This window comes from Acidimicrobiales bacterium (assembly GCA_035316325.1).
Taxonomy (GTDB): Bacteria; Actinomycetota; Acidimicrobiia; order Acidimicrobiales; family VFJN01; genus DASXTK01.
The window spans coordinates 1-56,162 of the sequence record DATHJB010000080.1; the positions used below are offsets into that span (position 1 = coordinate 1).

A 56,162-nucleotide genomic window follows, 5' to 3' on the forward strand; every position below is an offset into this window, starting at 1 on the left:
ACCCAGGACCCGGCGCCGTCGATCGCCGCGGCCTCCATCACCTCGCCGGAGATCTGGGTCATGGCGGCGTAGAGGGTGAAGGCCACGAACGGGATGCCCATCCACACCACGATCAGCAGCGCCACCGTGAAGAACGAGAGGGGTTCGGCCAGCCAGGAGTGGCCCTCGTAGTCGAACCCGAGCTTGGTCAGCGCCCAGTTGACGACGCCGAAGCGGGTGTCGAAGATCCACTGCCACACCACGGTGGCGGTGAGGGCCGGTGTCGCCCAGGCCAGCAGCAGGGACACGCTGAGCGCGGTGCGCATGACCCGGCCGAGCCGGCCGAGCAGCACGGCGACGCCGCAGCCGCCGACCATCGTGAGGGCCACGGCCAGCAGGCAGAACACCAGCGAGCGGCGCAGCACCTCCCAGAAGTAGGTGTCGCCGAGGATGTCGGTGAAGTTGTCGAACCCGATGTACTCCGGCGGGGCGCCGAACTGCTGACGCAGGCCGTAGTCCTGCGTCGACATGATCCCCAGCCGGTAGAGCGGGTAGCCGAGCCCGGCCCCGATGGCGACGAGCGCCGGCACGGTCAGGGCGTACGGGAGCAGGTGCGGGGGGCGCCAGGAGCGGCGCGGCGACGGCGTGCCCCCCGAGGCGGACGGTGGGCCCGGAACCGTCCGTTCCTCGGAGAGCACGGTCGTCATGACGTCAGGTCCTCGGTCCTACTGGTTGAGGATCTCGACGATGGCGTCGTTGGCGGTCGACGCGGCGTCCGCCACGTCGTCGCCGTTGCCGATGGCGGTCCCCATGTCCTGCAGGATGTCGCCACCCTCCACCTCGGCCCAGAACTCGCTGCTGGGCGTGAAGCGGCTGTTCTCCGCCGCCTCGGCCTGGGCGACGGCACCGGGGCTGCCGGTGACCTTGTCGAGGAACGCCTTCTGGTTGGGGATGAGGCCGGCCTCGGCGTACTGGGTCTGGAAGCCCTCGCTGCTGATCAGCTTGAGGAACTCGTAGGCCAGCGCCGTGTTCTGGCTCTTGGCCGAGATGCCGACCACCGAGCCGCCCAGGAACGACGGAGCCACGGCGCCGTCGCTGCCGGGGAGGGCGAACACGCCGAGCTTGTCCTCCATCTCGGGGCACTCCTCGGCGATCTGGCCACTCTTCCAACCGGGGCCCATGAGCATCCCGATCTCGTTGGCGCAGAACTCGATGTAGTCGTTGCGGTCGTCGCTGTCGGCCGGTGCCTGGTTGGCGTTCTCCATGATGTCCTGCACCGTGGTCAGACCGTCGACGGACCCGTCGTCGGCGAGCTGGCCGACCCACTCGCCGTCCTCGCGGACCGCGATGTCGCCACCGGCGTCCCAGAGGAACGAGAGCATGGCCTGCCAGTTGCGACCCGGGAAGTAGATGCCGGAGAAGTTGGGCGTGCCGGCGTTGTCGGCCTGCAGCGTCTTCCCGGCCTCGACGAACCCCTCGAGGTCGGTCGGCACCTCGATGCCCGACGCAGCGAAGAGGTCGGTGCGGTAGGTCACCACCCGGGCCCCCGCGTACAGGGGCAGCCCGTAGAACTTGTCGTCGTAGGAGCCGGCCTCCTTGAGGCTGTCGAGCAGGTCGTCGCCGCCCAGGTCGCCTTCGACCTCGGTCAGGTCGACCAGTGCGCCCGCCGCCTCGAAGCCCTGGGCCTGGGTGTTGCCCATCTCCACGATGTCGGGCGTGTCGGCGGAGTTGAGGGCGGTGGTGAGGAGCGGCACGATGCCGTCCCACTCCTGCTCCTCGATCTCCACCGTCACGTTGGGGTAGGTCTCCTTGAACGTCTCGATGGCGTAGTCGCGCATGGTCTGCGGTGTGTCGGGCCCGTTGAGCCAGACGCGCAGGGTGGCTTCGGTGTCCGGGTCGGGAGCGGCGAACGCGCTGTCGTTGCCGCTGTCCTCGCTCCCCTCGTCACCGCCGCTCTCGTCGTCGTCGTCCGACCCGCAGGCGGCTGTCAGGAACAGCGTGCCCACGATGCCGACCGCTGCGAGCTTCTTGAATCTCACGTGTCCTCCACTCTTACTGCCCGGTTGACGGGCGAGCCCGCCGGACTCGCACGGAACAATGACCGCTGTCAGTGGTGGATGACCCCAGTCAGCGGTCGCTGGTGTTGCTGATCATGCGACGCCCAGCTCGCGGTCGAGCACGAGCATCGCTGCACCCAGGAGGACGTCGTCCTCGCCGAGCGAACTGAGCCGGATGTCGACGTTGTCGCCGACCGCCGGCATGGTCCGGCTCTGGACGGCACGCAGCGCCGCCCGCCGGAACGTCTCGTCGAGCACGTCGAGCGGACCCGACAGGACGACCTCGCGGAGGTTGAGGGCGCTGACCACCGGGGCCAGCGCCACCCCGAGCTTCCGGCCCGCGCCGCTGCGGCTGCCGGTGGCGCGCCGGAGGACGGGCGCGGCGATCGCCGTCTCCAGGCAGCCCCGGCGCCCGCAGGCACACGGCTCGCCGCGGGGGTCGACCACGACGTGGCCGATCTCGCCGGCGGCGAAGCGGTCGCCGACCACCAGGTGACCGTCGATCACCACCCCGGCGCCGACACCGTGACCGATCTTGACCAGCAGCAGGCTGCGGCCGCCCGGGCCGCCGAGGCTCAGCTCGCCCAGCGCCGCCGCGTTGGCGTCGTTGGCCACGTGGGTGGCCGCCGTGGCACCGGCGCCCGGGAGCGTCTGGGCGAGGTGGCGGGCCATGTCGACGTCGTGCCAGCCCCGGTTGGGGGCCTCGAGGACGACGCCGGCCGGGTCGACCACGCCGGGGCTGCCCACGCCGATGCCGAGGAGGGGTCGGTCGGCGCGTGCGAGCACATCGGCGGCGAGGCGGGTGACGAGGTCGAGGGCGGCGTCGCCGGTCCGCTGGTCGCGGGGGACGGAGACGCGCTCGACGACCTTGCCCGCCAGGTCGACCAGGCCGGCGCGGAACTCCTCGTCGTCGCTCAGGTCGAGCGAGAGGATCGACCGGGAGTCGGCGACGATGCCCACGAGCGTGGCGGGCTTGCCGACGCCCTGCTCGGGCCGGGTGCCGAGCTCCTCGACCAAACCCTCGTCGAGGAGCTCGCTCACCAGATCCGAAGCGGTGACCCGGGTGACATGCGTGGCACGAGCCAGGTCGGCCCTGCTCAGCGGTCCGTCACGGAACAGGGTGCGGAGCACGAGTGCACGGTTGTGCCGACGTGCATCGCCGGGAACCGCCCGGCGAGTCGTTCGACCCCGCCGGCCGAACGGCTCATGGGACTCTCGGTTGCCCTTCCACATCATTTGTTTGTCTACTTAACGAACAAATGAATGTCAAGGGTCGTTCCAACCTGCGTCATGCTGGGGAGGTGGACGAAGCGACCATCCGCCGGCTGATCGAGCAGGTGCGCTCCGGGCTCGTCGAACCCGACGAGGTGGTGGCCCGTCTGCGGCGCCTCCCCTTCGCCGACCTCGGCTTCGCCCGGGTCGACCACCACCGCGCGCTGCGGCAGGGCCTCGCCGAGGCGGTCTACGGGCCCGGCAAGACGCCCGAGCAGTGCGCGGCGATCATCCGCGAGCTGCTGTCGATGGCCGACAAGGGGCCCATCCTGCTCACCCGGGCCGACGACGAGCAGGTGGCCGAGGCGCTGTCGATCAACCCCGGCGGACAGCGCCACGGCGCCACCGTCGTGTGGCGGCCGGTCACCGAGGACCGCTTCGAGAAGGTCGTGATCGCCACCGCGGGCACCGCCGACCTGGCCGTCGCCGACGAGTGCGCCATCACCCTGCGGGCCCACGGCCTCGACGCCGTACGGCTCAACGACGTGGGCGTGGCCGGCGTCCACCGGCTCCTGGCCTCGGGCGACCAGCTCGACGACGCCGACGCCGTGATCGTCGTCGCCGGCATGGAGGGCGCCCTGGCGTCGCTGGTGGGTGGGCTCACCGCCGCGCCGGTGGTCGCCGTGCCCACCAGCGCCGGCTACGGCACCAGCTTCGGGGGCATCACCGCGCTGCTGGCGATGCTGTCGTCGTGCGCGGCGGGGGTAATGGTCGTCGGCATCGACAACGGCTTCGGCGCCGCCTACGCCCTGCTGCGCATGTTCAACACCCGTCGCTGACCCCCTCCCCTCACCATGACGACCGTCGCGTGGTTCCACTGCTTCTCCGGCATCGCCGGCGACATGGCGCTCGGCGCGCTCGTCGACGCCGGGGCCGACCTGGACGAGGTGCGCGCGCTGGTGGAGCGACTGCCGGTGACCGACTGGGAGCTCGACGTCGAACCGGTGCTGCGCTGCGGCATCGCCGCCACCCAGGTGCACGTGCGGGCCACCGACCACGCCGTCGTCCGCACCGCGGCGCACATCACCGGCCTGGTCGAGGAGGCGCGCCTGCCGACGCCCGTGGCCGAGCGGGCGCTGGCCACCTTCCGGGCGCTCGCCGAGGTCGAGGGCCGCCTGCACCGGCGACCGCCCGAGCAGGTCCACTTCCACGAGGTGGGCGGGATCGACGCCATCGTCGACGTGGTGGGCACGTGCGCGGCCCTGCACGTCCTCGGCGTCGACGAGGTCCGCGCCAGCGCCGTCGCCCACGGCACCGGGATGATCCGCGCCGCCCACGGGCTGCTCCCCAACCCGCCGCCGGCCGTCGTGGAGCTGCTGCGGGGGGCGCCGACCTACGGCGTCGACCTGCCGCTGGAGCTCACGACCCCCACGGGCGCGGCGCTGCTGGCGGCCAACGTCACCGGCTGGGGACCGCTGCCGGCGATGCGGATCGAGGTGAGCGGGTTCGGGGCCGGGGCCCGGGAGCTGCACGGGCGGCCCAACGCCGTGCAGGTGGTGCTGGGCGAGGCCATGCCGGAGGGCGACGACGTGGGCCTGGCCCGGCCCGGTCAGCCGGTGGTGCTGCTGGAGGCCAACGTCGACGACGCCACCGGCGAGATCCTGGCCCACACCGTGCAGGCGCTGCTGGAGGCGGGAGCCCACGACGCCTGGGTGACGCCGGTGGTGATGAAGAAGGGCCGGCCGGCGCACGTGGTGAGCGCCCTGGTCGACCCGGCGCTGGCCGAGCAGGTGGGTCGCACGCTGGCCTCCGAGACCGGGTCGCTGGGCTTCCGGGGCGCCACGCTGGAGCGCTGGCCGTCGACCCGGCTGCTGCGCACCGTCGAGGTGGAGGGCCTACCCGTGCGGGTGAAGGTGAGCCCCGGCCGGCTCAAGGTCGAGCACGACGACGCCGCCTGGGTCGCCCGCCGCCGCGGCCTCCCCCTCCGCGAGGTCCTGTCCCGCGCCGAGGCCGAAGCCCGCGGCGACACCGATCCCCCCGAACCCCCGTCGACCCCCGCGTGACTCAGCCCGAGTCCTCGGTGGTCATCCGGCCAAGGCTCAGAGCAGGTCGTCTAACTCGCCGGACTTCGCTCCGGCGAGCAGGTCACGCCAGATCGAAGCCGACAGGGCCACGGCTCCGGCGTCAGGGGCCTTGCTGTCCCGCACGAACACGGTCTCGCCATCCGTAGCCAACTCGACACACGTGCCGTTCGTGCTGCTAAAGCTGGACTTTCGCCACTGCATCGGACTCCTCCCACAGGTGGCTGAACAGTCGCTGGTACTCCACGATCAGCCTAGGGTCTTCGTCGTAGCTCGGACCGCGCAAATTCTCCGTGGCAACCACGTAGGGCGCGTCCTCGTCCTCTCCGGTGAACAGGGTGAAGGACCCCGTCCCTGCAGCGTGGGCCCGTTTGTCGAGCGGCACTACTCGCACCTGCACGTTGGGTCGTCGTTCGCAGAGCATCCGGAGATGGTCGAGCTGGGGCGCCATGACAGCCTGGCCACCCGTGTCACGTAGAAGCACCGACGCATCGACGAGAGCGAAGAGGCGAAGGCGGTCGAGCACTCGCTGTCGCATCATGCGATGACTGACCCTGCGGGCGATCTCATCCGGTTCTGCGGGGTCCGGCCCCACGGACTCGACCTCGGCGGCGTACTCGGCCGTCTGCAGCAGACCCGGAAGGCTGATCGGCTGGTACGTGTGGAGCTCGGTCGCCCCCTGCTCCAGCGAAGCGAACAGCCGCAGCGTCTTGCGCACAACGTGTCCATTTGGTGTCCCTCTAATGGCGCGGCTCACGTCGTCAAGCGAGCGCCCGTAGATCCTGGCCAGCTTGGCCCGGAGCGCCATACGTGGCGCCGTTCTCCCTGACTCCATGCGGTAGATCGTGCGAACGCTCACGTCCAGCTGGTGAGCGAGCTGTTCAGGAGTCAGGCCCTTGGACTCTCGCCACTCCACGAGTTCCCTGCGCATGTAGGGGTCATCTCACGAAGAGTGTCTCTAACGTGTCGCTTTGGGCAGTGGTTCTGTCGGGCATTCTGTCGCATCCTCCCCCTCGGAGAGAGTCCGCCCCGGGAGCGACAACATGTCCCTACTCACAGATGCAGAAGCGGCCTATCGACAGCAACGAGCGCAAGCGAAGCTCGTTGGCGCCTTCCACCTGCGCCAGTCGTACAGACGCCTCTACGTACGAGTCGACCGCAACGACAGCATCGCCCTTGCCCGCCTAGCTGCCGTGAAGGACGAGCTGGTGATCCGCGGCGTGGAAGTTCCACATGTCGGCTGACAGATCATGACCGGCGTCACCCCGGAGGACATCGGGTTCTTCGTCAGCACGAAGACACCGGAACCCAAGCTCTGGTGCAAGGAATGCGGGCGGTTCACCGTCTGCGACCCGAGCATCCCGGGCCAGGTGGTCGAGCTCGAGCGGCTGCACGTCCACGGTCAGAGAGACGGCCGCTGGTCGTCGTAGGTCGTCCGGCCGGGTTGACTCGGCTGGACATGGACCGGCGCCGTCGGGCCTGGGGCGTCGCAGCGCTTCCACCGGGCTCGTCGGCGCCGGTCACCCAAGGTCCCGGGGACCGCGGCCAGGAACGCCCGACGCCACGGCGACCGCACGGTCGTTACGGCGCCGACGAACCGAAACGGTCGCCCGACGCCGCACCTACCGCTCGGCCAGCACACGCGGCGGCGCCGACGAACCGAAACGGTCGCCCGACACCGCAACGATGACGACAGCCCGACAACACCACCCGGGGACCCGACCGCGGCTGAGAAGGCGCCAACTGAACGGCATTGCGCCTGTGACGCGGGTCAGGCGGCGGGTTGCGCGGGCTGGCGGGGGGAGGTGACGAGGGTGGGGCCCTCGACGCCGCAGTGGAAGCGGCCGACGTGGTCGGCCGGCTCCTCGGGGCGGTCGCCCCGGGACGGGTTGCGGATCGTGAGCGCGCCGACGACGCCACCCACCGCCACGATGCCGGCGGCGATGAGCATGCCGGTGCGGAAGCCGTCGGAGAACGCGGCACCGTCGCGGTAGGAGTTGCCCGAGATGCCCGCCAGCAGCGGTACCACCGCCACCGCAGCGAGCTGGCTGGCCCGGGCCACCGTGGTGTTCACGCCCGACGCCACCCCGGCGTGGGCCTCGTCGATCGCCCCCAGGGCCGTCGACGTGAGCGGCGCCACCGTCGCCGCCAGGCCGAGGCCCGCCACCAGCACCGGCGGCAGCACCGCGGCGAGGTACGAGTCGCCGGCGTCGATGGTCGACATCAGCGCCAGCCCGAGCGCCAGCACCAGCGGCCCGGCGCTCATCTGCAGGCGGGGCCCGATGCGGTCGGCCAGCTGACCCGACCGCGACGACAGCGCCAGCATGATCACCGTGATCGGCAGCGTCGCGGCCCCGGCCTCGAGCGCCGAGTAGCCCATCGCCTGCTGGAGCTGCACCACCAGCAGGAAGAACACCACGCCGAGCCCGGCGTACACCGACACCGTCACCAGGTTGGCCGCCCGGAACTGGGCGTTGCCGAAGATCGCCGGCGGCAGCATCGGGTGCCGTTCCCGCAGCTCGACCACAGCGAACGCCACCAGGCACAGCACGCCCAGCGCCAGCGGCAGCAACACGACCGCCGCGCCCCAGCCGTTGTCGCCCGCCGCGATCAGGCCCCAGTTGAGCGCCCCGAGGGCCAGGCACACCAGCACCGCGCCCGGCACGTCGACCTTGCGCACGGCAGCGGGGTTCTTCGACTCGGGCACGTGCCGCAGCGTCACCAGGATCACCACCACGGCCAGCGGCAGGTTGATCAGGAACACCGCCCGCCACGAGCCGGAGTCGACCAGCCAGCCGCCCAGGAACGGCCCGATCGCCGAGGCCACGCCGCTCAGGCCCGACCAGGCGCCGATGGCGCGCGAGCGGTCCCCGGGTCGGAACGACGCCTCGAGGATCGCCAGGCTGCCCGGCGTGAGCAACGCCCCGCCGACGCCCTGCACCACCCGGGCCACCACCAGCAGCGTGGCGCTGGGGGCGATGCCGCAGGCCAGCGACGCCACCGCGAACACCACCACGCCTACGAGGAACACGAGCCGGCGGCCGAAGATGTCGCCCAGCGAGCCGCCCAGCAGGATCAGCGCCGCGGTGGCCAGCAGGTAGCCGTTGACGATCCACTGCAGCCCGGCGAGGTCGGTGTCGAGGTCCTCGCCGATGTGGGGCAGGGCGACGTTGACGACGGTGGAGTCGAGGAACGCCATGCCCGAGGCGCCCACGGTGGCCAGCAGCACCCAGCGAGCGCGGGCGGACCCGAACGTGAGTTGGGTGTCGGCGGCGGGCGGAGAGAGGCTCAGACCCGGATGAGGCTAGCGGGCTGCCCCGGAGGCGAACCGCTGGAGCACCCGGGCCGCCAGGCGCTCGGCCCAGAACCGGGTGGGCGAGCCGTCCGGGGCGTCGATCAGCACGTAGAAGGCCCGGCCGTGGCCCAGGACGTAGAGCAGGCCGTCCTGGTAGCGGGCGCTCTCGCCGAGATCGACGTCCTCGGCCCGGCCCAGCAGGGCGACCATCCAGTCGTACCAGCGGCGGGCGTCGAAGGGGGTGCGCTCGTCGGCGGCGTGGCCCACGTGGATGCTGAACGACCAGCGCCGATCCGCACCTCCGCCCGAGGCCTCGAAGCGGACGCCGAGGTCGTCGTCGGAGTAGGTGAGCGACGGGCCGCCGACCGGCAGGCCGGTGATGGCGACCACCTCGTCGTGGGTCACGAGGGAGTAGGGGTCGGGGGCGCCGAGCGACATGGCGCGGCGGGCCACCTCGATGTCCTGGGGCTGCAGGTCAACGCCGTGGACACCGTGCGCCGACCGATCGTGGCCCACGCCCTGGGCGACGATGTTGGCCCTGGCCGCCTCCGCAGCCTCCCTGAACCGGTCGTCCCCGAATCCCACGGCGGTGACATTAGCCCTGGTCCCCACCAGGGGAGGAGCACCTGACCACCCCGGCTCAGATCAGGTAGGCGAGGTTCGACAGCACCTGCTCCGCCAGCTCGTGATCCCCCTCGGTCACGGTGGCAGAACGCACCCACGGGTGGTCCCAGGGACGGCGCCCGCCGACGACCCGGCAGAAGGTGGCGCCTGGCATGGTGACGATCAGGTCGGGCTCGCCGGACATCCAGTCGACGACCCGCGCCTTGTCGCCCACCTCGATGTCCCAGCGGTGCGACATCGGGCCCTTCAGGTCGATCCGGGCCGTGGTGCCGGAGGGCAGCGCGGCCTTCTTGCCCACCACGTAGCCGATCGCGGCGGTGATCTCGTCGAGCACCACCTGGGGCGCCAGGCCGTCGAGGTGGCCGGGCCGGCCGATCGCCTCGCGCACGTCCTGCTCGTGGAACCACTGGTCCATCACCCGGATGCGCATGTAGCGGCCGTAGGTGTCCTCGCCGGCGGGGGTCCACGCCAGGGCGTCGAAGACCGCCTGGTCCATCTGGGCCAGCGCGGCCCGGCGCTCGGTCACCACCTCGCCGAGGTCGCCCAGCAGCTCGGAGCCCGAGCGCTCGCTGTACGACAGCACCCACGTCTCGTTGAAGCGGCCCATGTCGTTGCGGACGTGGGGCAGGTTGGGCGGCAGGCTCACGTCGGGCGTGGGCCGGCCCAGGAGCATCGATTCGGTGCCGACGATGTGGGCGTAGATGTCCTTCACCGTCCAGCCGGGCAGGTCGGTGGACTGCCGCCAGTCGGCGCCGTCCATCTCGACCGCCAGCGCCACCAGGGCGTCCCACTCCTCGTCGAGCGCGTTCAAGATGTGGCGCCGGTCGAGGATGGTGAGGGTCCTCACGATCGGTGCTCGGGGCCGGTCAGCTCGTCGGCGAAGGCGGCCAGCGAGTCGACGTGGCGGTGGTCGTGGTTCGGGCAGATGTGGAGCGGGTCGACGTGGACGGCGTGCATGCCGACCGCCGCGGCCCCGTCGGCGTCGAAGAGGCCGCTGTCGCCGATGTGGCAGATCCGCTCGGGTGGGAGGCCGAGGCCGGCGGCGGTGGCCAGGAACGTGGCCGGGTCGGGCTTGTGCTTGCCGAGCACCCCGGAGTCGGTGATCACCTCGACGGGGACGCCCGGGCCGGGGCCGACCTGGAGGATCTCGTGGCGGCGCAGCAGGTCCTCGATGGTGCCGTCGGCGTTGCTGGTCACGCCGAGCCGGTAGCCGGCGGCGAGGAGACGACGGGCCGCGTCGACGGCGCCGGGGAGCCGCTGGCACCAGATGGCCGCGGTGACCTCGGCGAGCAGGGCGGCGCCGGCCTCCAGGTACTCGTCGGGCACCCGCGCTCCGTGGAGGAAGCCCCGCTGGTAGTCGGTGAAGGTCTCGGGCTCGGATCCCGCCCAGTCGACCTCGGCCATGGCCCGGTAGTGGCCCTCGGTGAAGCGGGAGCGGTCGTGGGGGATGCCCCGGCGGTCGAAGGCCTGGGCGAGCATTCCTGCGTCGGGGGTCACGAGGACGCCACCGACGTCGAGGCTCACGGCGTCGAAAGCGCGCAAAGACATATCCGGTGGCGGCGAACCAACATGCCCTACAAGGTTGCCGAATCTCGGGCCGCTGTCACGTGGGTCACGTGACACAGAGGTGAAACTTGTCGAGGGGCGCCAAGGCCGGCAGGTCGGCGACCTGAGTGACCGGAGCGACGCGAGCGACCTGGGCTAACCCCGTCGGGCGGGGCGTCGGTACGCTCGCCCGGGTGACCGGGGACGACGATCGCCTGTACTTCAAGCAGATCCTGTGCGGGAGGGACATCGCCCGCGACGACCCGATCGCCCGGCAGATGGTGAACTTCACCTACCTCGTGGGCGACCGGGAGACGGGCGAGGCCGTGGCCATCGACCCGGCCTACGACATCAAGGGCCTCCTCGACGTCCTCGCCGCGGACGACATGCGACTCGTCGGCGCCCTCGCCACCCACTACCACGCCGACCACGTGGGCGGCGACATGATGGGCTACCAGATCAGCGGCGTCCGGGAGCTGCTCACGCTCGAGCCGGTGCCCGTCCACGTGCAGGCCGACGAGGCCCCCTGGGTCCAGCGGGTCACGGGCGCGGGCCTCGGTGACCTGGTGCAGCACGGGAGCGGCGATGTGGTCCAGGCGGGTGGCGTCCGGATCGAGCTGATCCACACGCCCGGCCACACCCCCGGCAGCCAGTGCTTCTTCGTGGACGGCCGCTACCTGGTGTCGGGCGACACCCTGTTCCTGGAGGGCTGCGGCCGCACCGACCTGCCCGGTGGCGACGCGGCCCAGCTCTACGACAGCCTCACCCAGAAGCTCGCCAAGGTGCCCGACGACGCCATCCTCTTCCCGGGCCACCTCTACTCGGCCGAGCCGTCGGCGTCGCTGGGCGAGACCCGCCGGATGAACTTCGTCTTCAAACCCCGCAACGTGCAGGAGTGGCTCGGGATGTTCGGCCGCTGAGGCCGCCGATGTCACGTTCGACGTTGGTCGCGGCGGCACTCGCCATGGCCCTCACCGGCTGCGGTGGCGGTGGCGACGACGACTCCGACGACGCCCAGCCGGTCGACCCCCCGTCGACCACGGCGGCGTCGACGACCACGACCACGGCGGCCCCCGACCCGTACGCCGGTGCGACCGCCGAAGGCCTGCTCCTCACACCGGCCGACCTCGGACCGGGATGGGCCGTCGGCGCCCCACCGTCGCCCACCACCTGCGCGGGCGCACCCCTCGTCGAGGACCCGCTGACCTACGGCCCGCCCGACGACGCCGCCCAGGCGTCGCTGGAGAACGCCGAGCTGGGCGCCGTCGAAACCGTCGCCCTCCACCCGGACGACGCGACGGCACAACGGGCCCTCGACGCCTGGCGCACCCGCATGGCGTCGTGCGCCCGTAGCGGCAGCGACGCCGGCATCGAGTACGTCATACGTATGGAGCCGGCGTCGCTCGGTCCCTACGGCGACGACTCGTGGGCGTCCCACCTCACCATCGAGGCGGCGGGGCAGACCTTCGCCGGCTACGAGGTCGTGCACCGCCAGGGTCGGGCGCTGGTCCACTTCAACGTCGTCGGCGCCGCGACGTCGCTGTCCGACCCGCGGGCCGAGGAGCTGATGGCGCTCGTCGTCGCCCGTCTCTGACACGACCCCGCGGAGCTCCTAGCCGCGGTTGAACACCCAGGGGTGATCGGCGCGGAACCAGGCGCGGGCGTCCTTCCAGGTGCGGGGGCCGTAGGTGCGGTTGCTCAGCCGGGTCTCCTGGCGGGCCTGCTCGGCATCTTCCTGGCTGGGCCGGCACGGCAGCCGCGGGATCGAGATGTCGTGCAGCTGGGCGGAGTTCTGCCAGAAGATCTTGTGCTTGATCTCCTTGGTGAGCGCCGGGTAGCCGTAGCGCTCCTGCAGCTCCTCGCTGATCTCGAAGGTGCGCAACGCCTGGATCTGGTCCTGCGGCGTGCCGTACCAGAGCGAGTCGGTGCCCCACAGGATGCGGTCCTCGCCGAACGCCGTGAGCAGCTTGCCGAGCACGTGCGCGGCGGCGTCGGGCTGGGCCATCAGGACCTTCCACGTGGATCCGAGCTCGGCGTAGACGTTGCCGCCCGGGCCGATGTCGTTGTCCTCCACGGTCTTGATCAGCCGGTCGACGCCGCCGTTCGGGTTGGCGGGGTCGTACGGCCCCTCCGGCACTCCGGTCTCGAAGCCCGAGTGGTAGATGCAGAAGCGGATGTCGGGGTGGTTCGTGGCGGCGACGCCGATGTCGACCGGGTCGGCGAACTTCGGGGTGCCGACGCTGCCGAACCCCTTGTGGACGCAGACGATGTTGGGCCCGAGCTCCTCCACCTTGTTGAGGAAGGCCTCGCCGACCGGCTTGCCCTCGGGGTCGTGGTCGTCGAGGAACCAGCCGTCGCCCACGTTGCAGTAGGCCTTCCAGGCGGAGATCGGGTAGTCGGCGTGCTCCTGCTCCATCGCCTCCAGCGCCGCCGGCAGCTCGCCGACGTTGGCCCAGGCGTGGCCCTGCACGAGGATCCGGTTGTCGCCGCAGAGCTTCTCGACCTCGCGGCGGCAGTTGTCCATCACCTCGGCCGACAGCGGGTCGTAGGTGCCGACCGCCGGCAGCGCCGAGAGCACCCCGACCGTGGTGTCGCTGCGGTCGAAGATCTCCTCGATCCAGCGCTCGGTGTTGAAGCAGCTGAACAGCTCGGGGTCTTCGCAGTCGCGGGCGCCGGCGAAGATCGAGCCGAAGTTGAAGCCCTCGTAGCCGGCCGGGTACTCGAGCAGGTGGCACTGCATGTCGATCACCGGCATGTCGTCGCCGAGGGTGTCGAGGGCGACGTCGGGGTCGACCATGGCGTCCTCGGGCACGTCGAAGTTGCCACCGGGCTTGGTGCCCTCGTCGGACGCCTCGTCGGAGCAAGCGGCGAGGGCGTAGAGCGTGGTGGCCGCGCCCATCGACGACAGCAGGAAGCGGCGGCGGTCCATGCCGATGCGACGGGCGTTCTCGTCGCACATCTCGCGGGCGCGGCGCTGTGCCTCGCGCACCAGCTCGGACGCCGGCTCGGGCGCGTACTCGCAGTTGGAGACCGGGTCGAGCTTGATCGGCAGGCCCGGGTCGACGTTCTTCGCAGCCATCGCGTCATCCCCCCAAGTGGATTTTGCGTACGGGGTGCAGTTTGGCGCATGGGGCCGCGCCGCGCTTCTCGAATGTGACCCGAGGTAAGCACGGAACGTCGTCTTCGCGGCCCGTTCGTTGTGTTAGGAATACTTAACGTGCAGGTTCCCGCTCTGACCCGCCAACGTCATCGTGAGTCCGCGGCTCGCACCTACTCCCGGCGCATCCCGATCGAGCTGGTCTCGGCCAAGGGCGTCTACGTCCGGGACAGCCACGGCAACGAGTACCTCGACTGCCTGGCCGGGGCGGGCGCGCTGCCGCTGGGCCACGGTCATCCGGCGATCGTCGCCGCCATCGAGGCGGCGCTGCGCGACGAGCTGCCGCTCACCACCCTCGACCTGACGACCCCCACCCGGGACGCCTTCATCGAGGAGCTGTTCACGGTGCTCCCACCGTCGCTCCAGGACGGGCGCATCCAGTTCTGCGGGCCCAGCGGGGCCGACGCCGTGGAGGCCGCGCTCAAGCTGACCAAGACCGCCACCGGGCGCACCGGCATGGTGGCCTTCGGGGGCGGCTACCACGGCATGACGGCCGGCGGGCTGGCGCTCACCGGCGTCGTCGGCCCCAAGCGCCCCCTCGGCCCGCTGCTGCCCGATGTCCACCACCTGCCCTTTCCCGCCGGGTACCGGTGCCCGTTCGGCACGACGTCGCTGGAGGAGAGCGCGGTGCTGTGCGCCCGGGCCGTCGAGTGGGCGCTGCACGACGACCACAGCGGCATCGCCCCGCCCGCCGCCGTGGTGGTGGAGCCGGTGCAGGGCGAGGGTGGTGTCCACCCGGCGCCGCCGTCGTTCGGCCGGGCGGTGCGGGCGGCCTCCCGGGCGGCGGGGACGCTGCTGGTGGCCGACGAGGTGCAGACCGGGCTGGGGCGCACCGGCGAGCTGTGGGCGTCAGTGCCGGCGGGCCTGGAGCCCGACGTGCTGGTGCTGTCGAAGGCCGTCGGGGGCGGGCTGCCGCTCGCCGTGATCGTGTACCGGCGGGAGCTCGACGTGTGGGAGCCCGGTGCCCACGCCGGCACCTTCCGGGGCAACCAGCTGGCGATGGCGACGGGCACGGCGACGATCCGCTGCGTCGTGGGCGAGGGGCTGGTGGAGCACGCCGCGGTCGTGGGCGACCGGCTGGTCGAGGGCCTGCGGACGGTGTCGGCCGGCTGCCCCTGGGTGGGTGACGTGCGGGGCCGGGGGCTGATGGTGGGCGTCGAGCTGGTCGACCCGGCGCGGCTGGGACGCACGGGCGTCCCCGAGCCCGACGGTGCCGTGGCGTCGTTCCTGCAGCGGGCGATGCTCGACCGGGGCGTGATCGTCGAGGTGGGCGGCCGCTCCGACGCGGTCGTGCGCTTCCTGCCACCGCTCGTCATCGGACCGGAGGAGGTCGACCGGGTGATCGACGCCTTCGCCGCCGCGCTGGCGGTGATCCCCGCCGGAGGCCCCGCTTGAACGCAGAGTTGTTCTACGGCACCCCGGGTCGGTTGCGCGAGGTGGTGGCACCCGTGGTCGACGCGCTCGACTGCTGGGTGCTGCAGCCCGAACGGGGGCCGGCGCCGGACGTCTCGCCCGAGGCGCTGGCGAAGCTGGTGGGGGCGATCGACGTGTGCCCGGACGACCCGGTGCCGTTCGACGAGGTGCTGGCCGACGTGGGCGAACGGGTGCTGGCCCACGGGGTGCGGCCGTTCGACCCCCGCTGCGTCGCCCACCTGCACACGACCACGCTGCTGACGGCGGCCGCCACGGAGCTGGCGATCGGTGTGACCAACCAGTCGCTCGACTCCTACGACCAGGCACCGGCGGCCACCCTGCTGGAGGACCACCTGGTGCGGTGGACGGCGGGGCTGCTGGGGCTGCCGGCCGGGGCGTCGGGCGTGCTGACCGCCGGGGGCACGGCGTCGAACCTGCTGGGGCTCCTGCTGGCGCGGGGCGACGTGACCACCGACGGTCTCCCCGCCGAAGCCCGCACCTGGCGGATCGTCGCGTCGGAGGCGGCCCACTTCTCGGTGCAGCGAGCCGCGGCGGTGTTGGGGCTGGGGCACCGGGCGGTCGTGCCGGTGGCGACCGACGGCAGCGGGCGGATCGACGTCGCCGCCCTCGACCAGGCGCTGGCCGACCTCGACCGCCAGGGCCTCCGCTGCATCGCCCTGGTGGGCACCGCCGGCACGACCGACCTCGGGGCGATCGACCCCCTGCCCGCCCTCGCCGAGCGGGCCGCCCACCGGGGCGCCTGGTTCCACGTCGACGCCGCCGTCGGTGCCGCCTTCGCCTTCAGCGACCGCCTGCGGCCGTGGCTCGACGGCATCGCCTCGGCCGACTCGGTCACCGCCGACCTCCACAAGCTGTGCTGGCAGCCGATCGGCGCCTCGCTGCTGCTGGCGCGCGACGGCCGGCGCCTCGACCTCGTCCGCCACCCCAGCGACTACCTCGACCGCGCCGACGACGAGGACGACGCGGACGACGGCAGCGGCCCGCTGAACCTCGTCGGCCGCTCGCTCGACACGTCCCGCCGCTTCGACGCCCTCAAGGTGGTGGTGTCGCTGCGGTCGACCGGGCGGCGCCGGATGGGAGCGATGGTCGAGCACCTGGTCGACCTGGCCGCGGCCACGGCCGAGGTCGTCGCGGCCACGCCCGACCTGGAGCTGCTGGCGCCCGTGTCGTCGGTGACCGTGCTGTTCCGCTGGCGGCCACCGGGGAGCGACGACGGCGACGCCCTCGACGCCGCCAACACCGCCATCCAGCGGGCCCTGTTCGCCCAGGGCCGGGCGGTGTTGGGCCGCACCCGCCACCGGGGCCGGGTCGCCCTCAAGCTGACGCTGGTCAACCCGACGACCACGCTCGACGACCTCGTCCCGCTCCTCACCCTCGTCCGGGAGGCCGGCCATGGCTGACGACGGCCGGGCACTCGGGGCCGCGACGGCCGCCGCCACCGAGACCCTGCTCAACTGCTACATCCGCGAGGCCGACGGCGGCTCGCACGTCGACGGCGGGGTGCTCACGATCCCGGTGCGGGACGGGGCGGCGGCCGTCGTGGCGGGGCTCCGGCATCGCAGCGCCGCGTTCCGGCATCGCTACGACCTGCCGGTGCGGCTGGCGGTGGGCGACGCGGCGCCGACACCGCTGGGCTTCCCGGCGCTGGCGGGGCTGCTGCTGGAGGAGCTGGCCGGGCCGGGGACGGACCCGCCGGTGACGCTGCTCGCCCGGATGGTGGAGAGCCTGCAGAACGTGACGGAGTACCTGGCGGCCCGGGGCGACGACGTCGACCGGCTGTGGTCGGCCGACCCGCTCGGGTTCGTCGAGTCGGAGCAGGCGCTGCTGCTGGGCCACCCGCTCCACCCCACGCCGAAGAGCCGCGGCGAGATGAGCCCCGCCGCCCGCCGGGCCTACTCACCCGAGCTGCAGTCGAGGTTCCCGTTGCGGTGGCTGGCGGCCCGCCCCGAGGTCGTCCGCCACGACAGCGCCACGGGCACCCCCGCTCCCCGGCTGATCGAGGAGATGCTGCGGGCCGACCCGGGCACCGACCAGCAACGGCTCGACACCCTGCTCGCCGGCCTCGGCGACCGGGTGCTGCTCCCGGCCCACCCGTGGGAGCTGGCCCAACTGCGCGAGCAGCCGGAGGTGGCCCTGATGTTCGAGCGGGCCGACCTGGTCGACCTCGGCCCCCACGGCAGCCCGGTCACGCCCACCACGTCGGTGCGGACCGTCTTCCAGGCCGGCTGGCCGTGGCAGCTCAAGTTCTCGCTGCACGTGGCCGTCACCAACTCACTGCGGGTCACGCTGCCGAAGGAGCTCGACCGCGCCGTCGAGGCCCACCGGTTCCGGCAGAGCGCCCTCGGCGAGGAGGCGGCCCGCATCGCTCCCGCCTTCGCCTACGTCGACGACCCCGCCTACCTCACGGTGGTGTTCGCGGGACGGGTGGTCGACGGGTTCTCGGTGCTGCTGCGCCAGAACCGCTGGCCGGCCGGGTCGACCGCCGACGTCACCTCGGTCACGAGCCTGTGCCAGGACCACCCGTTCGGCGGGGCGAGCCGCCTGCAGGCGATCGTCGAGCGGCTCGCCGGTAGCCGGGGCATCCCACCTGCCGACGCGGGCCGAGCGTGGTTCGCCCGGTTCTGCGAGGTGGCCGTGGTGTCGATCGTGCGGCTGTACCTCGACGCCGGGCTGTGCTTCGAGGCGCACCAGCAGAACACCCTGCTGGAGCTGGACGCCGAGGGCCTGCCGCAGCGCTGCGTGTACCGCGACAGCCAGGGCTACTTCCACCGGGAGGCCGCCCACGCCGACGTGGTGCGGGTGCTGCCGGGCCTCGGCGAGGCCACGGAATCCGTCTTTCCGGAGGACCTGGCCGACGAACGGCTGGTGTACTACCCGTTCATGAACCTCACCCTCGGCGTCGTCGACGCGCTGGGAGCAGGCGGCTGCGCCGACGAGACCGTGCTGCTGGGCGACCTGCGGCGCTGCCTGGAGACCGAGCGCCAGCTGGGGGGTCGCTACCCGGCGACCCTGCTCGACCACCTGCTCGACGACCCCCGCTGGCCCTGCAAGGGCAACCTCCGCACCCGCCTGCACGACATGGACGAGCTGGTCGGCGACATCGAGACCCAGTCGGTCTACGTGTCGGTCCCGAACCCCCTGAGCGAGCGTCCGCCCGCAGCGAGCGCCAGCGAGCGAGGCCCGGCGAAGAGCGAGCGTGGCCCGAGCGGCCCGGCGCCGCCAGGCGCCAAGAGCGGGAATGAACAGGGGTTGCCGTGAACTGGTCCGTGACCCTGCCGGGAACCGAGGTCGCCCTGCGCTTCGACCGGGCCGACCCCGACGTCGACGCCCCCCTGCTGCACGACTGGTTCCACCGCCCGCACGTCGCGCCCTGGTGGGGGCCCGACCGCACGGTCGACGAGACCCGCGACTACCTGCTGCGCCAGCGGGGCAGCGCCCACCTGGTGCCGTGGATCGTGTCGGCCGACGGCGTCGGGCCGTTCGGGTACGTGGAGACCTACCGCCCGGCCGACGACCCTCTCGCCGACTGGTTCCCGGTGCTCCCGACCGATCGGGGCTGGCACGTGCTGGTCGGCGAGGAATCGGCGATCGGCTCGGGGCTGCCGCGCCTGATGGGCCGGGCCGTGCTGGCCTACCTGCTGGCGGAGCCCGGGGCTGCGCGCATCGAGCGGGTGATCTGCGAGCCCAACGAGCTGAACACCCGCATGCTCGGCTACTGCAAGGCGCTCGGCTACGACGTGCTGGCCGCCGTCGACCTGCCCACCAAGCGGGCGCTGATCCTGGCCTGCACCCGGTCGACGTGCGTGGAGCGCTGGCCCGGCGACCTGGCCGCGATCGACCGGTGACCGGGCGGTGACCGACTACGACGTCGTCGGGGTGGGGCTGGGGCCGTTCAACCTCGGGTTGGCGGCGCTGCTGGCGCCGGTGACCGACGTCGACGCCGTGTTCTTCGAGGCCAAGCCCGAGTTCTCGTGGCACTCGGGGCTGCTGCTCGACGGCACCACGCTGCAGGTGCCGTTCCTGGCCGACCTGGTGACCCTCGCCGACCCGACCAGCCCCTACAGCTTCCTCAACTACCTGCACTGCCGCAGCCGCCTGTACCGCTTCTACTTCTACGAGCGGTTCCACGTGCCCCGCCGCGAGTACGACGCCTACGGCCGCTGGGTGGCCGAGCAGCTGCCGTCGTGCCGGTTCGGGCAGCGGGTCGACGCCGTGCGCCCCGGTCCCGGCGAGGGCTGGACGGTGGTGCTGGCGTCCGGCGAGGAGCACCAGGCGGCAGCGGTGGTGTTGGGGGTGGGCTCCCGCCCGTCGCTGCCGGCCGGCGCCGCCGACCAGCCGGGCGACCGGGTGCTCCACTCGGCCGGCTACCTGCCCCGTCGCGCCGACGTCCAGGCCGCCGAGCGGGTGACCGTGGTGGGTTCGGGCCAGAGCGCGGCGGAGGTGTTCGCCGATCTGCTGGCGGCCCCCGGCGACCGGCGGCTCGACTGGCTCACCCGCAGCCGGGGCTTCCTGCCGATGGAGTACTCGAAGCTGGGCCTGGAGCACTTCACGCCGGAGTACACGGCCTACTTCCAGGGCCTGCCCGAGGCGCGGCGCGACGCCCTGCGCGCGGGCCAGGACCTGCTCTACAAGGGCATCTCGGCCGAGACCAGCGAGGCCGTCTTCGACGCGCTGTACGAGGCGACCATCGACGGCGACGACCCGCCGGTCGCGTACCGGTCGGCCTGCGAGCTCCGGGGGATCGAGGTCGCGGGCGACGACGGGCCGCTCCGGCTGGCCTTCCACCACCTCGACGAGGACGTGGCGTTCACCCACGACACCGACGTCGTCGTGCTGGCCACGGGCTACGAGCCGGCGCCGCTGCCGCTGGCCCCGGAGCTGGTGGAGCGCGACGGCCGGGGTCGCCCGGTCGTCGACCACGACTACCGGCTGCGCCTGGTGGACCGGCCCAAGTCGACGCTGTTCGTGCAGAACGCCGAGCTGCACACCCACGGCGTCGGTGCCCCCGACCTGGGCCTCGGCGCCCACCGCAACTCGGTGGTGGTCAACGCCCTCGCCGACCGTGAGGTGTACCCGGTGCGCGACCGCAACGTGTTCCAGTCCTTCGGCGCCCCATGAGCCCTCCAGCGCACACCGCGATCCTGGCCGCGCTCGACCCGGTCGTATGGGACCGGGCGAACCGCGAGCTGCTGGCCAAGATCGTCACCGAGCTGACCTTCGAGGACGTCCTCTCGCCCCAACCCGAAACTTCGACAGAAACGGTCGCTGGAGCGCCATCTCCGTCGAAGTTTCGGTTGCCGGTCGCTGCTGCGACGGCGCTCACGTACACGGCGTCGCGCAAGCACCTGGGGCACTGGCGGGTCGCACCCGAGTCGCTGCGGTGGGAGGTCGGGGGCGAGGAGCAGCCGCTGCCCGACGTCACCGACATCGTGGCGGTCGCGCTGCCGGCCCTGGGCGTCGACGCGCCGACCACGGCCGGGGTGATCGCCGAGCTGGCCAACACCGTGCTGTCGGACGCCTGGCAGCTGGCCAAGGGCCGCCCGTCGGCCGAGCTGGCCCACGCCGACACCGCCACCGTCGAGACCGAGATGCGGGGCCACCCGTGGATCGCCGCCAACAAGGGCCGCCTGGGCTTCGACGCCGACGACCTGGCGTCGTTCACCCCCGAGGCCGCCCGGCCGCTGCGCCTGCTGTGGCTGGCGGCGGCACCGGGTCGGGCCGACACCCGCCAGGTCGCCGGGCTCGACCACCACACGCTGGTGCAGGAACAGGTGGGCGACGACGTGTGGGACCAGCTGCGGGACGAGGCCGCCCGCCGCGGGCTCGACCCCGACACCGCCACCTACGTCCCCGTCCACCCCTGGCAGTGGCGCCAGAAGATCGTGCCGCTCCACGCCGCCGACCTGGCCCGGCGCACGCTCGTCCCGCTGGGCGAGGCGCCGGCCCGCTACCTGCCCCAGCAGTCGATCCGCACGCTCGCCGACGTCGACCACCCCGACCGCCGCTACCTCAAGCTGCCGCTGTCGATCCTCAACACGTCGGTGTACCGGGGCCTCCCCCGGGACCGGGCGCTGGCCGCCCCCGCGCTCACCGAGTGGCTCACCGGCCTGGTCGCCGAGGACCCCTTCCTCGCCGAGGCGGGGCTCGCGCTGCTGGGCGAGGTGGCCAGCGTGTCGGTCGCCCATCGGGCCTTCTCGGCGATCCCCGACATCCCCTACCAGCACACCGAGATGCTCGGGGCGATCTGGCGCGACCCCGTGTCGTCGCAGCTCCGGCCCGGCGAGCGGGCGCTGACGCTGGCCGCCCTGCTGCACCGCGACCCCGCCGGCGTGCCGCTGCTCGCCCCCCTGATCGCGGGCAGCGGGCTCGACGTCGCCGAGTGGGTCGACCGCCTCCACCGGGCCGTGCTCCCGCCGCTGGTGCACGTGCTCTACCGCTACGGCGTCACGTTCTCGCCCCACGGGCAGAACTGCCTCCTGGTGCTGCGCGACGACGCCCCGGAGCGCCTGGTGGTGAAGGACTTCGTGGACGACGCCATGGTGTCGGCCGACGACCTGCCGGAGCTCGCCTCGCTCCCGGCCGACGTGCGGCACGTGCTGGGCGACGGCCTCGAGGCGCCCGTCATCGTGCAGTGGATCCAGGGCGGGCTGCTGGTGTGCGTCTACCGCTACCTGTCGGAGCTGCTCGACGACTGCTTCGGCCTCCCCGAGCCAGTCTTCTGGGACTCCGCCCGCCGGGCGCTGCGCACCTACCAGGAGCGCAACGCCTCCGACCTCACCGACCGCTACGAGCTCTTCGACCTCGACGCCCCCGCCTTCGTGAAGCTGTGCCTGAACAGGGTGCGGCTGTTCGAGCGCGGCTACCGCGACGACGCCGAACGCCCCGTGGCCGCCGCGTCGGGCTGGATCGACAACCCGCTGGAGCTGGTGTGACCGCGGTGTCGCTCCTGCGGGACCGGGCCGTCTACGAGGAGCGGGCCGCGACCCGCGACCGGGTGATCTGGACCCGGCCCGTCGACCCCGGCCTCGACGTGGCACTGGTGCACGGGTGGATGCACGAGCCCGAGGTGGAGCGCTACTGGGCCATGGCGTGGCCGGTCGACCGCATCGCCGCCTACCTCCGGGAACACGACGACGCCCCCCACCGCGACAACTTCGTCACCTTCGTCGACGACCTGCCGGTCGGCTACCTGGAGGCCTACGACCCGGCCCACGACGTGCTCGGCGACCGGTACCCGGTGCAGCCCGGCGACCTGGGTGCCCACGTCCTCATCGGCGACAAGGACTTCCGGGGTCGCTTCAGCGTGTCGCTGGGCCTGGCCACCAACCGGTTCCTGTTCGGCCGGCCGGGCGTCGAGCGGCTCGTGGGCGAGCCCGACGTCGGCAACCACAACTTCCTGTCGCTCCTGGCGTTCCTCGGCTTCCGCAAGGCCGCCGAGATCGACCTGCCCGACAAGCGCGCCGCCCTGATGATCTGCGACCGGGCGTCCTTCGAGCGCCTCTCCACCCGACCCCGCCGCCGCCGGTCTCACGCCAGCTGAGCGAGGACCTCCTCGGCCGGCAGGTGGCCCGGCGGGAGGTGCTCGGCCGCGGCCCGGTGGGCGAGGCGCTGCAGCAGGACGCTCGCGGGGGTCGGCACGCCGTGCAGGCGGCCGAGGAGCACCACCTCGCCGGTGAGGTAGTCGGTCTCGATGCTGCCGGTGCCCCGGGCCAGGCTCTGCCACGTCGACCCGCCGTTGTGGGTCACACCCTCGATCGGCCGCAGCTGGAGCCGGTCGCCGCGGCGGGCCTTGTCGTCAGCGACGGTCACCAGGTCGATCCCCGCCGCCGCCAGCGCCGCTTCGCCCTCGGCCCGCAGCAGCCGCACGAGGTCGGCGAACCCCGCACCTTCCGCGCACACGGCGGTGGCGACGTTGACCAGGTTCATAATGAGCTTGCGGTACTTCCAGCGCATGATGTCCGGCCGGGCCTCCGACTCGAACGTCGCCTCGCGCAGCGCCGCTGCGAGCGACTCGGCGGTGGCGTCGATGCCCGTGGGGTAGCGGCCGAGGTCGAACATCCCGCCGACCGGCGCCGAGTGCACCACCACGGTGCCCGGCTCGAGGTGGGTGGCCGGGCACACCACGTGCACGGCGTAGACGTGGGCGAACGACCGCAGCGCCAGCCGCTCGTTCTCCACCCCGTTCTGGGCGCACGCCACGGCGATCCCGGGTGGCGCGTGGGGGGTGAGCGCCGTCAGCGCCGCCGCGGTGTCCTGGGTCTTCATCGCCAGGATCACCACGTCGCCGTCGTCGAGCGTCAGCTCCGAGGGGTGACCGACCGCCGGCACCGGCAACGTCGTCCGTCCCTCGGGCGACACCAGCTCGAGGCCGCGCGCCTGGAGCGCCGCCAGGTGGTCGCCGCGCGCGACCAGCGTCACGTCGTGGCCGGCCTCGAACAGCCGACCACCGATCACGCCGCCGATGGCGCCGGCGCCGTACACCACGAATCGCATCGCCGTCCTCCGTCGTCGGACCTGCCGGGCGCCCCGGCCCGGCGGTCAGGCTACGAGGCACCGAGCGCCCCACCACGCACACTCTGGGACTCCGCCGACAGTGGTGTCAGTCGTCGTGCGCAGCCGCGCTCGACGCGCGCGTGAGTAGTTGAGTGCGCAAATCTCAAGGACTTTCACGCACGACTAGCCTGGCCGGACACATGAGCCAGCGACGACCCTTGACCCGTCAAGAGAGTCAGGCCCGCACACGATCACGGCTCGTCAGGTCGGCGGAGCGGGTGTTCCTGAAGCAGGGTTACCTCGCGGCCTCGATAGGCCAGATCGCCCGCACCGCGGGGTACACCACCGGCGCCGTCTACTCGAACTTCACCAGCAAGGAGGACCTCGGTCTCGCGGTCATCCAGCGCCACATGGTGAAGGGCATCGTCGCGATGCAGGAGCAGCTCGACGCGGCCGAGCCGACGGTGACGGCGCGCCTGGCGGCCCTGGGCCAGTGGGTCGACGACCAGCTCGGCGACGAGGAGTGGGTCGTGCTGGTGACCGAGTTCGCGCTGTCGACGCGGCACAAGCCGGCGATGCGCGCCCAGTCCAGCCAGGGCCTGATGGCGGCACGCATGGCGATATCCGGCATCCTCGACGGGCAGAGCCGGGAGCTGGGCGTCCCCCTGCCGATGAGCTCCGACAGGCTGGCCGCGGCGATCCTCGGCCTGGGCATCGGCGTGTCGGTGCTGCGGATCGCCGACCCGAGCACCGACTCGAGGACGTTCGGCGAGGCCACCGGGATCCTGCTCGCCCAGCTGTCGGCGGGCGTCAACGGCACCCACTGACAAAATAGCGGGTACCCCCACCTCTTATTGACAATCACCCCTTTGGTGTGGTTGTTATTGAACGTGTCGACGCGACGCCTGTCGGCCGACATCACTTGGGGGATCAACAAGCATGCGAACTCGACCACGTTCACTCGCCGCGGCCCTGGTCGCCGTGGCACTGAGCCTGGGCGCCCTCGTCGTCAGCCCGACGGCCAGTGGCGCGCAGACGCCTAACCCGCTCCAACGGGGCCCGGCGCCGACCAGCGCCAGCATCGACGCCGCGACGGGGCCCTTCACCACCAGCTCGGCCGCCGTCGCCCGCCAGACCAACTTCGGCGGCGGCACGATCTACTACCCGAACGACACCAGCCAGGGCACCTTCGGCGTGATCGCCGTGTCGCCGGGCTTCCTGTCGCCGCAGTTCATCATCCAGTGGGCCGGGCCGTTGCTGGCCTCCCACGGGTTCGTGGTGATCACCATCGACACGCTGGGCCTCTTCGACCTCCCGAACAGCCGGTCGCAGCAGCTGACGGCCGCGCTGAACTACGTGGTCAACTCCGCCCCCGCCGCCGTGCGGCAGCGGGTCGACCCGACCCGTCGGGCGGTCATGGGCCACTCGATGGGTGGCGGCGGCACGATCGAGGCTGTGCGTGACAACCCGTCGTACCAGGCCGCCGTCGCGCTGCAGCCGTGGGACACATTCGTGTTCTTCAACACGGTCAGCGTGCCGACGATGATCATCGGCGCCCAGAACGACTTCATCGCCGGCGTCGGATCGTTCGCCGAGCCGTTCTACGACCAGATCCCGGCCGCCTCGGAGAAGGCCTACCTGGAGGTCGCGGGGGCCGACCACTTCCTCGGTGGAGCGGCGAACAACCCGCAGGGTCGCATGGCGATCGTGTGGATGAAGCGCTACGTCGACAACGACACCCGGTACGAGCAGTTCATGTGCCCACCGCCGGCGTCGACCCGCATCTCCGAGTACCGGAACACGTGCCCCGGCTAGTCGCTTAGCCCACATGCCGGCACTGCCGGCGGCACGCGTCACGATGGCGACCACACGTCTCAGGTGGTCGCCATCGTCGCGCCCGGGCCCTGCTCGAGGCGCTCGACGACCTCCTCCACCACGTCGGCCACGGGGCCATTGGCGTCGACCACGATCGCCTCGTCGGGGCTCGGGGTCTCCAGGGCGGCGAGGCGGGCGCGGTAGCGGCGCTCGAGGGCCGAGCAGGCGAGCACGGTGGGCTCGGCGGCGGCGACCCGGGTGGCGATCAGTTCGTGGATCACCACCACGACGGTCACGGTCACGCGTCGGAGCCTGCCCGACCGGGTTGGATCTCACACGGCCGGCGGGGCCAGCGTTGTAGGGGTATGGGCAGCAGCACGTCGGCGACTCGTTGGAAGGGTGTCCAGGGCCGGGCGAAGGGCGTGCCGACCGTGCTGGGGCCGGCGGCGCCCGACCCGGAGGGGCAGCTGACTCTGGGGCTGCCGGAGGCGGGCGACCCCGCCGAGCGGGAGTGGTCCGAGGTGCTGCCCGACGTGGAGCTCGTGCCCGGCTGGCTCTCCCTCGGCGCCCAGCAGGCCCTGGTGGCCGACTTCCGACGCTGGTCGGAGCCGCCCGCGGGGTTGCGGCACCCCCGGATGCCGACGGGCCAGGTGATGTCGGTGCAGTCGGTGTGCCTGGGCTGGCACTGGTCGCCCTACGCCTACAGCCGCACGGCCGACGACACCGACGGGGCGCCGGTCAAGCCGCTGCCGGCGTCGCTGGCGTCGGCGGCGGTCGCCGCGGTGGGGGCCGCCTACGGGGTCGACTCGCCGGAGGCCCGCTCGTACGCGCCCGACGCGGCGATCGTCAACCTCTACGCACCGGGCGCCAAGCTGGGCCTGCACCAGGACGGCGAGGAGCCGTCGGCCGCGCCGGTGGTCACCATCAGCCTGGGCGACACCTGCGTGTTCCGACTCGCCGGGGTCGACCGCCGCACCGGCCCGTTCACCGACGTCGAGCTGCGCAGCGGCGACCTCCTGGTGTTCGGCCGCTCCCAGCGCCTGATCTTCCACGGCGTCCCGAAGGTCGTGCCGGCCTCGGCGCCCGCCGGGTTGGGCCTGCCGCCGGGCCGCCTGAGCATCACGGTCCGGGAGACCGGCCTCGTCGACGGCCCTTGACAACGCTCAACCCTGGCGTTGATCATCAACGCCATCGTTGATCATCTCGACACGACGCTGGTCGCTCTGGCCGACCCCACCCGACGGCGGGTGGTGGAGCTGTTGGGGAGTGACGCGCTCCGAGCCAGCGTGATCGCCGAGCAGGCGGGCATGACGCCGGCCGCCATGAGCCGTCACCTCCGGGTGCTGCGCAACGCCGGGCTCGTCGAGGTCGACACACCCGGTGACGACGCCCGCGTCCGTGTCTACCGGCTGCGGCCCGACCGGATCGTGCAACTGCGGGCCTGGCTCGACCAGGTGCAGGCGTTCTGGTCCGAGCAGCTCGGGGCCTTCGCCGAGCACGCCGAGCGGCGGGAGCGGAAGTCGCGATGAGCGACCTGGCGGCGGTGCGGGTGTCGATCACGGTGAAGGTCGACCCGGACACGGCGTTCGCGGTGTTCACCGAGGAGATCGACCAGTGGTACCGGCAGGGCCTGGGGTCGCCGACCACGCTGCGCTTCGAGCCGGGTGTCGGCGGCCGCCTGCTGGAGGTCGGCCCCGACAACGGCCCGGAGGAGGAGCGGGCCCGGGTGACGGTGTGGGAGCCGGGGCAGCGGCTGGTGTTCGTCGACTGGCGCGACACCGAGGTCGACATCCGGTTCGAGGCCGCTGCGGAGGGCGCGACCCGGGTGGTGCTGGAGCACCGCGGCCTCGACCGCGTGCCGCCCGACGTCGCCGTCAACCTCGCCAAGTACGGCTGGCGCCGCCTGACCCAGTGGTTCGAACGACACATGGAGGAACGACGATGACGGACGCAGCCCCCGGCTTCACCGGCGTGGTGGTCGGCACCCGCTACGAGGACGCCAACACCATGCTCGACTGGCTGAGCCGGGTGTTCGGCTTCGAGGAGCGGGCCCGCTACGTCGACAAGGACGGCGTCGTGCGCCAGGCCGAGATGCTCATCGGCGACACCGAGCTGTGGTTCTCCGGCCACGGCCCCGGACTGTGGAAGGACCATGGGCCCGACCAGTTCGTCGGCGTGTGGGTCGACGACGTCGACGCCCAGTACGAGCGGGTCCGGGCCGCCGGCGTGGAGGCCGAGGCCCCGGTCGACCGCGACTACGACGTGCGCAGCTTCAACGTGACCGACCCCGAGGGCTACCTGTGGGGCTTCATGAAGCGCCTGGGCACGGGTTACGTGCAGACCATCCCCACCGAGGAGGGCGGCTGGGAGGAGATCCTCCCCCCGACCCGCTCCTGATCCCCCCACGACGCGGCCCGGTGCCAGGGTTACATGGGCGGGGCGGTACGTTGACATCGGTCACATCGGGGAGGAGCACGACATGGACCGCATGAGCCCGCTCGACACGTCGTTCCTCCACATCGAGGACAGCGATCGGGCCGTCAGCCTGCACATCGGCTCCATCGGGATCTTCGAGGGGCCGCCGCCGTCGCACGACGCGCTCGCCCACACCATGGAGCAGCGCCTGGCGCAGGTGCCACGGTGCCGCCAGCGGGTGGAGTTCGTGCCGTTCGGCCTGGAGCGGCCGCTGTGGGTCGACGACGAGGACTTCTCCGTCGACTACCACCTCCGCCGCACCGCCCTGCCGGCGCCGGCGGGCACCGCGGAGCTGCGACGGCTGGTCGGGCGGCTGATGTCGCAGCGGCTCGACCGCACCAAGCCGCTGTGGGAGATGTGGGTGGTCGAGGGCCTGGCCGACCAGCAGTGGGCGCTGGTGACGAAGGTGCACCACTGCATGGTCGACGGCGTGTCGGGGGCCGAGATCCTGGCCGTGCTGCTCGACGTGACCCCGGATCCGCCGGAGGTCGAGGCGCCGCCGTGGGTGCCGTCGCGGACGCCCTCCCGCCGGGACCTGGTGCTGGGCGCCGCCCGCGACCTGTCGTTCGACAGCTACGAGCGGGTGCGGCTCCTCAGCGCCCAGCTGCGGCGACCCAGCCGGGTGCTGGAGCAGGTGCGGGGCCTGCTGCCGGGGCTGCTGTCGCTGGGCGGGGTGGCCACCTCGGCGTCGACCGGCGGGCTCACCGGGCCCATCACGCCACACCGTGAGTACGCCTGGGCCGACGCCTCGCTGGACGACGTCAAGCAGATCCGCCGGGCGCTGGGCGGCACCGTCAACGACGTGGTGCTGGCCGCGGTGGCCGGCGGGTTCCGGCACCTGCTGGTCGAGCGGGGCGAGGACGTGCGGGCCGACCGGGTGGTGCGCACGCTGGTGCCCGTCTCGGTGCGGGCGACCCGGCCCGACGGCGCCGCCACCCACGACGGCTCCTTCGACAACCGGATCTCGGCCATGTTCGCCGAGCTGCCGGTGGGCCTGGTCGACCCGGTCGAGCGGCTGGGGGCGATCACCGCGCAGCTGGCGGGGCTGAAGGAGTCGGGGCAGGCGGTGGCGGGCGAGGCCCTCACGGCGCTCACGGGGTTCGCCCCGCCGGCCCTGCTGGCGCTGGGGATGCGGGTGGCGGCCCGGGCGGTGCAGGGGTCGGGCACGGTCCACACCGTGACCACCAACGTCCCGGGTCCCCAGCTCCCCCTCTACTCCTGTGGCCGGCGGATGCTCCGGGCCTACCCGTACGTCCCGATCGCGGCCCCGCTGCGCACCGGCGTGGCGATCTTCTCCTACGACGGCATGGTCACCTTCGGCGTCACCGGCGACCACGAGGTCTCCCGAGACGTCGACGTCCTCGCCACCGGCATCGAGCTGACCCTCTCGGCCCTGCTGTCTGCGGCGACCCCGAAGAAGCCGAAGAAGAAGGCGGCGACCGGGAAGGGCGGGGCCTGACCGTGGCTGAGGGTCGGGTCGTCGACGTGGCGGGCCGGGGCCCCATGTACGTGCGTGGTGCCCAGGGGCCGCGGCGGGCGCCGACGGTCGTGCTCCTCCACGGGCTGGGTGCCACCGCGGCGCTCAACTGGGACGCGGTGATCCCCGCGCTGGCCTCGCGGTTCCACGTGATCGCCCCCGACCTCCGGGGCCACGGCCGCGGCCCCCGCTGCGGCGGCCGGTTCCGCCTGGAGGACTGCGCCGACGACGTCGCCGCGCTGATCGAGGCCACCACGAACAAGCCCGTGCTGGTCGTCGGCTACTCGATGGGCGGGGCGGTCGCCCAGCTGCTGGCCCACCGGCGACCGGACCTCGTGTCGGGCCTGGTGCTGTGCGCCACCGCCCGCGACTTCCGCGGCCGACCCGCCGAGCGCCTGCAGTTCACGCTGCTGGGGACCCTCACCGCCGCGTCGCACCTGACGCCCGACTGGTGGCCGTCGCTGCTGCCGTCCGCGGTGCGGGGCTTCCTCCCCACCCTCGTCCGCGAGCTGGGCGGGCACCAGTCCCGGGCGATCCTCGCCGCCGCCGCCAGCCTGGGCACCTTCACCAGCCGCGCCTGGGTCGCCGAGCTGACACCCCCGGCAGTCGTCGTCGTCACCCAGCACGACAAGCTGGTCCCCGTCCACCGCCAACGAAAGCTCGCCGCCAGCCTCGACGCCCCGATCGTCGAGCTCCCCGGCCACCACCTGATCCCCCACCGCAACCCCCTCGCCCTCGCCACCGCGATCTCCGCGGCGATCGCCCTCCTCCCCCGCCGCCCCCGTATCCGCAGACGCAAGGCAGCCTGAGCTCCCGACGCGGGTTGACCGGGGCTCAGGACAGCGGGGAGCGGGCAGGCATGGCGGGGTGGGCGACACGATGACGACGGCAGCGACGGGGTCCGACGACGGTCGTCGGGCGCGGGTGCGTGTGCGGTCAGGTGCGGCGGCGCGGCGGCTGCTGAGCCGAGCCCCGGGCGACGCGACGGCCGCCGCGACCGTGCTGGGCATCGCGGAGGAGCGACGGCAGGAGGCCCGCACGGCGTACGAGGCCGCGAGGGCGGAGGCCGTGCGGGACGAGCTGGCGCGGCTGCCGGTGTCCCGGCTCCGGGAGACGACGAAGGACCAGTTGCGGCTGGGCCCGTTGGAGGCGGTGGGCTACACCACCGTGGCGTCCGTGGTCGGCGCGAGGGTCGGCCGTCTCCAGGTGATCGACGGAGTGGGGCCCGACACCGCCGCCCAGGTCGTCGGCGCCGCCTACGCACTCCGCCGGGCGCTCGAGCGGACCGTCCGGGTGCGGTTCGACGTCGACCGTCGCCCCGACACCCAGACCCGGCTGCTGGGCGGCCTGCGCCGGTTCGAGGAGGCGGAGCAGGCGGTCGGTCCGGTGCGCGACGAGCTCACCGACCTCGCCGGGCGCGTCGAGGGCCTGCTACCGGCGGCGGCGCTGGCCGGCAGTCGCCTGCGGATGCTCCTCGCCGGGGCCACACGGCGCCGCCGGGCCAGGGCGGCGCTCGACGAGCTCCACTCCGTCGTGGCCGTGTCCGGGATCGACCGCGGCGACCCCCGCTGGCAGCGGGCACTCGGTCTGCGACCCGACGTTCCGGAGGTCGACGGGTCGATCTGGGACGACTTCCGGGAGCGGGCGGTCGCCTACAACGGCCTGCTCGTCGCCATCGCGGGGCTCGACGGCGAGCCCGACGCCGTGCACGGGCACATCCCGTCGGAGATCGCCGAGCGCATCGACACCCACGGGCTCGACACGTCGTTGCTGGACGTCTCGCTGCGGGGCTACCAGGCCTTCGGCGCCCGCTTCGCCCTCGCCCAGGGCCGGGCGATCCTCGGCGACGAGATGGGCCTGGGCAAGACGGTCGAGGCGCTGGCCGCCATCGGCCACCTCCACGCGGAGGGCGCCACCCACTCCCTGGTCGTCTGCCCGGCCAGCGTGCTGGCCAACTGGGCCCACGAGATCGAGCAGCACAGCCGACTGCGGGCGTTCCGCCTCCACGGCGCCGACCGGCGACACAACCTCCACGCCTGGGTGCGTCGCGGCGGCGTCGGCGTCGTGACCTACGACTCGCTGAAATCCCTGGTCATCCCCGACGAGCTGGCGGTGGCGCTGCTCGTGGCCGACGAGGCGCACTACGTGAAGAACCCTGCCGCCCAGCGCACGCAGGCCACGCTGCGGCACATCCGGGCCGTCGACCGCGTGCTGCTCCTCACCGGCACGCCGATGGAGAACCGGATCGAGGAGTTCCGCAACCTCGTCGCCCACATCCGGCCCGACGTGGCGGCCCGGATGGAGCCGGGCGTCGGGCTGGTGGGGACCGACGCCTTCCGGGCCGCCATCGCCGACGTCTACCTGCGCCGCAACCAGTCCGACGTGCTGGAGGAGCTGCCACCCCGGATCGACAACGACGAGTGGGTCGAGACGACGTCGGCCGACCGTCGCGCCTACGCCCGCGCGGTGGCGTCGGGGAACTTCATGGCCATGCGCCGCGCCGCGTTCGAGGCCGCCGACGTCGGAGAGAGCGCCAAGCTGCACCGGCTGGTGGAGATCGTCGACGAAGCGGCCGACAACGGCTGGAAGACCGTCGTGTTCTCGTCGTTCCTCAACGTGCTCCGAGCGGTCGACCAGACCCTCGACCGGCGCTCGGCCGGCCTCCTCACCGGCAGCCTCGACCCGCTGTCGCGCCAGGCGCTGGTCGACGAGTTCTCGGCGTCGCCGGAGCCGCTCGTCCTGGTGAGCCAGATCCAGGCCGGCGGGGTGGGCCTGAACATCCAGGCGGCGTCGGTGGTGGTGCTCACCGAGCCCCAGTGGAAGCCGTCGATCGAGGACCAGGCCGTCGCCCGGCTCCATCGCATGGGCCAGCTGCGGCCGGTCCACGTCCACCGGCTCCTGGTCGAGGACGGCGTCGACCAGCGGATGCTGGAGATCCTGACCACCAAGCGCAGGTTGTTCGACGAGTACGTGCGGACGAGCGACCTCAAGGACGCCAGCCCCCACGCGACCGACGTGTCGGCCCTCGCCACCGCACCCCAGGCCCAGACCGAACGCCAGATCATCGAGCTCGAACGCCGCCGCCTCGGCCTCACCCCCGACGACACTCCCGACGACACCAGCCCCGAACCCGCCGCCCACGAGCGCTGAGGCGCGGGCGGTCAGGTGCCGGCGGGTTGGAACAGCTCGACGACGTTGCCGGCGGGGTCCTCGAGGAGGATCTGCGAGCCGCCGGGGCCGGTGACGACGTCGTTGCGGAAGCTCGCTCCCGCATCGCGGAGCCGGGCGACCTCTGCGGTGATGTCGGTGACGAGGAGGTGGATGCGGTTCCAGCCGCCGGGGCCGGGCTTGGTGCCGTCGGGCATGGGACGCCCGGCCGAGCTGGCCGGCCCGCTGAGCAGCAGCCGCAGGTTGCCGCGGGTGACGTCCGCGAAGGCGGGGGCGGCGCTGGTGCGCACCTCGAACCCGAGGTGCTTGGTGTAGAACTCGATCGCGGCGTCGACGTCGTCGACCATGTAGCGGACGTTCACCATCTCGTTCAGTTCCGTCATCGTTCCTCCTGTGTTGTCGTCGGGACCGGGGCTGTCGGAGCGGCGAGGGTGGCGAGCAGGAACCTGATCCGGGTGTCCAGCTCGTCGGCCGTCTGCCGGAAGGCCGGGTAGCTCGCCTCGTCGTCACCGCCTGCGTGCCCGACCGCGGGGTCGGGGATGCTCCAGTGGATCGTCTCGGGGCGGCCGGGGAACTCGGGGCAGACCTCCCGCACCCGATCGCACAGGCTGACCACCCGATCGAAGCGCTGCTCGGCGAACACGCTCAGGTGCTTCGAGCGGTGATCCGTCAGGTCGATGCCGTGCTCGTCGCGCATCACCCGCACCGCGTTGGCGTGCAGCGCCTTGGGGTGACTGCCGGCGCTGTGGGCCTCGACCGCACCACCGGAGCGGACCCGGGCCAGGGCCTCGGCCATCTGGGAACGGGCGCTGTTGCCCGTGCACAGGAACAACACCCGCGCGCTCCCCGCCGCCAGCCCGGCGCCGTTCGGGGGCGGCGGGACGAGACGCAACCCGGGGTGCAGATCCCCGCCCGTGACGGACAGCATCTCCGCCAGGCGGGCGAGGTCGACGGTGTAGTAGGCGTCGCGGCGGTCGGCCGAGCTGCGCCGCGCCGAGACCAGCCGGGCGTCGCGCAGCTTGGCCAGGTGGTACGAGACCAGGTTCTGGGGCTGACCCACCAGGCCGGTCATCTCGTGCACCGTGCGGTCGCTGCGGGCCAGATCGCCCAACAGCCGCCAGCGCAGCGGATGCCCCACGAGCTGCAAGAACTCCGGCGGGGCCAGTTCCCGATCGGCCTGTGACGTTCCCACAGCCCATGTCTACATCAAGCTCCTTTGATGCATCAACCCAAACTGTTGGATGTCCTTCAGGGGTCGGCTCGTTGCGGAGAGGCCGGTCGCTGTCGATTCGGGGGACTGCCGTTCGTTTCGGAGGTAACCGAACCCGAGAGGACACCAGTCATGCGCAAGTTCAAGCTCCAGGTCCAGACCAGCATCGACGGCTACATGGCCGCCCCGGACGGGCAGCCGGGCGGGATGGACGTCCCGTTCAGCCAAGACGTCTACGCCTACATGGACGCGCTCACCGAGTCGGTCGATTGCATCGTGTTGGGCCGCAAGACCGCCGAGGGGTTCATCCCGGCCTGGGAGTCCCGGCCCGACGACGAGCCCGAGGCGCTGACCGACTGGATCAACGACACACCCAAGGTCGTGATCTCCAACACCCTCACCACCTCACCGTGGGACAACGCGGTCGTCGCCGGCGGCGACATCGTCGAGACCGTCAACGAGCTCAAGGCCCGGCCCGGTGGGGACCTGATCGCCTACGGCGGAGGCACCCTGGTCTCGTCGTTGATCGCCGACAACCTGGTCGACGACCTCTACCTGTTCGTCAACCCCACCGCGTTCGGCGGCGGCATGCCGGTGTTCGGCCCGCTCGACGCCAACCGCCGGTTCCGCCTGGTCGGCGCCCAGCCGTTCGACTGCGGGATCATCGCACTCCACTACCAGCCCCATCCCTCCTGACCAACCGAACAGGGGCGGGCGTGGGCGCACACGACGGCCACGCCCGCCATGTCTTGACATAGGGTGTGACAATTCTTAGGGTCGAGGGGATGGAGGCGACGGACGGGCGGGTGAGGCGGCGGGTCAGGAACCAGGACGCGGTCGTGGATGCGATCCTCGGGTTGCTGGACGAGGGACTTGCGCAGCCGACGGCGCAGGAGGTGTCGGGGCGGTCGGGGGTGTCGATGCGGTCGATCTTCCGGCTCTTCGACGACATGGAGGCCCTGCACCGCACCGCCATCGAGCGGCAGATCGAGCGGGTGACGCCGCTGCTCGTCGACCTCCCCGCCGACGGGCCGCTCGCCGTGAGGATCGAGACGCTGGTGGTCAACCGGGGCGAGGTGTTCGAGGCGATCTCGCCGGTGCGACGCCTCGCCGTCCGGCTGGCGCCCACGTCGCCGCCGATCCGGGACGAGCTCCAGCGCTTCGGCCGGTTCTTCCGCGACCAGCTGGCGGCGGTGTTCGCCACCGAGCTGGGCGACGACGACGAGGTGCTGCTCGAAGCTCTCGACGTCGCCACCTGCTGGGAAGCCTGGGAACGGCTCCGCATCGGCCAGGGACTGTCGGCCGAGAACGCCGCCGAGGTCACGACGCGCGCCCTCACGGCGCTACTCGCATAGGGAGGGACCGTGGGTCGCAACATCCTGTTCGTCACCACCGACCAGCAGCGCTACGACGGGCTCGGCTGCAACGGCGGCACCGTCGCCCGCACGCCGGTGGTCGACGCCCTGGCGGCCCACGGGATCCGCTACGAGCGGGCCTACAACCAGAACACCGTCTGCATGCCGGCCCGCTCGACCATGCTCACCGGCCAGTACCCCCGCACCCACGGCGTGGTCGCCAACGGCATCGCCCTCCCCGTCGACGCGCCCTCCGTCGCCGCCCACCTGGCCGAGGCCGCCGGGTACCGCACGGCGCTCCTGGGCAAGGCCCACTTCGAGCCCGGCTTCGACCCCCACGGCAAGTTCGAGGAGAACCTCCGCGCCCGGCGGGGCGACACCGGGCCCTGGCGGGGCTTCGAGCGCTCCGTCCAGGTGATGCACGCCGCAGCCTGGGGCGACCACCTCATCGCCCACTACGGCCGCTGGCTGTCCGAGCACCACCCCGAGCACCTCCACAGCTACGCCGACCTGCTGCAGGGCTCGCCCGGCGGCGACACCGGCGCTCCGGAGACCAAGAACAACCCGATCCCCCGCGGCTGGTACCACACCGACTGGGTGGCCGACCTGACGATCGACTGGCTCGACACCCTGGCCGAGGACGACAGCTGGTTCTGCTGGATGAGCTTCCCCGACCCCCACCACCCGTGGGACCCGCCGGCCGGTGAGCTCGACCGGGTCGACTGGCGCGACCTCGACCTCCCGCCCGGCCACCCCGGCGACGAGGCGAGCGTCCGCCGGGTGCTGGAGGGCAAGCCGCCGCACTGGCTGGCCTACTGGGAGGGCTCGTGGTCGAACGTGGAGGGCGGCCCGGCCGGCTTCTCCCCCGGCCCCCTCACGGACGACCAGCTGCGGGAGGTCAACGCCAAGGTCCACGTGATGAACGAGCTGATCGACGAGGCGTGCGGCCGGGTGCTCGACCGCATCGCCGCCCGCGGCTGGGGCGACGACACCGACGTGATCTTCACCACCGACCACGGCGAGCTCCAGGGCGACTTCGGCCTCCTCTACAAGGGCCCCTTCCACACCGACGCCCTCATGCGGCTTCCGCTGGTGTGGCGCCCGGCCCCCAGCGCGGGCGTCACACCAGCGGTCATCACCGACCCTGTCGGCCAGGTCGACCTCGCCCCCACGTTCTGCGCCATCGCCGGCATCGAGCCCGCCGACTGGATGCAGGGCGCCGCCCTCCCCACCGGCGACGGCCCCGACGGCACCCCGAGCCGCGAGCGGGCGCTGTGCGAGTGGGACAGCCAGTTCCCTGGCCACGGCATGCACCTGCGGACCGTCTACCGCGACGGCTGGCTGTGCACGGTGTACGAGCCGTCGACGGTCGGGCAGCCGACCGGCCTCGAGAGGGTGTTCGGCGACGGCGTGCTGCGCCCCAGCGGGGTCGCCTACGAGCGCAGCTTCGACGGCCCGGGCGGCGTCGGCATCGCCACCGGCGAGCTGTACGACGTGGCCGACGACCCCCACCAGTGGCACAACCGCTGGGACGACCCGGCCGTGAAGGCCCTGCGTGACGACCTGATCGCCGATCTCTACGCCGGCCTGTCGACCGAGGTGCGCCACCTCGACGTCGAGGCCCCGGCCTGACCGGAGGAACCATGGAACTGCTCCGCACGCCCGACGCCCGCTTCGAGGGGCTGCCCGACTTCCCGTTCGCGCCCCACTACGTGGAGGTCGACGACACCGACGGCGACCCGCTGCGCGTCCACCACCTCGACGAGGGACCGGCGGACGGCCAGGTGGTCCTGCTGCTGCACGGCGAGCCGTCGTGGAGCTTCCTGTACCGCACGATGATCCCCGTGCTGGTCGACGCCGGGCTGCGCTGCGTGGCGCCCGACCTGGTCGGCTTCGGTCGCTCCGACAAGCCGGTCGTGAGGGCCGACTACACGTTCGCCCGCCACGTCGAGTGGATGCGGGAGGCGCTGTTCGACCGCCTCGACCTGCGCGACGTGACGCTGGTCGGGCAGGACTGGGGCGGGCTCGTCGGCCTGCGCCTGGTGGGCGAGCACCCCGAGCGCTTCGCCCGCGTCGTCGTCGCCAACAGCGGCCTGCCGACCGGCGACCAGCCGCTGACCGACGCCTTCCTGGCCTGGCAGAAGTTCTCGCAGGAGACGCCGGCGTTCCCGGTGGGCCGGATCGTCGACGGCGGCTGCACCAGCGACCTGCCGCCCGAGGTGATCGCCGCCTACGACGCCCCCTTCCCCGACGACGCGTCGACGGCGGGTGCCCGGACCTTCCCCACGCTGGTGCCGACGTCGCCCGACGACCCGGCGACGGCCGCCAACCGCGCCGCATGGGAGACGCTGGCGGCGTTCGAGAAGCCGCTGCTGACGGCGTTCTCCGACGGCGACCCGATCACCCGGGGCGGCGAGGGCATCTTCCAGCGCCTGGTCCCGGGGGCGAAGGACCAGCCCCACACGACGATCGCGGGCGGCGGCCACTTCCTCCAGGAGGACAAGGGCCCGGAGCTGGCCCGGGTGGTGGCCGACTTCGTGGCGGCGACCCCGCGGTGAACCGCTGGTCGGAGCGCTAGCGCCGCAGACCCGAGACCACGATCTCGACGAAGCGGTGCCAGTCGCCGCTGGCCCGGGAGACGACGGTGGCGAGCCCGCAGGTGACGGCCAGGATGTCGGCACCCTCGACGTCCTCACGGATGGTCCCGTCGGCCTGGCCCTTGTTGATCAGGTCGACCAGCTCGCCCTCGAACTCGGCCCGCAGCTCGCCCGGTGCCTCGCCGGAGCCGACCGTGGCCTCGACCACGCTGCAGAAGCCCCGGTCGCGCACCTGCGTCTCGCCGATGTGGGTGAGCAGCAGCGACAGCGCCTCGAGCGGCTCGGGGCGCTCCCGGCACACCTCGCGGTAGTAGGTGAGGATGTCGCCGAAGCGCTGCTGGGCGGCCGCCTCGACCATCGCCTCCTTGGTGGGGAAGTGCCGGTAGAGGGTGCCGATGCCCACTCCCGCCTGCCGGGCCACCTCCTCCATCGACACGTCGTCGCCCCGTTCGGCGAACAGCGTGCGTGCCGCGTCGAGGACCCGGATGCGGTTGCGCTCGGCGTCGGCCCGTCGGCGGCGGGGCGTGGTGTCGGTGGTGGCGGCGGAAACAGGGGTTGACATGCGGAATCTCCTTCCGCCTAATCTAATCACCGGAATCCAATTCCGCTTCCAAGCCTGGGGAAGGCGACGAGGTCAGGGCGACCTCATGGCAACCGTGACCGTCGTGGTCCACATCGCACAAGTTGTTTCGAATCTTTCTAGATAAGAAGTGCCCACGAGATTTCGAAATAGATCGACCGATCGAACCCTGATCGCCGAAAGACGTGACATTTAGCACGTCATGTCGTAGCTGGTTGAACACTCTGCGGGTTGCTGGTAAATTGGGCCTCGGTCAGTACATATCGGCCGGGCAGCTGGGGCTGGGGATTGCACCGGTCCGACCGTGGCGTTTAGTCGTTCCAGTCGTCACTTTCTGAGCCTATTTGTCTTGGATGTACAGGGGTCGACATTGCGCGTACTCGTGGTAGAACCCGATGCAGCTTCGGCGGAGACGCTGATCCGTGGACTCGAAAGGCACAACCACGACGCCCAGAGCGTCGGGACGGGAGCCGACGCGCTGCGGGCCTACCACCGCGCCGACCTCCTGCTGCTCGACCTGGAGCTGCCCGACATCGACGGCCTCGAGGTCTGCCGGGGCGTCCGCAGCGCCTGCGACACGCCGATCATCGCCGTGACGAAGCGCGGCAGCGAGCTCGACCGGGTGCTCGGTCTCCAGGCCGGCGCCGACGACTACCTGGTGAAGCCGTACTGGTTCCGTGAGCTGATGGCCCGCATCGACGCGGTGATGCGCCGGGCGGCAGGGCCACGCACCGGCCACGCCGCCGGCCCGGTCGAGCGGGGCCCGCTGCACATCGACCCGGCCCGGCGCGAGGTGCGGCTCCGCGGCCACGTGGTCGGTCTCACCCGCAAGGAGTTCGACCTGCTCGGCCTCCTCGCCTCCCGGCCCGAGGCGGTGTTCTCCCGCCAGGAGCTGGCGCTGCGGGTGTGGGACGGCAACTGCACCGAGTCGAGCCGCACCATCGACACCCACGTCAGCAGCGTGCGCAACAAGCTGGGCTCCGGCACCTGGATCGTCACCGTCCGGGGCGTCGGCTTCCGCTTCGGCGAGGACCGCGCCGCCCTGGTCGACGACGACCCCCACGGCCCGACGCGACCGCTCGACGACATGGCCCGGCGGGCACATCGGCGGCGGGCGCCCATCGGCTCAGCGACGTGACCCGGCGACGGCCGGGGCCCCGAACCAGCGGGTGAGCGCCGCCTCGAGGCCCGCGGCGTCGTCGCCGGAGCCGACCCAGGCCACGTGCCCGTCGGGGCGGACCAGCACCAGGTCACCGGCGTCGAGGCCCGCCACGCCCAGCCCGGGCACCGCCCGGACCCGGTCGCCCCACGGCACGTCGGCGACGTCGACCCCGCACCCGAGAAGCAGGCCGTGGTGTCGGGTCGGATCCCACCAGCTGCAGGGCGGGAGGCGGGTGCCGACGAGCGGGTGGTCGTCCGGGTCGGCCGGGTAGCGGACGTCGACGCCGCTGACCACCGCAGCGAGCTGGTCGCGGGCGGCGGGCAGAGCGAGCAGCTCCCCCAGCACCGCCCGCAGCGGGTCGAGGTCCGCCGAGCCGAGCAGCAGCAGCTCCTGGGCCCGGACGTCGTCCTGCACCGCGGCGCCGACCGGGTGGCGCTCGTCGTGGTAGCTGTCGAGCAGGTCGAGTGCAGTCGAGCCCTGCACCACCGCCGCCAGCTTCCAACCCAGGTTGAAGGCGTCGCCCAGCCCGCTGTTCAGCGCCTGGCCGCCGATCGGCATCTGCCGGTGGGCGGCGTCGCCGGCCAGCAGCACCCGGCCCCGCCGGTACTCGGCAGCCTTCCGGGTGACGTTGTCGAAGGCGTTCAGCCACCGGGGCGTGCCCGACGAGACGTCCTCGCCGGTGACCCGCCTCCAGGCACCGGCCAGCTCCGCGAACGTCGGGTCGCGCCCGGCCGGGGCCCGGCCCGCCTCGTGGACCATCAACCGGGTCACGCCGTCGGGCCGCCGGGCGGCGATCGCGAGCCCGCCCGGCAGCCGCTCGAAGCGCCGGTTCGGTACGTCGATGCCCGCGACGTCGCCCCTCAGCAGCTCGCGGGTCGCGTCCGTACCGGGGAACGCGATCCCCGCGAGCCGCCGGACGGTGCTGTCCTGCCCGTCGCAGCCCACGAGGTACGAGCATCGGAGGGTGCTGGTCCCGTCCGGTGCCGTGACGGTCGCCGCGACGTGGTCGTCGTGCACCTCGAGGGCGACCAGCTCGTGGCGACGGCGGACGACAGCGCCGAGCTGCACCGCCCACGTTCCCAGCAGGGCCTCGGTGTCGGTCTGCGGCACCTTCCAATGACCGGCGTACGGGCTGGCCACGCCACCGACGGCGAGCGGCAGCCCCCCGAAGTGACCCACCTCCTCCCGGGGCGGCCTCACATTGGGCGCCCCGCCCAGCCGCTCCACCAGGCCCCGCTGGTCGAGGATCTCCATCGTGCGGGCGCTCAGCTGCGACGCCCGCGACTCGTCGTGCGGCGAGGCCAGCCGCTCCACCACCACGACGTCGACGCCGCCCAGCCGCAGCTCGCCCGCCAGCAGCAGGCCGACCGGACCGGCCCCGACCACGACGACGTCGGTCGTCAGCTGTCGCACGGAGCTCACCGCCGGCTCTCGGCGTACTCCTTGGCGTGGCCCAGCGTGGCGAGGCTGTTGCCGCTGAGCGCCTTGTGCACGAACTCCTTCGCCTCGGCGACCCCGGCGCCCTCGCCCAGCACCGCCGCCACGTTGGCCTCGTTGATCGCCACCGTGTGCCGCGACGCCGCGACCACCCCGTCGTCGGTGTCGGTGAGCAGCCAGCGGCCGGTGTGCAGCGTCATCAGCGCCGGCACCACCACCTGCTTGTAGACGATCCTCGTGGACGGGAAGCACACCCGCACCGACTTGGTGGTGTGGGTCGACCCGTCCTTCGTCCTCGTGTCCATCTCCAGCACCTGCAGGCCGGGCGTCGGCTCGTCGAGCGCAACCCGGCCCACGTGCGGCAGCCGCTCCTCCCAGCGGTCGGCCTCGTTGAGGAAGTCGTAGACGTCCTTCCCGGCCCCCGCGATCTCGACGGTGTCGTCGAACGTGAGCACCAGGTCGCGGCGGCCGATCGCCAGCTCGGCGTTGGCCTTCAGCGCCGCCAGCTCCGAGGTGCTGTTGCGGTCGACGGCCTGGTCGATCCACTCCAGCTTGGCGGGGTCGTCGTCGACGGCGCGGTAGTCGTGCAGCAGCCGCACCCGCGCCACGTCCTCGGCCTGCGGCTCGACGATCCAGGTGCCGCCCATCGCTCCGACGGGAGGGGTCGACACCTCCTGGCGGAACTCGATGCGGCGCTCGGCCGAGTCGAGCACCCGGCGCGACGTCCACGCCTTGGCCTCGCCGTTGGCGGTGGCCCAGATGCGGATGCGCTCACCGGTGTCGCTGCGCTCCAGCTGCTCGACGTGGATGGTGGGCGGGAACACCTGGGGCCAGTTGGTGACGTCCGCGATGAGGTCGTAGACCTGCGCCGCGGGGGCCTGCACGGTGATCCCGTGCTCGACGTTGCGGGTCTCGGGCATGGTGGCTCCTCTCGTCTCGTCGTTCTGTCTTCGCTGAGCCGGCTATTCCGGGCTCAGCGAAGACAGAACGCTGGTTCAGAAGTTGCCCAGGCCGCCGCAGACGTTGATCGCCTGCGAGGTGACCGAGGCCGCGGTGTCGGAGAGCAGGTAGCCGACCATGCCGGCCACCTCGTCGGGCGTGGAGTACCGGCCGAGCGGGATCTTGGCCTGGAACTGCTCGAGGATCTGGTCCTCGCTGGTCTCGTAGGCCGCGGCGTAGCCCTGCCGCACCCGCTGGGCCATGGGCGTCTCGACGTAGCCGGGGCAGACGGCGTTGACGGTGATGCCGGTCTTGGCCAGCTCGTTGCCGAGCGCCTTGGTGAAGCCGACCACGCCATGCTTCGACGCCGAGTACGGCGCCCCCAGCACCACACCCTGCTTGCCGGCTGTCGAGGCGATGTTGACGATGCGGCCCCACGGCAGCTCCCGCATCCCGCCGATCGACAGGACGTCGCGGCTCATGAGGAAGACGCTGTGGAGGTTGGTGGCGACCACGTCGAACCACAGGTCGTCGGCGATCTCGGCGGTCACCCCGCCGCCGCTGCGCCCGGCGTTGTTGACCAGGACGTCGACCGGTCCGTAGGTGTCGACCGCGGCCTCGACGAAGGCGCGCACCTGCTCGGGGTCGCGGACGTCGCAGGCCACGCCCTGGGCCTCGTGGCCGTCCTCGCGGAGCTCCTTGACGGTGAGGGCGACGTTGTCGGCGTCGCGGGCGCAGAGGAACACCTTGTTCCCCCCGGCGGCGACGAGCTGGGCCACGGCGCGGCCGATCCCGCTGGTGGCCCCGGTGACGAGTGCGACGTGTTGTGGCATGGCTCCTCCTGTGTGGGCAGGTCAGACGGGTCAGGCGGGTCGGGTGACTCGGTGGTTGCGGGCGCGGAGCACCTCGTCGACGATCGACGTGCTGTGCTCCCCGGCCCGGAAGGTCGGGTGGTGGACGACCTCGCGCAGGAAGTCGGTGGTGGTGCGGACGCCGGGGCCGCGCACCCGGAACTCGCCCAGGGCACGGTCCATGCGGTCAAGCGCCTGGTCGCGGTCGGGTGCCCAGACCACGAGCTTGGCGAGCAGCGAGTCGTAGGCGGCCGGCACCCGGTAGCCGGTGAAGCCGTGGGTGTCGACCCGCACGAACGGCCCGCCGGCGGGGACGAACTCCTCGAGCACCCCCGGCGTCGGGGCGAAGTCGCGGTCGGGGTCCTCCACGTTGATGCGGCACTCGACGGCGGCACCCCGGAGGACCACGTCGTCCTGGGAGAGCTTCAGCGGCTCGCCGGCGGCGACGTGCAGCTGCTGGTGCACCAGGTCGACGCCGGTGGCCATCTCGGTGACCGGGTGCTCCACCTGGATCCGGCAGTTGACCTCCATGAAGTAGAACTCGCCCTCCGGGCCGACCAGGAACTCGAACGTGCCGGCGCCCACGTAGCCGGCGGCCCGGGCGCCGTCGACGGCCACCTGCCCCATCTGCTGCACGATCCCGGGCGCCAGGCGGGGCGCCGGCGTCTCCTCCAGCAGCTTCTGGTGACGACGCTGGACCGAGCAGTCGCGCTCGCCCAGGTGCAGCACCGTGCCGTGGGTGTCGGCCAGCACCTGGATCTCCACGTGGCGGGCGGTCTCCAGGTAGCGCTCGACATACACCCGGGGGTCGCCGAACAGGGCCTGCGCCCCCGCCCGGGTCTCCAGGTAGGCGTCGGGGAAGTCGGCGCTGCGCTGCACCATCCGCATGCCCCGACCGCCGCCGCCGGCCGCGGCCTTGATGATCACCGGGTAGCCGACCTCGTCGGCGGTGCGATGGGCCACGTCGACCGACCGCAGCGGCTCCAGGCTCCCCGGCAGCATCGGGAGGCCGGCCCGGGCCATCATCCGGCGGGCCACGGTCTTGTCGCCCAGCTGGGCGGTCACCTCGGGCGGCGGGCCGATGAGCACGATGTCGTTGTCGCGGCAGACCTCGGCGAAGTCCGGGTCCTCGGAGAGGAAGCCGTAGCCGGGGTGGATGGCCTCCGCGCCGGTGCGGCGGGCCGTCTCCACGATGGCCGGGATGTTGAGGTAGCTGCGCTTGGCCGGGGCCGGGCCGATCTGCACCGACTCGTCGGCGTAGGCGACCACCGCCGAGTCGCGGTCCTCGGTGGAGTGGACCGCCACGGTGGAGATGCCCAGCTCCCGGCAGGCCCGGGCGACGCGCAGGGCGATCTCGCCCCGGTTGGCGATCAGGACCTTGCGGAACATGGTCACGTCCCGCCTGCGGCCGTCTCGCCGAGGGCGACGGCGAAGAGGCGGTCGCCGAACTCGACCGGGGCGCCGTCGTCGACCAGCACCTCGACGACGCAGCCGGCCGCGTCGGCCTCGACCGGGATCATCAGCTTCATCGCCTCGATGATCCCGACCTGCTGGCCCTTCACGACCGTGTCACCCACGTCGACGAACGGCGGGGCGCCGGGCTCGGGGGAGCGGTAGAAGACACCGACCGTGGAGGCCGTGAGGTAGGCACGGCCCGGTGGATCGGCCTCGGCGGGCCCCGCCGGGGCGGCGGTCGTGGCCACGTCCTGCTGCTCGGTGGCGACGATCGTCCCGGCGGGGCCCTCCGACGCCCACTCGAGCTCCACGGACACGTCCCCGGCCCGCACCCGCACGGCCCGCGGCCGCGACGGTGCCTGGGCGGCGAGCGCGAGGGCGCTCTCCTGCACCCGCTGCACCAGCGACGCCAGGGCCTCGTCGGTCATGCGACGGCCGAGGTGCCGAAGGCCCGGAACCGGGCGTGGCGGCGGGCGACGAGAGCCGGGGCATCCAACGCGGACAACCGGTCGATCGCCGCCGCGATCGCGGCGTGGACCCGACGGGCCGCCAGGGCGTGGTCGGTCTGGCTGCCGCCCTCCGGCTCCCGGACCACGCCGTCGACGATGCCGAGCCGCAGCAGCTGCCGGGCGTCGACCCGCAGCGCCGCCGCCGCGGTGGGCGCCATACCGGCGTCGTTCCACAGGATCGACGCGCAGCCCTCGGGGCTGATCACCGAGTAGACGCCGTTGGAGCAGATCAGCACCTCGTCGGCCACGGCCAGCGCCAGTGCGCCGCCGCTGCCGCCCTCGCCGGTCACCAGCGTCACCACCGGCACCGGGAGGCCGGCCATCAGCCGGATGCTCTCGGCGATGGCGAGGGCCTGCCCCCGCTCCTCGGCCTCGACGCCCGGGTGGGCGCCCGGCGTGTCGACGAAGGTGACGACGGGCAGGCCCAGCTTGGCAGCCAGCCGCATGAGCCGCGACGCCTTGCGGTAGCCGCCGGGGGCGGCCATCCCGAAGTTGCGGGCGCTCAGCTCGCCGATGGTGTGGCCCTTCTGGTGGCCCATCACCATCACCGGCCGGCCGTCGAGCCGGGCGACGCCGCCGACGATGGCGGGGCAGTCGTCGCCCACCCGGTCGCCCCGCAGCTCCTCGAAGTCGTCGAACACCCGGTTGACGAAGTCGAGGGTGGTGGGGCGGTCGATGTCGCGGGCCCGCTGCACGGTCTTCCAGGCGTCGACGTCGGCCAGCTGGTCGGGGTCGCGCACCACGGCGTCGACGTCCCCGCCGCCCGGCGCCGCGGCGGCCACGGCGGGAGATGCAGTGGCCAGCAGCCGGGACAGGCAGGCGCGCAGGCCGCTGCGCTCGCGGATGATGTCGACCAGGCCGCGCTCGGCCAGGAACTCGGCGGTCTGGAACCCGGGCGGCAGCGTGCTGCGGATCGTCTGCTGGATCACCCGGGGGCCGGCGAAGCCGAGGCGGGCCCGGGGCTCGCACACGATCACGTCGCACAGCGTCGAGAACGACGCCGCCACGCCCCCGTACGTGGGGTCGGTGACCAGCGAGATCGTGAGGATGCCGGCGTCGCCGAGCTGGCCGATCGCCTGGCTGGTCTTCGCCATCTGCATCAGCGAGATGGCGCCCTCCTGCATGCGGGCGCCACCCGACGCCGACACGATCAGCAGCGGCGTCCGCTCGGCGAGGGCGTGCTCGGCGGCCCGGGTGATGGCCTCGCCGACGGCGGCACCGAGCGACCCGCCGAGGAACCGGAAGTCCATCACCGCGCACACGACGGGGTGCCCGTCGACGGCGCCGCGGGCGATCACCACCCCCTCCTCCAGCCCGGTGGCGGCGCGGGCCTCGGCCAGGCGCACGGTGTAGGGCTTGGTGTCGGTGAAGCCGAGCACGTCGACGCTGCGGCCCGACACGTCGAGCTCCTGCGGCGCCTCGTCGAGCAGCTGCTCCAGCCGCTGGTGGGCGGTGAGCCGGTGGTGCTCGCCGCAGTCCGGGCAGACGTGCAGGTTGCGGGCCAGGCGCTTGGCGTAGATCATCCCCCGGCAGCCGGGGCACACCACCCAGTCGGTGTCCTCCGGGGCACCGGTGCCCCGCGTCATCGTGACGGCCACGACGGCGACCTAGGCGTTCGCCAGCGCGAGCAGCTCGCGTGGCGTCCGGGCGGCGGTGGTGGCGTCGTCGTCGAGCTCGACGCCGTACTCGTGGGTGATCTGCGCGGCGGTCTCCAGGAGCGCCAGCGAGTCGTAGCCGAGCAGCTCGAACTCGGTGTCGAGGATGTCGGCGTCGAGGTCGACGCCCTCCTCCTCGCCGGCGCACTCCCGCAGGATGCGGCGCAGGTCGTCGAGCGTGATCTGTTGAATGCGTTGGTCGGTCATCGCGATCTCCTCGTCGGGGGGACTGGATCGGGGGATCAGGGTTCAGTCGGCGGAGCGGACGACCACGGCGGCGTTGAACCCGCCCTGGCCGCGGGCGACGACGAGCGCGGTCCGCACCGGCAGCGGGCGGGGTTCGCCCACCACCAGGTCGAGCCCGTAGTCGGGCACGGGGGTGACGTTGATCGTCGGGGGGACGACGCCGTCGCGGATCGCCAGCAGGGCGGCCACCACGTCGAGGGGCGCGGCACCGGACGTCAGTCGCCCGGTCATGGTCTTGGGGGCGGTGACGGGGACGCCGCCCGGGCCGAACAGGCCGGCGAGGGCGTCGGCCTCCACCCGGTCGAGGTCGGGGAGGCCGGCGGCGTCGGCGAACACCACGTCGACGTCGGCCGGGGCGACGCCGGCGTCGTCGAGCGCCAGCCGCAGCGCCCGCGCCAGTCCGGACGGCCCGCGCTTGCCGGGGGCCGGGTCGAAGGTGGCGCCGTAGCCGGCCAGCTCGCCGTAGACCCGGGGTGCGCCCCGCTCGCGGGCCGAGCCGGCGTCCTCCAGGATCAGCAGGGCGCCGCCCTCGGCGGGCACGTGGCCCCGGGCGTCGGCGTCGAACGGCAGGTAGGCGTGGTCGGGGTCGTCGCTGGTGCTGAGCCGGCCGCCGGCGATCTCGCCCACCCAGCCCCACGGGCAGACGTTGGCGTCGACGCCGCCGGACACGATCAGCCGGCTGTCCTTGCGGATGAGCCGCCGGGCCTGGGCCAGCGCGTCGAGCCCGCCGGCGCCGTCGCCCACCAGCACGCCGCTGGGGCCGCGCATGCCGTGGCGGATCGAGATCTGCCCGGTGTTCACGGCGTAGAACCAGGCGAACGACTGGTAGGCGCTCACGTGCTGGCTGCCCTTGCTCCACAGGTTCTGCAGCTCGCCCTGGCCGAACTCGAAGCCGCCCGCCGAGCTGGCGGTGACCACGCCCATGTCGAACTCGGGCAGGTCCTCGGGCCGCACGCCCGCGTCGGCCAACGCCCAGTCGGCGGCGACCAGCGCCAGCCGGGTCACGTGGTCGGTCTGGGGGATGAGCCGGCTGGGCAGGTGGTCGCGGGGCGCGAAGTCGGGCACCTCGCCGGCGAGGCGCACCGGGTACGGCGTCGGGTCGAAGCGGGTCACCCGACCGATGCCGTTGCGTCCGTGGCAGGTCGCGTCCCACCAGTCGTCGGTGCCGAGCCCGTTGGGCGCGGTCACCCCCACGCCCGTCACGACCACCGTCATGCTGTTGCTTCCCGCTCTTGCTGCTCCGCAGCGGGCCGCTCGGGCCACGCTCGCTCTTCGCCGGGCCTCGCTCGGCGAGCCTCGCTACGGACGGACGCTCGGTCAGCACCCGCCTGCGTGAGGACCATGGCGCTCTGGAAGCCGCCGAAGCCGCTGCCGACCGTGAGCACCGTGTCGGTGCGCCACTCGCGGGCGGTGAGCGGCACGTAGTCGAGGTCGCACTCGGGATCGGGGGAGTGGAGGTTGGCGGTGGGCGGCACCACGTCGTGGGTCATGGCCAGCACCGACGCCGCGATCTCGATCGACCCGATCGCCCCCAGCGAGTGGCCGACCATCGACTTGATCGAGCTCACCGGGACGCGGCGGGCGTGGTCGCCCAGGCTGCGCTTGAACGCCGCCGTCTCGTGGCGGTCGTTCTGCTTGGTGCCCGAACCGTGGGCGTTGACGTAGTCGACCGCCTCGGGCGCCAGCCGGGCCTCGGCCAGCGCGGTGGTGATGGCCTCGGCCATCTCCCGCCCGTCGGGCCGCAGGCCGGTCATGTGGAAGGCGTTGCAGCGGGAGGCGAAGCCGGCGATCTCGGCGTAGACGTGGGCGCCGCGGGCCTGGGCTGCCTCCAGCGACTCGAGCACGAACACGGCCGCGCCCTCGCCCAGCACGAAGCCGTTGCGGGTGCTGTCGAACGGCCGGGAGGCGTGCTCGGGCTCGTCGTTGCGGGGCGTGGTGGCCTTGATGGCGTCGAAGCAGGCCATCGTGATCGGCGAGATCGGCGCGTCGGACGCCCCGGCGATCATCACGTCGGCCGACCCCTCGCGGATCAGCTCACAGGCGTGGCCGACCGCGTCGAGCCCGGACGTGCAGCCGGTCGACACCACGGTGACCGGCCCCTCCGCGCCCACTGCCCACGCCACCTCGGCGGCGAACGAGCTGGGCACCAGGTAGCCGTACAGGTGGGGCACCGCGTACTCGTGGTCGACGAGCTCGAGGCGACCGTCGTCGCTGACCACCCGGTACTCCTCCTCCAGGCCCATCGTCGCCCCGACGGCGCTGCCGATGGTGACGCCGGTGCGCTGCGGGTCGAGGTCGGACGGGGTCAGGTCGCTGCTCTCCAGCGCCTCCCGGGTCGCCACCACGGCCAGCTGCGCGGCGCGGTCCATGCGGCGGATCTCCTGCGGGGACAGCCCGTGGGCCGCGGGGTCGAAGTCGATCTCGGCGGCGACCCGCGAGCGGAAGGGCGAGGGGTCGAAGAACGTGATGCCCCGGGTGGCGGTGCGGCCGTCGCTGAGCAGGCTCCAGAACTCCTTGGTCCCGATGCCGCCCGGCGCGAGCACGCCGATGCCGGTGATGACGACGCGCCTGGTCATGTGGGTTCAGCCCTCCAGTGGTAGAAGCGGGTGGCCATGGCGTCGGCCGGGCTGCGCCAGGTGGCGGGGTCGTAGGCGTCGATGTGCGCCTTCAACGCCTCGCTGATGCCGACGAAGAGCGGGTGGGTCCGGGTCGCCTGGATGGTCTCGCCACCGTCGTCGGTGTCGAAGTCCTGCAGGTGGAAGTAGAGGCCCTGGTAGTGGAAGAGCTGGCGCCGCCGGGTGCCCATCACGTCGGGCATCTCGGTGGCGTCGAACTCGGCGAAGAGCTTGGCGACGTCGTCGGCCGAGCCGGGCTGCATGCGGGCGACGATGAGCGTGCTGTGCATGTCAGGCTCCTTCCGCCGGGCCGAACCAGCGGGTGAGGGCGTCGGTGAGGCTCCCGGCGTCGGGCCCGTCGGGCGCCAGCCAGGCGACGTAGCCGTCGGGCCGCACCAGCAGGGCGTCGAGCGGCGACTCGCAGTCGTGCTGGCGGGCGGCCACGGTGTCGACGCGGCCGACCCAGGGAGCGGCGGCGGCACGCAGCTCGGGATCGTCGACCAGGTCGAGCAGCACCCCGCGCCCGGCGTGGAGGAGCTCGTAGTTGGAGGTCTTCTCGTCGCCCACCACCAGGTCCTGGTTCGGCAGGCGGTAGCCGAGCAGCGGGTGGTCGCCGGGGCCGACGTCGTAGCGGATGTCGAGCCCGCTGACCATGCCCACGAGCTGCCGCTTCACGTCGTCCTGGACCATCAGCTCGGTGAAGACGTCGCGCAGCGGCTGCATCTCCTCGCCGGTGAGGTAGAGCGAGCCCTGGGCCTGGGAGTTGGTGAGCACCTGGGCGCCGACGGGGTGGCGCTCGCGGTGGTAGGTGTCGAGCAGCCCGGGCGGGGCGTGGCCGTGGATCTCGGCGGCCAGCTTCCAGCCCAGGTTGGCGGCGTCCTGCACGCCGACGCTGAGGCCCTGGCCGCCGGCGGGCAGGTGGACGTGGGCGGCGTCGCCCGCCAGGAGCACTCGCCCCCGGCGGTACTCGCTCGCCTGGCGGGCGGTGTCGCCGAAGGCGCTGACCCAGAGAGCCGACCCGCCGTGGATGTCCTCGCCGGTGAGGCGCTCCCAGGCGTCGGCCAGCTCGTCGTAGCTCAGGCCGTCGGACCGGTTGCGCGGCGGCGTGCCGATCTCGCAGACGATGATGCGGTCGACGCCGTCGCCCAGCGGCGCGGCCATCACCATCCCGCCCGGCACCCGTTCGCCGGTGAAGCGGGGCCGCAGGTCCTGGCCCACGACGTCGGCCAGGTACATCTCGCGGGTGGCGTCGGTGCCGGGGAAGTCGATGCCGGCGAGGCGGCGGATCGTGCTGCGGCCGCCGTCGCAGCCGACCAGCCAGCGGGCCCGGAGGCTGCTCCGACCGTCGGGCGTCTCGACGGCGATCTCGACCCGCTCGCCGTCGTCGGCGATCCCGACCACCTCGTGCCGGCGGCGGATCTCGGTGCCGAGCTCGGTGGCCCAGTCGTGCAGCACCGCCTCGGTGACCGACTGGGGCACGCCCCGGGCGCCGAAGTGGCCGCCCTCGACCACCGAGTAGTCGAGCGGGAGGCCGCCGAAGTGGCCCATCGGGCTGGTTTCCAGCTCACCGAAGCGGGGCAGGAGGCCCCGTTGGTCGAAGACCTCCATGGCCCGGGCGGTGAAGCCGAGGCCGCGTGACTGGCCGGTCGGTGCGGCGAGGCGTTCGACCGCGATCGTCGCCACTCCGGCGAGGCGGAGCTCCCCCGCCAGCATCAGCCCGGTCGGCCCCGCTCCTACGACGATGACGTCTGCATCCAGCGTGTCCATTTGCCCTCTTTCGACGACTGCTTTCCAGTAGTCCCGAGGGCCACCCATGGCGTCAATAGACGCCGTTACAAGCTTTGGACAAGTTCTTTCAGGGTCGCGTCAAGTGCCGGAGCCCGTTGACAAACGGAATGCCCTTCCACTTATCATGGGCACACACGGAAGAGGAATCCTGTTCCGCCTGCCTGCGAGGAGCCCGCCATGACGTCCCCCGACACGGTCGACCTGACCGACCCGTCCGCCTCCCCGTCGGCGCCACCCACGGCCGCCCGCAGCTCGGGCCTGATCCTGGCGTTCCTGTGCGTCGCCCAGTTCATGGTCTTCCTCGACGTGTCGATCGTGAACGTCGCCCTGCCGTCGATCCAGCGCAGCCTCGGCTTCGCCGAGTCCGACCTGCAGTACATCGTCACCGCCTACGGCACCGTGCTCGGCGGGTTCCTCCTGCTCGGCGGGCGCCTGGCCGACACCCTCGGGCGCCGGCGCCTGCTCCAGACGGGCCTCGTGGTGTTCGCCGGAACCTCGCTGATCGCCGGCCTGGCGCAGGACGACACCGTGCTCATCGTGGCCCGCGGCTTCCAGGGGCTCGGCTCGGCGCTCATCGCCCCCGCCGCCCTCAGCACGCTGACCACGGTGTTCCGGGAGGGCGCCGAGCGCAACAAGGCGCTGGGCATCTGGGGGTCGCTGGCCGGCATCGCCTCGGTCTGCGGCGTGCTCTTCGGCGGGCTGCTCACCGAGGGCCCGGGCTGGCGCTGGATCTTCTTCATCAACGTGCCGATCGGCCTGGTCGCCGCGGTGCTGGCGCCCTCGGTGCTGCCGGAGAGCCGTGACGAATCGCGCCGCGGCAACTTCGACTTCCTTGGCGCCGGGCTGCTCACCGGCGGCCTGCTGCTGCTCATCTACACGATCAACGAGGCCGTCAACGTGGGCTGGGACACCAACCGGACCATCGGCAGCCTCGTCGCCGCCGGCGTCCTGCTGGTGACGTTCGTGCTGGTCGAGCTGCGGGCCCGCTCCCCGCTCATGCCGCTCGGCATCTTCCGGCGCTCCACCCTGCGCACCGCCAACATCGCCACCCTGTTCCTGTTCGGGTCGACGGTCACGCTGTTCTTCTTCGCCAGCCTCTACATGCAGCAGGTTCTCGACTACTCGGCGCTCGAGACGGGCCTCGCCTACCTGCCGCTGGCGATCGTCGTGTCGGTCGGTGCCGGTGTCGCCTCCGGCCTGGTCACCAAGGTGGCGGCCAAGCCCGTGCTGGCCACCGGCCTGCTGCTCAGCGCCACCGGGCTGCTGATGCTGTCCCAGGTCCCCACCGACGCCGACTACCTGCAGCACCTGCTGCCGGCCTTCCTGGTGGTCGGGGCGGGGCTGGGGCTGTCGTTCGTCCCGCTGCAGATCGCCGCCTTCGTGGGGGTCGAGGAGCGCGAGTCGGGCCTGGCCGCGGGCCTCATCAACACCAGCCAGGAGACCGGCGGGGCGCTGGGTGTGGCGATCGTGTCGACCATCGCCTTCACCCGCATCGACGACCTGATGGCCAAGGCCGGGGGCGATCCCGCCGCCCTGATCCCCGCCCAGGCGAGCGGATTCCACCAGGCGTTCTTCGTCGGCGCCTGCTTCGCCGCCGCCTCGCTGGCCCTCGCGGTGGCGCTGCTGCCGTGGATGGGCGCCGAGCAGCGGGCCGAGTCGCCTGCGGTCGCGGCGTAGGGGCCCGGCGATGTCCCGCCAACCCACCCGACCCGCCCTGTCCCCCTCGCCCGAGGCCGAAGCGTTCCTGCAGGAGCGGCACCTGGGCACGATCACCACCTTCCGGCCCGACGGCTCGCCCCACGTGGTGGCGGTGCGCTTCACGTGGGACCCGTCGTCCGGCCTCGCCCGGGTGATGACCGTCGCGTCGTCGCGGAAGGCCCGCAACCTGGTGGCGCAGCCAGGCAGCCGGGCCGCCGTCTGCCAGGTGGCCGGGAACCGCTGGATCACCCTCGAGGGCCCGGCCGTGGTGTCCGACGACCCGTCGCGCGACGCCGCCGGGGCCCGGGCGTACGCCGAGCGCTACTGGTCGCCGCCCCCGGCGCTGCCCAACCGGGTGGTGGTCGAGATCGCGGTCGACCGGGTGATGGGACTGTTCTGACACTCCCATGAAGAGGTTTGTCGAAAGCTTGTATTTCGCTCCATTGACTTGGCTCCGGGTCGTCATGAGGCTGGAACCACCCCGTCGAAAGAGGCCAAATGGAACAGCTGGATGCTGACGTAATCGTCGTAGGTGCCGGGCCGACGGGGCTGATGCTCGCCGGTGAGCTGCGGCTGGCCGGCGTGACGGCGATCGTCGTCGACCGGCTCACCGAGCCGATGCAGCAGTCGCGGGCGCTGGGGTTCTCGGCCCGCACGATCGAGGAGTTCGACCAGCGGGGCCTGCTGACCCGCTTCCCCGAGTTCGACACCATCCCCATCGGCCACTTCGGCGGCCTCCCCATCGACTACCGGATCGTCGAAGGCGGCTCGTACGGGGCACGGGGTGTGCCGCAGTCGCTCACCGAGGCGATCCTGGCCGGGTGGGCCGCCGGCCTGGGCGCCGAGGTCCGCCGGGGCCGGGAGGTCACCGGCATCGAGGTGGGCGACGACCACGTCGAGCTCGCCGTGGCGACGCCCGACGGTCCCCAGACGCTCCGGGCCGGCTGGCTGGTCGGCTGCGACGGTGGGCGCAGCGTCGTGCGCAAGCAGGCCGGCATCGACTTCCCCGGCACCGATCCCGTGATCGAGATGTGGCTGGCCGACGTGCGCGGCGTGCCGCTGCGGCCCCGCTTCGCCGGCGAGCGGGTGCCGGGCGGGATGGTGATGGTGCTGCCGATGGGCCCGGAGATCAGCCGGGTGGTGGTCTACGAGCGGGCCACCGGGCTGCGCGGCACCAGCGAGCCGCCCACCTTCCCCGAGGTGGCCGCGGCCTGGGAGCGCCTCACCGGCGAGGACATCCACGGGGCCACCCCGCTCTGGGTCAGCTTCTTCACCGACTCGAGCCGGCAGGCCGCCGAGTACCGCCGGGGACGGGTGTTCCTGGCCGGCGATGCCGCCCACGTCCACCTGCCGATCGGCGGCCAGGGCATGAGCGCCGGGGTGCAGGACGCCGTCAACCTGGCGTGGAAGCTCGCCGCCGAGATCCACGGGTACGCGCCGCCGGGCCTGCTCGACAGTTACCACACCGAACGTCACCCGGCAGGGGCCCGGGTGGTGGCCAACACCCTGGCCCAGCGGATCGTGTACCTGGGCAGCGACGAGATGGATCCCCTGCGGCTCGTCCTGGGGGAGCTCCTGGAGCACGACGACGTCAAGCGCCACCTCGTGGGCATGGTGACCGGCCTCGACATCCGCTTCGACGTCGGCCCTGGCACGCATCCTCTGCTCGGACGCCGCCTGCCCGATGTCGGCCTGGTGGTCGACGGCGCCGAGAAGTCGTCGGTGTACGAGCTGCTGCACCTGGCCCGGGGCGTGCTGCTCGACCTGCGCGACGACGCCGACCTGCGCTTCGCCGCCGCGCCGTGGGCCGACCGGGTCGACACCGTCACCGCGGCCCTCACCGACGACGGCACCGTGCTCGACGGGGTCGACGCCGTGCTGGTGCGACCGGACGGCTACGTCGCCTGGATCGCCCCCGACGAGGAGGGCGCCGAGGTCACCGACGCCCTCGCCCACTGGTTCGGCCCTTAAGGGCGTGTCCTGTGGATCCGGTGTGCGGATCTCCGAGTCAGGGGCGTCGCTCGGCGTGCCGGGACGACGCAGGAACCCACCAGGGTTTCAATGTCGGCACGGTGCGGCGAGCGGCGTCATCTGGCCGGAGAGACGTGCGCCATGATCCGCAGGACACGCCCTCCATCACCGCGAATCCCCGACGGACAGCTGGAGGAGAACCACATGCCCACCATCTCTGCCGAGGACGGCTACCTCACCGTCCTCAACCTGTTCCTGACCGACACCCCCGAGCGGCAGGGCCACCTGCTGGGGGCGATGCGCGACATCGTCGACACCGCGGCGTTCCCCGGCTGGATCTCCAGCACCGTGCACAGCGGCCAGCAGCGGCTCGGCACCGCCAACTTCATCCAGTGGCGCAGCCAGGAGGACCTCGAGGCCCGCTACTCCGAGGACGTCTTCAAGCACCGCACGATGCCGCTGTTCACCGAGATCACCACGTCGATCCGGCTGCTGCAGACCCGGTGCGCCGCCACCTACCGGCGTTCCGACCAGGGCGACGTCACCGAGATCTCGCCCACCCGTGACGACTACGCGGCCATCGAGATCTTCCAGGTGCCCGACGACGGACACGAGGAGTTGGTCGCCACGCTGGTCGACGCCGAGGGCTGGCTGCCGGACACCCCGGGCTGGCGGACGCACACCGTGCTGCAGGGCATCGGGGCCCGGAACCTCGACGGCGCCTTCGTCGTGAGCTACTCGCAGTGGGACGACAAGGACTCCTACGACGCCTACCGGGCACTGCCCGAGGCCGACCAACCGGTGGCGATGCAGAAGGCCCGGTCCCGGATCGAGGCGCTGCCGACCAGCACGTTCTGGAACACCTACCGGGTCGTCCACACCCGTTCGGCCGGCCAGCAGTCGGTCAGCGCGGCGTCGCTGGCGTGACCTGAGCGACGTCGGCCGCACCGCCACCGTCACCACCTTCGCCTAGCCGGGCGGTGGCGGTAGGCCCGAGGCGAGGTGGACGAAGACCTCGTCGATGAGGACGGCGAGGCCCGACGGGTCGTCGTGGCCCTGCCAGATCGACATCGCGACGCGGGTGGCGGCCAGGGCGGCGCCGACGACCGTCGCCGGGTAGGTGTCGCGCTCCGGGTCGAGGCCGAGGCGCCGGCCGACCTCCTCCACCAGGTCCCGCTCGGTCTCCGCCAGGCGGGCGGCGTAGCGGCTGGCCAGGCCCGGGTGGTCCTGCACCAGCCGGCGGCGGATCGTCCAGCGGTCGGGGTCCTCCTGCAGGCGCTCC

At 72.6% G+C, this 56,162-nt stretch carries 57 protein-coding genes (1 of these 57 running past the window's edge); 30 read left to right on the top strand and 27 right to left on the bottom strand.

The features are described 5' to 3' along the window. From VK611_11425 to VK611_11435, 3 genes are all read right to left on the bottom strand, one after another. The coding region (locus tag VK611_11425) for a sugar ABC transporter permease (GenBank protein ID HMG41934.1) at positions 1–686 on the bottom strand (686 nt) is incomplete at its 3' end. 18 nt (positions 687–704) lie between these two features. Further along, positions 705–2,018, bottom strand: a complete 1,314-nt coding sequence (locus VK611_11430) for an extracellular solute-binding protein (protein ID HMG41935.1) — start codon at positions 2,016–2,018, stop codon at positions 705–707. Between the two features lie 111 nt (positions 2,019–2,129). After that, positions 2,130–3,167, bottom strand: coding sequence for an ROK family transcriptional regulator (locus tag VK611_11435; protein HMG41936.1), 1,038 nt, complete (start codon positions 3,165–3,167; stop codon positions 2,130–2,132). Between the two features lie 170 nt (positions 3,168–3,337). On the opposite strand from VK611_11435, the gene larB reads away from it, so the two are divergent. Both larB and larC read left to right on the top strand, forming a co-directional pair. Next, on the top strand, positions 3,338–4,087 hold the full coding sequence (larB, locus tag VK611_11440) for a nickel pincer cofactor biosynthesis protein LarB (protein ID HMG41937.1): 750 nt from the start codon (positions 3,338–3,340) through the stop codon (positions 4,085–4,087). 15 nt (positions 4,088–4,102) lie between these two features. Then, complete coding sequence (gene larC / locus VK611_11445) at positions 4,103–5,311, top strand: nickel pincer cofactor biosynthesis protein LarC (protein HMG41938.1); 1,209 nt, start codon at positions 4,103–4,105, stop codon at positions 5,309–5,311. 36 nt (positions 5,312–5,347) lie between these two features. Here the strand turns inward: larC and VK611_11450 are convergent, their stop codons facing one another. Further along, entirely contained in the window at positions 5,348–5,482 is a 135-nt protein-coding gene (locus tag VK611_11450; protein ID HMG41939.1) for a DUF397 domain-containing protein, read from the bottom strand. 25 nt (positions 5,483–5,507) lie between these two features. Next, on the bottom strand, positions 5,508–6,260 hold the full coding sequence (locus VK611_11455) for a helix-turn-helix transcriptional regulator (GenBank protein HMG41940.1): 753 nt from the start codon (positions 6,258–6,260) through the stop codon (positions 5,508–5,510). A gap of 319 nt (positions 6,261–6,579) precedes the next feature. On the opposite strand from VK611_11455, the gene VK611_11460 reads away from it, so the two are divergent. After that, positions 6,580–6,759: a hypothetical protein gene (locus VK611_11460; GenBank protein HMG41941.1), complete on the top strand. Its 180-nt coding sequence runs from the start codon at positions 6,580–6,582 to the stop codon at positions 6,757–6,759. 341 nt (positions 6,760–7,100) lie between these two features. On the opposite strand, the gene VK611_11465 is transcribed toward VK611_11460, so the two are convergent. The 4 genes from VK611_11465 to VK611_11480 all read right to left on the bottom strand — a co-directional run bounded on the left by VK611_11465 (position 7,101) and on the right by VK611_11480 (position 10,772). Beyond that, on the bottom strand, positions 7,101–8,558 hold the full coding sequence (locus tag VK611_11465) for a DHA2 family efflux MFS transporter permease subunit (protein HMG41942.1): 1,458 nt from the start codon (positions 8,556–8,558) through the stop codon (positions 7,101–7,103). A 75-nt stretch (positions 8,559–8,633) separates the two neighbouring features. Then, the gene (locus tag VK611_11470) at positions 8,634–9,209 is read right to left on the bottom strand and encodes a hypothetical protein (GenBank protein HMG41943.1); all 576 of its coding nucleotides are present in this window, start codon (positions 9,207–9,209) and stop codon (positions 8,634–8,636) included. 55 nt (positions 9,210–9,264) lie between these two features. After that, positions 9,265–10,095 carry a maleylpyruvate isomerase family mycothiol-dependent enzyme gene (locus VK611_11475; protein ID HMG41944.1) on the bottom strand — a complete coding sequence of 277 codons (831 nt, stop codon included), beginning with the start codon at positions 10,093–10,095 and terminating at the stop codon, positions 9,265–9,267. Beyond that, positions 10,092–10,772, bottom strand: coding sequence for an HAD family hydrolase (locus VK611_11480; protein HMG41945.1), 681 nt, complete (start codon positions 10,770–10,772; stop codon positions 10,092–10,094). The genes VK611_11475 and VK611_11480 overlap by 4 nt, the downstream gene beginning before the upstream one ends. Before the next feature lie 215 nt (positions 10,773–10,987). Here VK611_11480 and VK611_11485 point away from each other — a divergent pair, with 215 nt between their 5' ends. Both VK611_11485 and VK611_11490 read left to right on the top strand, forming a co-directional pair. Then, positions 10,988–11,713, top strand: coding sequence for an MBL fold metallo-hydrolase (locus tag VK611_11485; protein HMG41946.1), 726 nt, complete (start codon positions 10,988–10,990; stop codon positions 11,711–11,713). An 8-nt stretch (positions 11,714–11,721) separates the two neighbouring features. Then, a complete protein-coding gene (locus VK611_11490; protein ID HMG41947.1) occupies positions 11,722–12,387 on the top strand; it encodes a hypothetical protein in 666 nt (221 codons plus the stop codon). Positions 12,388–12,405: 18 nt separating this feature from the next. On the opposite strand, the gene VK611_11495 is transcribed toward VK611_11490, so the two are convergent. Next, the gene (locus tag VK611_11495; GenBank protein HMG41948.1) at positions 12,406–13,872 is read right to left on the bottom strand and encodes an amidohydrolase family protein; all 1,467 of its coding nucleotides are present in this window, start codon (positions 13,870–13,872) and stop codon (positions 12,406–12,408) included. A gap of 138 nt (positions 13,873–14,010) precedes the next feature. Between VK611_11495 and VK611_11500 the strand changes: the two genes are divergently transcribed. Genes VK611_11500 through VK611_11530 form a run of 7 tightly spaced genes read left to right on the top strand, consistent with a single transcriptional unit; the run spans position 14,011 to position 22,924 of the window. Further along, entirely contained in the window at positions 14,011–15,345 is a 1,335-nt protein-coding gene (locus tag VK611_11500) for a diaminobutyrate--2-oxoglutarate transaminase family protein (GenBank protein HMG41949.1), read from the top strand. Further along, the gene (locus tag VK611_11505; protein HMG41950.1) at positions 15,342–16,784 is read left to right on the top strand and encodes a pyridoxal-dependent decarboxylase; all 1,443 of its coding nucleotides are present in this window, start codon (positions 15,342–15,344) and stop codon (positions 16,782–16,784) included. The genes VK611_11500 and VK611_11505 overlap by 4 nt, the downstream gene beginning before the upstream one ends. Continuing rightward, the gene (locus tag VK611_11510; GenBank protein HMG41951.1) at positions 16,777–18,642 is read left to right on the top strand and encodes an IucA/IucC family protein; all 1,866 of its coding nucleotides are present in this window, start codon (positions 16,777–16,779) and stop codon (positions 18,640–18,642) included. The genes VK611_11505 and VK611_11510 overlap by 8 nt, the downstream gene beginning before the upstream one ends. Then, the gene (locus VK611_11515) at positions 18,639–19,229 is read left to right on the top strand and encodes a GNAT family N-acetyltransferase (GenBank protein ID HMG41952.1); all 591 of its coding nucleotides are present in this window, start codon (positions 18,639–18,641) and stop codon (positions 19,227–19,229) included. The genes VK611_11510 and VK611_11515 overlap by 4 nt, the downstream gene beginning before the upstream one ends. 7 nt (positions 19,230–19,236) lie before the next feature. Further along, positions 19,237–20,502, top strand: coding sequence for a SidA/IucD/PvdA family monooxygenase (locus VK611_11520; GenBank protein HMG41953.1), 1,266 nt, complete (start codon positions 19,237–19,239; stop codon positions 20,500–20,502). Continuing rightward, positions 20,499–22,316, top strand: a complete 1,818-nt coding sequence (locus tag VK611_11525) for an IucA/IucC family siderophore biosynthesis protein (protein ID HMG41954.1) — start codon at positions 20,499–20,501, stop codon at positions 22,314–22,316. The genes VK611_11520 and VK611_11525 overlap by 4 nt, the downstream gene beginning before the upstream one ends. Positions 22,317–22,321: 5 nt before the next feature. After that, on the top strand, positions 22,322–22,924 hold the full coding sequence (locus VK611_11530; GenBank protein HMG41955.1) for a GNAT family N-acetyltransferase: 603 nt from the start codon (positions 22,322–22,324) through the stop codon (positions 22,922–22,924). On the opposite strand, the gene VK611_11535 is transcribed toward VK611_11530, so the two are convergent. Then, positions 22,912–23,877, bottom strand: coding sequence for a 2-dehydropantoate 2-reductase (locus VK611_11535; GenBank protein HMG41956.1), 966 nt, complete (start codon positions 23,875–23,877; stop codon positions 22,912–22,914). The genes VK611_11530 and VK611_11535 overlap by 13 nt on opposite strands. A gap of 200 nt (positions 23,878–24,077) precedes the next feature. On the opposite strand from VK611_11535, the gene VK611_11540 reads away from it, so the two are divergent. Beyond that, on the top strand, positions 24,078–24,704 hold the full coding sequence (locus VK611_11540; GenBank protein ID HMG41957.1) for a TetR/AcrR family transcriptional regulator: 627 nt from the start codon (positions 24,078–24,080) through the stop codon (positions 24,702–24,704). A 112-nt stretch (positions 24,705–24,816) separates the two neighbouring features. Continuing rightward, positions 24,817–25,692: a hypothetical protein gene (locus tag VK611_11545; GenBank protein ID HMG41958.1), complete on the top strand. Its 876-nt coding sequence runs from the start codon at positions 24,817–24,819 to the stop codon at positions 25,690–25,692. 59 nt (positions 25,693–25,751) lie between these two features. Here the strand turns inward: VK611_11545 and VK611_11550 are convergent, their stop codons facing one another. After that, positions 25,752–25,994, bottom strand: a complete 243-nt coding sequence (locus VK611_11550) for a hypothetical protein (protein ID HMG41959.1) — start codon at positions 25,992–25,994, stop codon at positions 25,752–25,754. 63 nt (positions 25,995–26,057) lie between these two features. On the opposite strand from VK611_11550, the gene VK611_11555 reads away from it, so the two are divergent. The 7 genes from VK611_11555 (at position 26,058) to VK611_11585 (ending at position 32,794) form a co-directional block, all read left to right on the top strand. After that, on the top strand, positions 26,058–26,849 hold the full coding sequence (locus VK611_11555; GenBank protein ID HMG41960.1) for an alpha-ketoglutarate-dependent dioxygenase AlkB: 792 nt from the start codon (positions 26,058–26,060) through the stop codon (positions 26,847–26,849). 18 nt (positions 26,850–26,867) lie between these two features. Beyond that, positions 26,868–27,221, top strand: coding sequence for a metalloregulator ArsR/SmtB family transcription factor (locus VK611_11560; GenBank protein ID HMG41961.1), 354 nt, complete (start codon positions 26,868–26,870; stop codon positions 27,219–27,221). Continuing rightward, positions 27,218–27,637 (top strand): hypothetical protein, encoded by a 420-nt coding sequence (locus tag VK611_11565; protein ID HMG41962.1) that lies wholly within the window; start codon positions 27,218–27,220, stop codon positions 27,635–27,637. The genes VK611_11560 and VK611_11565 overlap by 4 nt, the downstream gene beginning before the upstream one ends. Beyond that, a complete protein-coding gene (locus VK611_11570; protein ID HMG41963.1) occupies positions 27,634–28,089 on the top strand; it encodes a VOC family protein in 456 nt (151 codons plus the stop codon). Before VK611_11565 ends, VK611_11570 begins: the two co-directional genes overlap by 4 nt. A gap of 82 nt (positions 28,090–28,171) precedes the next feature. Continuing rightward, positions 28,172–29,626, top strand: a complete 1,455-nt coding sequence (locus tag VK611_11575) for a wax ester/triacylglycerol synthase family O-acyltransferase (GenBank protein HMG41964.1) — start codon at positions 28,172–28,174, stop codon at positions 29,624–29,626. A 2-nt stretch (positions 29,627–29,628) separates the two neighbouring features. Continuing rightward, positions 29,629–30,453, top strand: a complete 825-nt coding sequence (locus VK611_11580; protein HMG41965.1) for an alpha/beta hydrolase — start codon at positions 29,629–29,631, stop codon at positions 30,451–30,453. 70 nt (positions 30,454–30,523) lie between these two features. Next, positions 30,524–32,794 (top strand): DEAD/DEAH box helicase, encoded by a 2,271-nt coding sequence (locus tag VK611_11585; protein HMG41966.1) that lies wholly within the window; start codon positions 30,524–30,526, stop codon positions 32,792–32,794. An 11-nt stretch (positions 32,795–32,805) separates the two neighbouring features. Here VK611_11585 and VK611_11590 read toward each other — a convergent pair whose 3' ends face one another. Together VK611_11590 and VK611_11595 are read right to left on the bottom strand one after the other, a co-directional pair. Next, positions 32,806–33,195 carry a VOC family protein gene (locus tag VK611_11590; GenBank protein HMG41967.1) on the bottom strand — a complete coding sequence of 130 codons (390 nt, stop codon included), beginning with the start codon at positions 33,193–33,195 and terminating at the stop codon, positions 32,806–32,808. Next, on the bottom strand, positions 33,192–34,004 hold the full coding sequence (locus VK611_11595; protein HMG41968.1) for an ArsR family transcriptional regulator: 813 nt from the start codon (positions 34,002–34,004) through the stop codon (positions 33,192–33,194). The genes VK611_11590 and VK611_11595 overlap by 4 nt, the downstream gene beginning before the upstream one ends. 150 nt (positions 34,005–34,154) lie before the next feature. On the opposite strand from VK611_11595, the gene VK611_11600 reads away from it, so the two are divergent. From VK611_11600 to VK611_11615, 4 genes are all read left to right on the top strand, one after another. Then, the gene (locus tag VK611_11600; protein HMG41969.1) at positions 34,155–34,718 is read left to right on the top strand and encodes a dihydrofolate reductase family protein; all 564 of its coding nucleotides are present in this window, start codon (positions 34,155–34,157) and stop codon (positions 34,716–34,718) included. Between the two features lie 89 nt (positions 34,719–34,807). Next, positions 34,808–35,377, top strand: coding sequence for a TetR/AcrR family transcriptional regulator (locus tag VK611_11605; GenBank protein HMG41970.1), 570 nt, complete (start codon positions 34,808–34,810; stop codon positions 35,375–35,377). 9 nt (positions 35,378–35,386) lie between these two features. Then, on the top strand, positions 35,387–37,009 hold the full coding sequence (locus VK611_11610; GenBank protein HMG41971.1) for a sulfatase-like hydrolase/transferase: 1,623 nt from the start codon (positions 35,387–35,389) through the stop codon (positions 37,007–37,009). Positions 37,010–37,020: 11 nt separating this feature from the next. Next, positions 37,021–37,935 carry a haloalkane dehalogenase gene (locus VK611_11615; protein ID HMG41972.1) on the top strand — a complete coding sequence of 305 codons (915 nt, stop codon included), beginning with the start codon at positions 37,021–37,023 and terminating at the stop codon, positions 37,933–37,935. Positions 37,936–37,951: 16 nt separating this feature from the next. On the opposite strand, the gene VK611_11620 is transcribed toward VK611_11615, so the two are convergent. After that, positions 37,952–38,536: a helix-turn-helix domain-containing protein gene (locus tag VK611_11620; GenBank protein ID HMG41973.1), complete on the bottom strand. Its 585-nt coding sequence runs from the start codon at positions 38,534–38,536 to the stop codon at positions 37,952–37,954. Positions 38,537–38,936: 400 nt separating this feature from the next. Here VK611_11620 and VK611_11625 point away from each other — a divergent pair, with 400 nt between their 5' ends. After that, positions 38,937–39,692: a response regulator transcription factor gene (locus VK611_11625; protein HMG41974.1), complete on the top strand. Its 756-nt coding sequence runs from the start codon at positions 38,937–38,939 to the stop codon at positions 39,690–39,692. On the opposite strand, the gene VK611_11630 is transcribed toward VK611_11625, so the two are convergent. The 11 genes from VK611_11630 to VK611_11680 all read right to left on the bottom strand — a co-directional run bounded on the left by VK611_11630 (position 39,681) and on the right by VK611_11680 (position 51,190). Beyond that, positions 39,681–41,129: an FAD-dependent monooxygenase gene (locus tag VK611_11630; GenBank protein ID HMG41975.1), complete on the bottom strand. Its 1,449-nt coding sequence runs from the start codon at positions 41,127–41,129 to the stop codon at positions 39,681–39,683. The two genes, VK611_11625 and VK611_11630, sit on opposite strands and share 12 nt — an antisense overlap. A gap of 5 nt (positions 41,130–41,134) precedes the next feature. Further along, positions 41,135–42,073, bottom strand: a complete 939-nt coding sequence (locus VK611_11635; protein ID HMG41976.1) for an aromatase/cyclase — start codon at positions 42,071–42,073, stop codon at positions 41,135–41,137. A 75-nt stretch (positions 42,074–42,148) separates the two neighbouring features. Beyond that, a complete protein-coding gene (gene fabG, locus VK611_11640) occupies positions 42,149–42,925 on the bottom strand; it encodes a 3-oxoacyl-ACP reductase FabG (GenBank protein HMG41977.1) in 777 nt (258 codons plus the stop codon). Positions 42,926–42,955: 30 nt separating this feature from the next. Beyond that, entirely contained in the window at positions 42,956–44,332 is a 1,377-nt protein-coding gene (locus VK611_11645; protein HMG41978.1) for an acetyl-CoA carboxylase biotin carboxylase subunit, read from the bottom strand. Positions 44,333–44,334: 2 nt separating this feature from the next. Continuing rightward, complete coding sequence (locus VK611_11650) at positions 44,335–44,826, bottom strand: biotin/lipoyl-containing protein (GenBank protein HMG41979.1); 492 nt, start codon at positions 44,824–44,826, stop codon at positions 44,335–44,337. After that, a complete protein-coding gene (gene accA, locus VK611_11655; protein ID HMG41980.1) occupies positions 44,823–46,505 on the bottom strand; it encodes an acetyl-CoA carboxylase carboxyl transferase subunit alpha in 1,683 nt (560 codons plus the stop codon). Before accA ends, VK611_11650 begins: the two co-directional genes overlap by 4 nt. Before the next feature lie 9 nt (positions 46,506–46,514). Further along, the gene (locus VK611_11660) at positions 46,515–46,769 is read right to left on the bottom strand and encodes an acyl carrier protein (GenBank protein ID HMG41981.1); all 255 of its coding nucleotides are present in this window, start codon (positions 46,767–46,769) and stop codon (positions 46,515–46,517) included. Positions 46,770–46,811: 42 nt separating this feature from the next. Continuing rightward, positions 46,812–48,023 (bottom strand): ketosynthase chain-length factor, encoded by a 1,212-nt coding sequence (locus tag VK611_11665; GenBank protein HMG41982.1) that lies wholly within the window; start codon positions 48,021–48,023, stop codon positions 46,812–46,814. Then, on the bottom strand, positions 48,020–49,384 hold the full coding sequence (locus tag VK611_11670; protein ID HMG41983.1) for a beta-ketoacyl-[acyl-carrier-protein] synthase family protein: 1,365 nt from the start codon (positions 49,382–49,384) through the stop codon (positions 48,020–48,022). Before VK611_11670 ends, VK611_11665 begins: the two co-directional genes overlap by 4 nt. After that, positions 49,381–49,713: a TcmI family type II polyketide cyclase gene (locus tag VK611_11675; protein ID HMG41984.1), complete on the bottom strand. Its 333-nt coding sequence runs from the start codon at positions 49,711–49,713 to the stop codon at positions 49,381–49,383. Before VK611_11675 ends, VK611_11670 begins: the two co-directional genes overlap by 4 nt. Before the next feature lies 1 nt (position 49,714). Next, positions 49,715–51,190 (bottom strand): FAD-dependent monooxygenase, encoded by a 1,476-nt coding sequence (locus VK611_11680; protein ID HMG41985.1) that lies wholly within the window; start codon positions 51,188–51,190, stop codon positions 49,715–49,717. 198 nt (positions 51,191–51,388) lie between these two features. Here VK611_11680 and VK611_11685 point away from each other — a divergent pair, with 198 nt between their 5' ends. From VK611_11685 to VK611_11700, 4 genes are all read left to right on the top strand, one after another. After that, positions 51,389–52,888: an MFS transporter gene (locus tag VK611_11685; GenBank protein ID HMG41986.1), complete on the top strand. Its 1,500-nt coding sequence runs from the start codon at positions 51,389–51,391 to the stop codon at positions 52,886–52,888. 10 nt (positions 52,889–52,898) lie between these two features. After that, on the top strand, positions 52,899–53,309 hold the full coding sequence (locus VK611_11690) for a TIGR03618 family F420-dependent PPOX class oxidoreductase (GenBank protein ID HMG41987.1): 411 nt from the start codon (positions 52,899–52,901) through the stop codon (positions 53,307–53,309). 98 nt (positions 53,310–53,407) lie between these two features. After that, complete coding sequence (locus VK611_11695; GenBank protein ID HMG41988.1) at positions 53,408–54,880, top strand: FAD-dependent monooxygenase; 1,473 nt, start codon at positions 53,408–53,410, stop codon at positions 54,878–54,880. Positions 54,881–55,084: 204 nt separating this feature from the next. After that, positions 55,085–55,807 carry a hypothetical protein gene (locus VK611_11700; protein HMG41989.1) on the top strand — a complete coding sequence of 241 codons (723 nt, stop codon included), beginning with the start codon at positions 55,085–55,087 and terminating at the stop codon, positions 55,805–55,807. Between the two features lie 42 nt (positions 55,808–55,849). On the opposite strand, the gene VK611_11705 is transcribed toward VK611_11700, so the two are convergent. Then, a protein-coding gene (locus tag VK611_11705) for a TetR family transcriptional regulator (GenBank protein HMG41990.1) crosses the window boundary here: on the bottom strand, positions 55,850–56,162 show its 3' portion. 287 nt of this gene lie beyond the right edge of the window; only the last 313 of its 600 coding nucleotides appear in the window; its start codon lies beyond the right edge, outside the window; it ends in the stop codon at positions 55,850–55,852.

Bases quoted from the DNA above. Each gene is read 5' to 3' on its own strand.
- VK611_11695 (HMG41988.1), top strand. From the start codon at position 53,408: ATGGAACAGCTGGATGCTGACGTAATCGTCGTAGGTGCCGGGCCGACG.
- VK611_11525 (HMG41954.1), top strand. From the start codon at position 20,499: ATGAGCCCTCCAGCGCACACCGCGATCCTGGCCGCGCTCGACCCGGTC.
- VK611_11700 (HMG41989.1), top strand. From the start codon at position 55,085: ATGCCCACCATCTCTGCCGAGGACGGCTACCTCACCGTCCTCAACCTG.
- VK611_11570 (HMG41963.1), top strand. From the start codon at position 27,634: ATGACGGACGCAGCCCCCGGCTTCACCGGCGTGGTGGTCGGCACCCGC.
- VK611_11555 (HMG41960.1), top strand. From the start codon at position 26,058: ATGGGCAGCAGCACGTCGGCGACTCGTTGGAAGGGTGTCCAGGGCCGG.
- VK611_11585 (HMG41966.1), top strand. From the start codon at position 30,524: ATGACGACGGCAGCGACGGGGTCCGACGACGGTCGTCGGGCGCGGGTG.
- VK611_11665 (HMG41982.1), bottom strand. From the start codon at position 48,023: ATGACGGTGGTCGTGACGGGCGTGGGGGTGACCGCGCCCAACGGGCTC.
- VK611_11545 (HMG41958.1), top strand. From the start codon at position 24,817: ATGCGAACTCGACCACGTTCACTCGCCGCGGCCCTGGTCGCCGTGGCA.
- VK611_11690 (HMG41987.1), top strand. From the start codon at position 52,899: ATGTCCCGCCAACCCACCCGACCCGCCCTGTCCCCCTCGCCCGAGGCC.
- VK611_11645 (HMG41978.1), bottom strand. From the start codon at position 44,332: ATGTTCCGCAAGGTCCTGATCGCCAACCGGGGCGAGATCGCCCTGCGC.
- fabG (HMG41977.1), bottom strand. From the start codon at position 42,925: ATGCCACAACACGTCGCACTCGTCACCGGGGCCACCAGCGGGATCGGC.
- VK611_11535 (HMG41956.1), bottom strand. From the start codon at position 23,877: ATGCGATTCGTGGTGTACGGCGCCGGCGCCATCGGCGGCGTGATCGGT.
- VK611_11660 (HMG41981.1), bottom strand. From the start codon at position 46,769: ATGACCGACCAACGCATTCAACAGATCACGCTCGACGACCTGCGCCGC.
- VK611_11460 (HMG41941.1), top strand. From the start codon at position 6,580: ATGACCGGCGTCACCCCGGAGGACATCGGGTTCTTCGTCAGCACGAAG.
- VK611_11685 (HMG41986.1), top strand. From the start codon at position 51,389: ATGACGTCCCCCGACACGGTCGACCTGACCGACCCGTCCGCCTCCCCG.
- VK611_11650 (HMG41979.1), bottom strand. From the start codon at position 44,826: ATGACCGACGAGGCCCTGGCGTCGCTGGTGCAGCGGGTGCAGGAGAGC.
- VK611_11605 (HMG41970.1), top strand. From the start codon at position 34,808: ATGGAGGCGACGGACGGGCGGGTGAGGCGGCGGGTCAGGAACCAGGAC.
- VK611_11490 (HMG41947.1), top strand. From the start codon at position 11,722: ATGTCACGTTCGACGTTGGTCGCGGCGGCACTCGCCATGGCCCTCACC.
- VK611_11590 (HMG41967.1), bottom strand. From the start codon at position 33,195: ATGACGGAACTGAACGAGATGGTGAACGTCCGCTACATGGTCGACGAC.
- VK611_11615 (HMG41972.1), top strand. From the start codon at position 37,021: ATGGAACTGCTCCGCACGCCCGACGCCCGCTTCGAGGGGCTGCCCGAC.
- VK611_11565 (HMG41962.1), top strand. From the start codon at position 27,218: ATGAGCGACCTGGCGGCGGTGCGGGTGTCGATCACGGTGAAGGTCGAC.
- VK611_11495 (HMG41948.1), bottom strand. From the start codon at position 13,872: ATGGCTGCGAAGAACGTCGACCCGGGCCTGCCGATCAAGCTCGACCCG.
- larC (HMG41938.1), top strand. From the start codon at position 4,103: ATGACGACCGTCGCGTGGTTCCACTGCTTCTCCGGCATCGCCGGCGAC.
- VK611_11675 (HMG41984.1), bottom strand. From the start codon at position 49,713: ATGCACAGCACGCTCATCGTCGCCCGCATGCAGCCCGGCTCGGCCGAC.
- VK611_11455 (HMG41940.1), bottom strand. From the start codon at position 6,260: ATGCGCAGGGAACTCGTGGAGTGGCGAGAGTCCAAGGGCCTGACTCCT.
- VK611_11680 (HMG41985.1), bottom strand. From the start codon at position 51,190: ATGGACACGCTGGATGCAGACGTCATCGTCGTAGGAGCGGGGCCGACC.
- VK611_11575 (HMG41964.1), top strand. From the start codon at position 28,172: ATGGACCGCATGAGCCCGCTCGACACGTCGTTCCTCCACATCGAGGAC.
- VK611_11510 (HMG41951.1), top strand. From the start codon at position 16,777: ATGGCTGACGACGGCCGGGCACTCGGGGCCGCGACGGCCGCCGCCACC.
- VK611_11635 (HMG41976.1), bottom strand. From the start codon at position 42,073: ATGCCCGAGACCCGCAACGTCGAGCACGGGATCACCGTGCAGGCCCCC.
- VK611_11600 (HMG41969.1), top strand. From the start codon at position 34,155: ATGCGCAAGTTCAAGCTCCAGGTCCAGACCAGCATCGACGGCTACATG.
- VK611_11620 (HMG41973.1), bottom strand. From the start codon at position 38,536: ATGTCAACCCCTGTTTCCGCCGCCACCACCGACACCACGCCCCGCCGC.
- VK611_11670 (HMG41983.1), bottom strand. From the start codon at position 49,384: ATGACCAGGCGCGTCGTCATCACCGGCATCGGCGTGCTCGCGCCGGGC.
- VK611_11540 (HMG41957.1), top strand. From the start codon at position 24,078: ATGAGCCAGCGACGACCCTTGACCCGTCAAGAGAGTCAGGCCCGCACA.